The organism is Niabella agricola, assembly GCF_021538615.1.
In the GTDB taxonomy this organism is placed as follows: domain Bacteria; phylum Bacteroidota; class Bacteroidia; order Chitinophagales; family Chitinophagaceae; genus Niabella; species Niabella agricola.
The window spans coordinates 1498786-1556456 of the sequence record NZ_JAJHIZ010000003.1 but is presented as its reverse complement, the minus strand read 5'-3'; the positions used below and the strand labels follow the sequence as shown (position 1 = coordinate 1556456).

At 47.1% G+C, this 57671-nt stretch carries 41 protein-coding genes, 2 tRNA genes and 3 rRNA genes (2 of these 46 only partly in view); 40 read left to right on the top strand and 6 right to left on the bottom strand.

Features of this window, described 5'->3' with window-relative positions:
* Window positions 1-964 carry the beginning of a penicillin-binding protein 1A gene (locus LL912_RS11910; protein WP_235553793.1) on the bottom strand. Its footprint begins 1478 nt before the window's first position, so only the first 964 of its 2442 coding nucleotides appear in the window; it begins with the start codon at window positions 962-964; its stop codon lies off the left edge, out of view.
* Between the two features lie 204 nt (window positions 965-1168).
* Between LL912_RS11910 and LL912_RS11905 the strand changes: the two genes are divergently transcribed.
* Window positions 1169-1942 (top strand): phosphosulfolactate synthase, encoded by a 774-nt coding sequence (locus LL912_RS11905; protein ID WP_235553792.1) that lies wholly within the window; start codon window positions 1169-1171, stop codon window positions 1940-1942.
* The gene (locus tag LL912_RS11900) at window positions 1942-2673 is read left to right on the top strand and encodes a shikimate dehydrogenase family protein (RefSeq protein WP_235553791.1); all 732 of its coding nucleotides are present in this window, start codon (window positions 1942-1944) and stop codon (window positions 2671-2673) included. The genes LL912_RS11905 and LL912_RS11900 overlap by 1 nt, the downstream gene beginning before the upstream one ends.
* 551 nt (window positions 2674-3224) lie before the next feature.
* Here the strand turns inward: LL912_RS11900 and LL912_RS11895 are convergent.
* On the bottom strand, window positions 3225-4091 hold the full coding sequence (locus LL912_RS11895) for a cupin-like domain-containing protein (RefSeq protein WP_235553790.1): 867 nt from the start codon (window positions 4089-4091) through the stop codon (window positions 3225-3227).
* A gap of 344 nt (window positions 4092-4435) precedes the next feature.
* Between LL912_RS11895 and LL912_RS11890 the strand changes: the two genes are divergently transcribed.
* The 6 genes from LL912_RS11890 (at window position 4436) to LL912_RS11865 (ending at window position 11184) form a co-directional block, all read left to right on the top strand.
* The gene (locus LL912_RS11890) at window positions 4436-5236 is read left to right on the top strand and encodes a glycosyltransferase family 2 protein (RefSeq protein WP_235553789.1); all 801 of its coding nucleotides are present in this window, start codon (window positions 4436-4438) and stop codon (window positions 5234-5236) included.
* A gap of 101 nt (window positions 5237-5337) precedes the next feature.
* On the top strand, window positions 5338-6501 hold the full coding sequence (locus tag LL912_RS11885; protein WP_235553788.1) for a glycosyltransferase: 1164 nt from the start codon (window positions 5338-5340) through the stop codon (window positions 6499-6501).
* 397 nt (window positions 6502-6898) lie between these two features.
* The gene (locus LL912_RS11880; protein WP_235553787.1) at window positions 6899-8161 is read left to right on the top strand and encodes a glycosyltransferase; all 1263 of its coding nucleotides are present in this window, start codon (window positions 6899-6901) and stop codon (window positions 8159-8161) included.
* 140 nt (window positions 8162-8301) lie between these two features.
* Window positions 8302-9102, top strand: coding sequence for a DUF5672 family protein (locus tag LL912_RS11875; RefSeq protein ID WP_235553786.1), 801 nt, complete (start codon window positions 8302-8304; stop codon window positions 9100-9102).
* Window positions 9103-9174: 72 nt separating this feature from the next.
* Entirely contained in the window at window positions 9175-10485 is a 1311-nt protein-coding gene (locus tag LL912_RS11870) for a glycosyltransferase family 4 protein (protein ID WP_235553785.1), read from the top strand.
* Between the two features lie 36 nt (window positions 10486-10521).
* Window positions 10522-11184, top strand: a complete 663-nt coding sequence (locus LL912_RS11865) for a TylF/MycF/NovP-related O-methyltransferase (protein WP_235553784.1) — start codon at window positions 10522-10524, stop codon at window positions 11182-11184.
* 548 nt (window positions 11185-11732) lie between these two features.
* On the opposite strand, the gene LL912_RS11860 is transcribed toward LL912_RS11865, so the two are convergent.
* Together LL912_RS11860 and LL912_RS11855 are read right to left on the bottom strand one after the other, a co-directional pair.
* Window positions 11733-12629, bottom strand: a complete 897-nt coding sequence (locus LL912_RS11860) for a hypothetical protein (RefSeq protein WP_235553783.1) — start codon at window positions 12627-12629, stop codon at window positions 11733-11735.
* Window positions 12630-12649: 20 nt separating this feature from the next.
* Entirely contained in the window at window positions 12650-12928 is a 279-nt protein-coding gene (locus tag LL912_RS11855) for a hypothetical protein (protein WP_235553782.1), read from the bottom strand.
* A gap of 387 nt (window positions 12929-13315) precedes the next feature.
* Here LL912_RS11855 and LL912_RS11850 point away from each other — a divergent pair, with 387 nt between their 5' ends.
* The 32 genes from LL912_RS11850 to LL912_RS11695 all read left to right on the top strand — a co-directional run bounded on the left by LL912_RS11850 (window position 13316) and on the right by LL912_RS11695 (window position 55015).
* Window positions 13316-15130 carry an ABC transporter ATP-binding protein gene (locus LL912_RS11850; protein WP_235553781.1) on the top strand — a complete coding sequence of 605 codons (1815 nt, stop codon included), beginning with the start codon at window positions 13316-13318 and terminating at the stop codon, window positions 15128-15130.
* 690 nt (window positions 15131-15820) lie between these two features.
* Window positions 15821-16402: a LemA family protein gene (locus LL912_RS11845; RefSeq protein WP_235553780.1), complete on the top strand. Its 582-nt coding sequence runs from the start codon at window positions 15821-15823 to the stop codon at window positions 16400-16402.
* Window positions 16403-16413: 11 nt separating this feature from the next.
* Entirely contained in the window at window positions 16414-16989 is a 576-nt protein-coding gene (locus tag LL912_RS11840; protein WP_235553779.1) for a LemA family protein, read from the top strand.
* A gap of 4 nt (window positions 16990-16993) precedes the next feature.
* Window positions 16994-17458 carry a TPM domain-containing protein gene (locus LL912_RS11835; protein WP_235553778.1) on the top strand — a complete coding sequence of 155 codons (465 nt, stop codon included), beginning with the start codon at window positions 16994-16996 and terminating at the stop codon, window positions 17456-17458.
* A gap of 7 nt (window positions 17459-17465) precedes the next feature.
* On the top strand, window positions 17466-18251 hold the full coding sequence (locus LL912_RS11830; protein ID WP_235553777.1) for a TPM domain-containing protein: 786 nt from the start codon (window positions 17466-17468) through the stop codon (window positions 18249-18251).
* 426 nt (window positions 18252-18677) lie between these two features.
* Window positions 18678-19994: a DUF4476 domain-containing protein gene (locus LL912_RS11825; protein ID WP_235553776.1), complete on the top strand. Its 1317-nt coding sequence runs from the start codon at window positions 18678-18680 to the stop codon at window positions 19992-19994.
* 55 nt (window positions 19995-20049) lie between these two features.
* The gene (truA, locus tag LL912_RS11820) at window positions 20050-20781 is read left to right on the top strand and encodes a tRNA pseudouridine(38-40) synthase TruA (RefSeq protein WP_235553775.1); all 732 of its coding nucleotides are present in this window, start codon (window positions 20050-20052) and stop codon (window positions 20779-20781) included.
* Window positions 20782-21690: 909 nt separating this feature from the next.
* Window positions 21691-23217, top strand: a 16S ribosomal RNA gene (locus LL912_RS11815).
* A 142-nt stretch (window positions 23218-23359) separates the two neighbouring features.
* Window positions 23360-23434, top strand: a tRNA-Ile gene (locus LL912_RS11810).
* Window positions 23435-23524: 90 nt separating this feature from the next.
* Window positions 23525-23598 (top strand) — tRNA-Ala (locus LL912_RS11805).
* Between the two features lie 322 nt (window positions 23599-23920).
* Window positions 23921-26718 (top strand): 23S ribosomal RNA (locus tag LL912_RS11800).
* Between the two features lie 101 nt (window positions 26719-26819).
* Window positions 26820-26931, top strand: a 5S ribosomal RNA gene (rrf, locus tag LL912_RS11795).
* Together the 16S, 23S and 5S rRNA genes with 2 tRNA genes alongside form the textbook arrangement of a ribosomal RNA operon.
* A gap of 728 nt (window positions 26932-27659) precedes the next feature.
* Entirely contained in the window at window positions 27660-28391 is a 732-nt protein-coding gene (locus LL912_RS11790; RefSeq protein ID WP_235553774.1) for a hypothetical protein, read from the top strand.
* Between the two features lie 229 nt (window positions 28392-28620).
* Window positions 28621-29844, top strand: a complete 1224-nt coding sequence (locus LL912_RS11785) for a DEAD/DEAH box helicase (protein WP_235553773.1) — start codon at window positions 28621-28623, stop codon at window positions 29842-29844.
* Between the two features lie 398 nt (window positions 29845-30242).
* Window positions 30243-30698: a DMP19 family protein gene (locus LL912_RS11780; protein WP_235553772.1), complete on the top strand. Its 456-nt coding sequence runs from the start codon at window positions 30243-30245 to the stop codon at window positions 30696-30698.
* Window positions 30699-30870: 172 nt separating this feature from the next.
* Window positions 30871-31041, top strand: a complete 171-nt coding sequence (locus LL912_RS11775) for a lmo0937 family membrane protein (protein ID WP_235553771.1) — start codon at window positions 30871-30873, stop codon at window positions 31039-31041.
* 278 nt (window positions 31042-31319) lie between these two features.
* Window positions 31320-32027, top strand: a complete 708-nt coding sequence (locus tag LL912_RS11770; RefSeq protein WP_235553770.1) for a PIG-L deacetylase family protein — start codon at window positions 31320-31322, stop codon at window positions 32025-32027.
* Window positions 32028-32391: 364 nt separating this feature from the next.
* Window positions 32392-34197 carry a type VI secretion system Vgr family protein gene (locus LL912_RS11765; RefSeq protein WP_235553769.1) on the top strand — a complete coding sequence of 602 codons (1806 nt, stop codon included), beginning with the start codon at window positions 32392-32394 and terminating at the stop codon, window positions 34195-34197.
* Complete coding sequence (locus LL912_RS11760; protein ID WP_235553768.1) at window positions 34187-35041, top strand: hypothetical protein; 855 nt, start codon at window positions 34187-34189, stop codon at window positions 35039-35041. Before LL912_RS11765 ends, LL912_RS11760 begins: the two co-directional genes overlap by 11 nt.
* Window positions 35038-35424: a DUF4280 domain-containing protein gene (locus tag LL912_RS11755; protein ID WP_235553767.1), complete on the top strand. Its 387-nt coding sequence runs from the start codon at window positions 35038-35040 to the stop codon at window positions 35422-35424. The genes LL912_RS11760 and LL912_RS11755 overlap by 4 nt, the downstream gene beginning before the upstream one ends.
* A gap of 17 nt (window positions 35425-35441) precedes the next feature.
* Window positions 35442-37493: a hypothetical protein gene (locus LL912_RS11750; RefSeq protein WP_235553766.1), complete on the top strand. Its 2052-nt coding sequence runs from the start codon at window positions 35442-35444 to the stop codon at window positions 37491-37493.
* Between the two features lie 281 nt (window positions 37494-37774).
* Window positions 37775-38503, top strand: a complete 729-nt coding sequence (locus LL912_RS11745) for a hypothetical protein (RefSeq protein WP_235553765.1) — start codon at window positions 37775-37777, stop codon at window positions 38501-38503.
* 86 nt (window positions 38504-38589) lie between these two features.
* Window positions 38590-39144, top strand: a complete 555-nt coding sequence (locus tag LL912_RS11740) for a sigma-70 family RNA polymerase sigma factor (protein WP_235553764.1) — start codon at window positions 38590-38592, stop codon at window positions 39142-39144.
* Window positions 39145-39181: 37 nt separating this feature from the next.
* Window positions 39182-40210, top strand: a complete 1029-nt coding sequence (locus LL912_RS11735; RefSeq protein WP_235553763.1) for a FecR family protein — start codon at window positions 39182-39184, stop codon at window positions 40208-40210.
* A gap of 25 nt (window positions 40211-40235) precedes the next feature.
* A complete protein-coding gene (locus LL912_RS11730; protein WP_235553762.1) occupies window positions 40236-43586 on the top strand; it encodes a SusC/RagA family TonB-linked outer membrane protein in 3351 nt (1116 codons plus the stop codon).
* A 13-nt stretch (window positions 43587-43599) separates the two neighbouring features.
* A complete protein-coding gene (locus LL912_RS11725) occupies window positions 43600-45105 on the top strand; it encodes a SusD/RagB family nutrient-binding outer membrane lipoprotein (RefSeq protein ID WP_235553761.1) in 1506 nt (501 codons plus the stop codon).
* Between the two features lie 426 nt (window positions 45106-45531).
* Complete coding sequence (locus LL912_RS11720; protein ID WP_235553760.1) at window positions 45532-46122, top strand: RNA polymerase sigma factor; 591 nt, start codon at window positions 45532-45534, stop codon at window positions 46120-46122.
* An 83-nt stretch (window positions 46123-46205) separates the two neighbouring features.
* Entirely contained in the window at window positions 46206-47339 is a 1134-nt protein-coding gene (locus tag LL912_RS11715; protein WP_235553759.1) for a FecR family protein, read from the top strand.
* An 82-nt stretch (window positions 47340-47421) separates the two neighbouring features.
* Window positions 47422-50781 (top strand): TonB-dependent receptor, encoded by a 3360-nt coding sequence (locus LL912_RS11710; protein ID WP_235553758.1) that lies wholly within the window; start codon window positions 47422-47424, stop codon window positions 50779-50781.
* 128 nt (window positions 50782-50909) lie between these two features.
* A complete protein-coding gene (locus LL912_RS11705) occupies window positions 50910-52559 on the top strand; it encodes a RagB/SusD family nutrient uptake outer membrane protein (RefSeq protein WP_235553757.1) in 1650 nt (549 codons plus the stop codon).
* Between the two features lie 27 nt (window positions 52560-52586).
* Window positions 52587-53864, top strand: a complete 1278-nt coding sequence (locus tag LL912_RS11700) for an IPT/TIG domain-containing protein (protein ID WP_235553756.1) — start codon at window positions 52587-52589, stop codon at window positions 53862-53864.
* 8 nt (window positions 53865-53872) lie between these two features.
* A complete protein-coding gene (locus LL912_RS11695) occupies window positions 53873-55015 on the top strand; it encodes a family 20 glycosylhydrolase (RefSeq protein WP_235553755.1) in 1143 nt (380 codons plus the stop codon).
* 63 nt (window positions 55016-55078) lie between these two features.
* Here LL912_RS11695 and LL912_RS11690 read toward each other — a convergent pair whose 3' ends face one another.
* Window positions 55079-57169: a CehA/McbA family metallohydrolase domain-containing protein gene (locus LL912_RS11690; protein ID WP_235553754.1), complete on the bottom strand. Its 2091-nt coding sequence runs from the start codon at window positions 57167-57169 to the stop codon at window positions 55079-55081.
* Between the two features lie 434 nt (window positions 57170-57603).
* A protein-coding gene (locus LL912_RS11685) for a hypothetical protein (RefSeq protein ID WP_235553753.1) crosses the window boundary here: on the bottom strand, window positions 57604-57671 show its final stretch. Its footprint extends 1255 nt past the window's final position; the window shows 68 of its 1323 coding nt (coding positions 1256-1323); the start codon falls outside the window, past its right edge; its stop codon occupies window positions 57604-57606.

The window sequence follows — 57671 nt, the reverse complement described above, 5'->3', positions numbered from 1 at the left end:
CCTGCATATACACCGCTTCTTCTGCATATTGCTGCATCAGCGGGTTGATGGTGGTATAAATTTTTAAACCATCTTCGTAAAGGCTGTAAGAAGAGCCATCCGGTTTTTTCAACCCCGGATCTTTTAAAATCGTCTTTAATTCATCGCGCAGCACATCCCGGAAATAGGGCGCATAACCGGTGTTCTCATCCATTTTTTTATAGTTGAGTTTCATTGGCATGGCAGACAGGCGCTCGCCTTCAGCGGACGAAAGGTTGCCGTTTTCCACCATCCGGGAGATTACCAGGTTTCTGCGGTCAATGGCCAGCTTTGGATTTCTCCGGGGATTGTAGATCCCCGGCCCGTTAATCATTCCTACCAGCAGGGCTGCTTCATCCACACTTAGCCGGTCCGGCTCTTTTTGGAACCAGGTCCGGGCCGCATTGCGGATCCCATATACATTATCGCTGAATGGAACGGCATTCAGGTATAAAGCAACAATTTCTTCCTTGGTAAAATTGCGTTCCAGTTTTACGGAAATGATCCATTCTTTTAATTTCTGGATAACCCTCAAGGCTTTATTGCTTGCACGCTGGTTAAACAGGGCCAGCGCCAGCTGTTGGGTAATGGTACTGCCGCCGCCTTCTTTCCCCAGTAAAAAAATCGCCCGCAGGGTTCCTTTCAGATCAATGCCGGCATGATCATAAAAACGTTTGTCTTCCGTTGCAATCAGGGCATTGACCACATTGGGAGAAATATCACGGTACTTTACCAGCGAACGGTTTCCGTTCGGCAAATAGTATTTTCCCATCAGTGTGCCATCCGCTGCCAGTACTTCGGAGGCCTGCATAATGGTGGGGTTTTCCAGCTCCGCCAGCGAAGGCATTTTGCCAAATACGCCCCAATTGGCCAAAAGCACGGTCAAAATACCCGCTCCGAATAAAATGAAAAAAATTCGCCAAAAAATACGAACGGATTTCTTCATATATCAATGATAAAGTGTTTATAATAAAATCTGGTACCAAAAATAAGTAAATGCCTTTCTATAAATAGAAAATACCGGGATAATTTAAGGCGGTTTTATCAATTGATGGTTCATTTTCAATGCTTTTTCCTGAGCCTTCATTTTATGGGTGGCTCAAACTTCCGCAAAATGGTTACTTTTGCGACGATTAATAACTGATACCGAATGAAGTTTAATTTGACGCAGATGCCGGAACGGTACGTTCGTCCACGTACAAACGGCATCACAATGGTAATGGATAAAGGGTTGAGTATAGATGAGGCAACAAGTTTTATGAGTGTTTCTCATCCCCATGTAGATGTATTAAAGTTGGGATTTGGTACCGCGGTAGTAACCCCGAACCTGGAAAAGAAGATTGAAGTGTACCGTTCTTATGATGTTCCTGTTTATTTTGGAGGTACTTTATTTGAAGCCTATCTAGTACGCAACCAGGTAGACGATTATATTGCCATCTGTAAACATTTCGGGATCGATTATATGGAAGTGAGCGATGGCTCCATCAGCATTCCTCACGCAGAGAAATGCGGTTACATTGAAAAGCTGACGAAGCACGGAACCGTTTTAAGCGAAGTGGGCAGTAAGGATGCCACCCATATTATTCCGCCGTATAAATGGATTGAGCTGATGAAGGCCGAACTGGAAGCCGGCTCTTCTTATGTGATTGCGGAGGCCCGGGAAGCAGGAAACGTGGGCATTTATCGTGGCACCGGTGAAGTACGGGAAGGACTGGTACAGGAGATTCTTACCCAGATTCCCTCGGAAAAGATCATCTGGGAGGCGCCGCAGAAGGCTCAGCAGCTTTATTTCCTGGAGTTGATCGGATGTAATGTAAACCTGGGAAATATTCCGCCCAATGAAGTCATTGCGCTGGAGGCCATGCGCATCGGCCTGAGGGGCGATTCTTTTGGATTATACCTTGATAATAAAACCGCGTTTTAATGCGACTGTTTGGTTTAATAGGATTTCCGCTAAGCCAGTCTTTTTCCAAACGTTATTTTACGGAAAAGTTTGAAAAAGAGGGGATCGGAGGCTGCCGGTATGAGGCATTTGAAATTCCTTCTATTCAGCACCTGCCGGCGTTGTTGCAACAGCACCCGGAGCTGGCGGGGTTTAATGTAACCATTCCTTACAAACAGGAGGTAATGGCGTTTTTACAGGAGCTGGACGGAGAAGCCGCTTCAATAGGCGCCTGTAATTGCATCCGGATCATCAATGGAAAATTAAAGGGTTACAATACGGATGCTGCGGCTTTTGAAACAACCTTACTGCAGCAATTGCAGCCACACCATACCCAGGCATTGATCCTGGGCACTGGCGGGGCGTCGAAAGCTGTGCGTTATACACTGGAAAAGCTGGGGATTGCTTACCAGTATGTTTCGCGCACGTCGGCGCCGGATGCGCTGGGGTATCAGCACCTGGATGCGGCAACGATGGAAGCCTATCCGCTAATCATCAATACCACGCCGCTGGGAAGCTATCCCAAAACAGAAGGAAAACCTGCGTTGCCTTATGAATGGATCACGCCCCGGCATTATTTATATGACCTTGTTTACAACCCGCCGCTGACGGCATTTCTGGAGGAAGGACAGCGCAGGGGAGCAGTGATCAAAAATGGTTATGACATGCTGGTAGGGCAGGCAGAATTAAGCTGGAACATTTGGAACAGTTAAGTTCCAGGCTTAAGTGCTATGTCAGATCCGGTTTTTTATTCAATGTGCTTCTGGAAGTTCAAGGTTTAACGTTTAAAACCGGATCCATTTTACGCTCTATCATCCGTTAATCATTCACTATTTCAGGTTCCCATGTCAGGTCCATTTTACGTTAGATGTTAGATGCCGGCTATAAGATGTCTATCGTCTGACGTCTGTCAAATATTAATCGGGGGAGGTTCACGGAGCAGGAGCGGCATCTTCAATTTTATATTTACTATTTCTTATTGGATATTTTACATTGCCGAAGGAAAGGCTTGAGGTTGGGTTCCCTTTTTATGCTTCATGTACAAACTTCTGACTACTCGGCATTTGATACCGTTTCCTGGCAGCCCGCAGCAGTTGTTCTATAAAAATCAGGGGCTTCTGTGGGCATATAAGGACGTCCGTGTACTAAAAGAACAACCTTGACCCGCCATTCCCAATTTCCTGTTTAATATGGGACCAGAGGAAGATCAGGATGCAGTAACGATATCTTCATCCCCACATTTTCAAATCAACCCATTAGCATATTACCTCATTGTTTGCGCTGCATCTGCATACAACTGCTTCACTTTGCGGTCGTACCACCATTTAGGTGCTGTTTTCTTCATCAGGGTATCGATATTCCGCATGCCAAAAAGGTTCCATACACCCTTTAACTTGCCGGACACACTGTTTTGCAAGGCCCTGAGACTCATAGCAAATCCGGCATCAATATACTCCATATGGTGCCAGTATCCGGCTGGCATAAACAGGGTGTCTCCATGTTCCAGGATCACTTCATATCCCCTGGCATTTTTTGCAGCCGGAAATTTTGCATAGTCGAATTTTTCATAATACTGCGCAAAATTTGCCAGGCTCAACACCTCCCAGGGTTTCCGGTACAATTTGTGCTGTTCCTCAAATGGAAAAAGCAATACCCTTTTTCTTCCCAGGAATTGTGTGTGAAGAATATGGCTGAGGTCGATATCGAAATGCATATGCGTAACGGAGCCCTGGCCGCCTACAAATAGCATGGGGAATTTTTTTACAAAGCCCCTCATGTAAGTATCAGGCCAGGTAAAATCGGAAACGATCTGGGGGGCATGCTGGAAAATGTTGAATAAAAAGATCCGCAGTTCTACCGGGCCTTTTTTCACCATCTCCAGGTATTCGCCAAATTTCATATAGGCATCTGCCGTATTAATTGGAGTATAGGAGTCGCTTTTTACATTATTGTAAACACCTACTTCCTTGTTTCCTACAATATCAATAAAATAATCCCAGTTCCATCTGGAAAAAGCAGGCCACTGACGGGCCAGGTCCCGGATCACCACGGGTTTATTTTGCTGATAATAGTTCTTTTTAAAATCTTCCGGGCTAAGCTGATCAAATTTATCTAAGGAGGTTAATTGCATAAAACAACAAATAAAGAGGCAAATTTAATGATAGTTTGATAAATAAAGGGTCGCCCTGGCAGCCGAAAGGGGGATTTCTGTGCCCCGGATAGGGTAAAAAAACTATCTTTGCGAGCTAAACAGAAACTACAAAGGGAAAACGTTGCAGGGCTTAAAAGATTTTATCGCTTCCATCTTCTCGCACCGGAAGAAACCCTAATTTGTAAAAGATTTGATAAATTTGAGATCCGGGATCAATCAAACTGACAGAAAGTGTTGCGATACAGCGGTTTTTTACGTTGTTTTGAGAGGTAGTGATCGTTTCAGTAGCTGGTCTAAACCAAAAAGCAGAAAGACAGAAAAATATGAAAAAAGCTCCTTTTAAGGTCGCATTATTAATCTCAACCTATAAATGGCCGGAAGCCTTGCAGCTGGTATTGCAAAGTGTTTTGTACCAAAGCCGGAGGCCAGATGAGATCATTATTGCGGAGGATGGCGACGACACACGCACGGCATGGTGTATCGGTGATTTTGAAAAACTGCACAGCATACCGGTAAAGCATGTATATCATGAGGATCGGGGTTTTCGTAAAAGTCTGATTCTGAATAAGGCCATAAAAGAGATTGAGTCGGATTATATTATTGAAATAGATGGCGATATTATCATGCACCGCGAATTTATCGCAGACCATATCGGTGCGGCCGAACAGGGATATTTTGTGCAGGGAAGTCGCACGATGCTGAAAGAATGGAAAAGCAAAGCATTGCTAAAAGCAAAAAAGATCAATCGGCTTCACCCCTTGATGAGCGGATTATACAGTCGGTTTAATGCTATAAGAATGCCCCTGTTTTCCTCCTTTTTTAAAGTAGATCCGTATAGTTCCCACAATGTAAAGGGATGCAATCTTGCTTTCTGGAAGGCTGATTATGTAAAAGTGAACGGGTACTACAGCGGATTTGAAGGATGGGGATGGGAAGATTATGAATTTGGCGAGCGGCTGATCAATGTAGGCGTAAAAAAGAAGCGGTTGAAAATGGCAGCGATCGGCTACCATATTTTTCATCCCTTAAGCTCGAGAGCCAACTTTGTACCGAATGAACTGATCTACCGGGAAACGGTACAGTATAAATACACCTACCGGCCCAATGGATATGTGGAGGCATAGCGGGTGATGATGTTTATAGGTATAGGTATAAAATGTTAATTATATACGGTTCGGATAAAGGCCGGTGTATATATCCGGATTAGTGACGGTTTTTAAAAATTATGAAGACTGTATTGTATTTTTTCCCGCTCAATCTTATGAAAAACAATACAGGGAGTATACGCCGGGCCTGGGGCATGCTGGAGGCATTTAAGAACGCGGATTGTGTTGTTGACTATGTATATAGCTTTGATTTATGGGGTGGGCCTATGGATGCAGCTGAGGCGGATGCGCTGAAAAAAACGGGCCTCGTTCGGGAAGTTTACGAACTTCGCAAGAAACCGGCCGGTTCCGGAGCGCTTAGCTACTCCATTCAATATCGCATTAACCGATTTATTAAAGATACAGCCTTCCGGCGGTCGATTCCAGATTTTGTAACGGCATATAACCGGCACTTGTTTAACACTATTCTCGAAAAGAACAATTATGACTATATTGTCATCAGCTATGCTTACTGGTCAGGGCTGGTTAAAAACAATCCTCGTATAAAGCAGGCAAAACTGATTGTCGACACGCACGATTTTCTTACAGCTCAGGAATTGGGCAAAAAACGCTTCAGTGCAGGTAGGGGCTTTGCTGATGAAATGCGGCGGCTTGGGTGTTTTGACCAGATATGGGCGATATCTATAGAGGAACAGTACCTGTTCCGCCAGTTTGTTGATAAGGATGTAAAGTTGATGCCTTACTGTCTCCAAGAGCAGGTAGTCCCCGAAGGGCAAGAAAAGGAATTTGATATTATTTATGTAGCTGGCGATAACCGCCACAACGTAAACGCGGCGAACTGGTTTTTTAAGGAGGTGTATCCGCTCATTGACTTATCTGTGCGGTGGTGCATTGTAGGTCGCATATGCGAACATATTCCGGACTGCGCCAATATACGCAAGGTGCCCTATGCACCAGACCTGCAACCGTATTACTCCCGGGCCCGGCTGGCTATATGTCCAATGCTTAGCGGTACCGGCGTAAAGATAAAAGTGATCGAGGCCCTTGCGTATGGGCTGCCGGTGGTGTGCAATCCCCAGGGGGTGGATGGGCTGGTTAATAAAACGGAAAATGGGTGTGTGGTAGCAGAATCGGCGAAAGATTTTGCTGAATCTATCTGGAAATTGCTGAATAAAGAAACTGATTATGCGGAGATAAAAAACCTTGCTGCAACTTACTTTCAAAAGAATCATTCGGAAAAAACCCTTTTAAATATCATCAAGAGTGTGCTGGTAGGCCAGTAATTTCTGTAGAATAGGGATAAGTTGAAATTGGAATAGCCGATATGTGTGCTACGTAAGATTCAAAATAATAACGAAGACGTTCTTATACTTTATTTCCTATTGTTGGGGAATAATAGGGGGAAGTGCGTACAACCGGAATTGTTTTTAATGAAAAATCACTCAAAAGAGATCTCCGGAGACCTGTAGAGAATGCCCTTAAGGTTTCCTTGAAGCATTACAAAAGTTTTACTGGTGCGGTTAGCGTATTGTGTCGTTTTACCGTTTTAACAAATAAATATGAAGCTGTTGTTGCAAAACGGCTTTTTTTGCCGTTATATGTAAGGTAAGTGGCAGCAATGCCTTGAAGATAACATTTTATTGAAAAACGTAAGTATAGTTGTATAAACCTTGATTTGCAATGATTCACAAGAAAAAAGTGCTATATTTTATGCCTGATCCACCTCTCAGAAAGGATCACGGATGCCGAACACGTGCCTTGCAATTTTTAGAATATTTTGACAGTAGGCCAGCTTTTTTTGACGTGGATTTTGTAAGTATAAAAGAAGTTGCCGGTTGGGACCAATATGATGATCGGGCGTTTAAACATCGATTTCCAAACTACGGTTTATATGTAGGCACTATTCAAATGCCCCGGAAGAATAAATTACGCTATTATTTTAAGTGGAAATTGCCCAACCTTGTCCGCAGGCAAAAACTTTTAAGTAAAGGCTCCCCAATTCAAGATCTTACTAACTCGTATTTGCAAAATCAGTTTAATCAGATCCTGCAAAAAAAGAAGTACGATGTCATTATCATTAGCTATGTTACTTGGGCGAATCTTGTTTGTAATAACCCGTATCTGAATGGAGCAAAATTGATTATTGATACACATGATTTCATGACAGTTCAATTTAAAGAGCAAAACGGTTTTAAGCTAGGGGCTGCATTTGAACGTGAAATAAAGCTGCTGTCCATGTTTGATGAGATATGGTCTATTTCCATGGACGAATATTATCTGTTTAGTCAGTTTCTGCAATCAAAGCACCGATTTGTTCCCGTAATGTTTAGCCAGGTTAATGAATCTTTTAAAGTCTTGCGTGACGGAAAAAAATATGATCTGATTTATGTAGCCAGTGACAATCCTAATAATATAAGATCTGCTAACTGGTTTTTTAAGCAGGTGTACCCAAGTTTGCCTAAAGAGCTAAAAATATGCGTTATTGGGCTTATATCAAAATATGTACCGGACTATTGTAATGTAGAGAAACACTCTTTTGTTGAGGAGCTACATGATTATTATAATAATGCTAGTATTGCGATTTGCCCGATGCTAGGGGGTACTGGGATTAAGGTAAAAGTTGTCGAAGCTATGTCCTACGGGCTACCGGTGGTTTGTAATTTAAGGGGACTAGATGGAATTCCTCTTAAATTTGATAATGGGTGTATAAGAGCTGATACACCGGAAGATTTTGCGAGCGAGATTGTTAAGCTGGCAAGAGACATTCAGTATAGGGGTTCGATCGCTAGTCAATCTAAAGCACTTTTTAATCGCTTCTTTACCATAAAGAAGGGATACGAAAATCTCGATTCTATTTTTGAGTTGCCAAAGCATATCAGTTCTTTTAACGAAAATGTTTCCCCAGTTGTGCCAAAAAGGGTATTAGATAAGGCGACAATGTAGACAAAGCCATTTTTTAGCAGGTTGAATGGTGGAGGATGAGCTGGATGCGGAGAGTTGCTTGAACGGGAAACCATTACTTTTTGCTAATTTCGTTATTGATAAATTGAGATAGCATCTTTCGTTTAATGTAGTAAATTATCATGTCGAATAAAGTTGCAGTAGTTATACCCGTTTATAAAACTGTTTTAAAAGAGTATGAAGAAATAAGTCTAACGCAGTGTTGCAAAGTTTTAGGGGCACATCACCTATTTTTAATTAAGCCGGAAGAACTTGATCATGCTATTTATACTCCTTTTTTCAGGAATAGTAAATTTTACACCGAATCGTTTTCCAGCCATTTTTTTAAGGATATAAAGGGGTACAATAATTTAATGTTATCGGCGGAATTTTACCAACGATTTTCGAATTACGATTTTATACTGATATACCAAACTGATGCTTTTGTATTCAAAGATGAATTGCAATTTTGGTGCCGCCAGGGGTTTGATTATATTGGTGCTCCGTGGGTAGAGCGGTATAAATGGAAGAGAAAAATCAGGTCTCATCTACACTACCGTTTTAACAGAAAACAGGCAAACAGTAATCAGCCCACACTGCTGCAGTTTTATAATCGTGTGGGGAATGGCGGTTTTTCTTTAAGAAGGACCGAGAAATTTTATAATTTATGTAAAACGGAACGGGACCTAATTGATTTTTATAATGCCAACAATGATAGTAAGTTTTTTAATGAAGATGTTTTTTGGTCGCTGGAGGTTAATAGATTAAAAAAGCGTTTGAATATTCCGGACTATAAAGAGGCGATGCATTTTTCTATTGAACAACAACCAGAACTTGCTATGAAATTGATGGATAATGAATTGCCATTTGGGCTTCATGGTATAAATATTTACCCTGATTTTTGGCGCCCTTATATCCATCGGGCAGGATATTTAAAATTTTAAGACAAAAGATAAAGCAGTAGTTTCATGCAGGTATCAAATTACTGACGAATAATTAATTGATTTGTAAATTTTATGAGCGTTCAAACCAAGCCAAATGTTGCCGTGATTACCTTCCTTTGCCCCTTTCCCGTATCGGATGGCGGGCGGTTCGGTGTTTTTGGTCAAATTAACGATCTGAGAAAATTTTTTAATGTTACGCTGATTTTTAAGGTAGCGGTAACCGAAAAACCGCATGTGGATGCATTGCAGGCGATGTGGCCGGAGGTGGAGATCCTGCCGGTTTATAGCAAAGATGTCATGACCAATCATGCATTAAAAAAGAAAGTGTCGGTGTTTAAGAAAATATCCCGGCTGATCAAAAAACTCAAAAAAAGAAAAGAAAGAAACAGACCGTGGCATCAGGGCGTGTCGAATCCACACCGGCATTATCCTTTTTTACCGGTTGACCGGGAAATTGTTGATTTTATTGAAGCGCTGTTTCTAAAGAAGCAATTTGACATTGTTCAAGTGGAGTACAGCGATCTGCTGCCGCTGGTCCATTCCCTGCCGCATTCGGCAAAAACAGTATTCTTTCAGCATGAAAACCGGTATCTGATTTTACAGGATTATTTCAGGCTGTATAATGACAAAAGTCTCTATGCTTCGCATGTGATCGATACGGTAAAATTCACGGAGCTGAACCTAATGAATCGCTACGACAGGGTACTGGTGTTAAACCGGAATGATTTTGCACAATTACAGGAAGGTGTTCAGGAATCCAAGCTCAGGCTATGGCCTACAGCAGTTCCCGATATGTTTTATGCAGGGGGTGATAACCGGCTGCAGCCAGACAAAGCAGAAAAAATTGTGTTTTTGGGCTCCCAGGGACATCCGCCCAATGAAGATGGATTGAAATGGTTTATCGAGGGCATGTACCCGCCTGTTTTAAAACAAACGGGGATGAAACTTTATGTTACCGGCGTGTGGGATGAGTCGTTTAAGAAAAACTATCCGGAAGTTGTTTTTACAGGGTTCCTTCCGGACCTCACAGATCTGCTGCGCGGTGCTGTACTTATTTCCCCCATACGATTGGGCGGGGGAGGGATCCGTATCAAAATCCTTCAGTCTATGGCCGTGGGAGTGCCGGTGATTACCACGTTGCTGGCTTGTGATGGGATGGAAGGAATTAAGCATGGAGAAAATATCTTTATTGCGGAAAAGGAAGCTGAGTTTATTTCAATACTGCAGGACCTGGCTGCCAGGGATGGTTTGTATGCTTCTGTGTCGGAGCGCTCAAGGGCTTTTATACGGGAACATCACAGCGAGCAGGTTACATCGCTGATACGTCAAAAGGTGTACAATGAATTGTTAGCCGAAGAACAGGATATCGATCAGGGCCAATGACCGGAGACAAAACAGTGCGTTTTAAAAAATGAAACAATGGAAAAGCAAATGGTAGAGGATTATTTGAATGAAAAGAAGTATGTACTTGAAGAATCCATGCAGGCATTGGGAAGAGAGCGGCTGTTTTATGTTCCGGTTCATTTGGGTTATGTGCGGATCAGTACATTTGAACTTATAGCGGAAGAGATCCGGAAGAACAATGTGGCGGGCGCTGTTGCGGAACTTGGGGTGTACCGCGGGGATTTTGCCCGGTACATCAATGAGGCGTTTCCGGAGAAACGCTTCTATCTTTTTGACACATTTGAAGGCTTCGCCCAAAAAGATGTTTTCATTGAGAAAGCACATAACTACAGTTCGGGTATGCAGGACTTTTCAGATACCAATGTTGCACTGGTTTTGGACAAAATGATAAACCCTGATAGTTGTATCATCAAAAAGGGGTATTTCCCGGATTCAATCGAAGGGCTGGAGGATGATTTTGCATTTGTTTCTCTTGATGCGGATTTATACCAGCCCATCTTTGAAGGCTTGAAGTATTTCTACCCCAGATTATCCAAAGGCGGATTTATTTTTATTCATGATTATAATAATGCCGAATATAAAGGGGTAAAAAAGGCAGTTACGGATTATTGCAGTGATCAAGGGGTACCCTTTGTACCGATTTGCGATCCCTGGGGAACTGCGGTTATTGCAAAGTAAAGCTGTATGATTTTGTTGCTGATTGCTAAAATGAATATGCATAATGATAATGTCCCACAGCTAAGACACTACACATCGAGTAGCGCTTTTTCATAATGAGAGGGATATCAAAATGTTTTTGGAGATAAGCTTTCCGGGCATACAGCAGGCAGCATATTTCAGATCGATAGCAACCGCAACGAGATAACTGAGAGGTTCGACGATAGAAAGCTATTTAGTCTAACCTGGAAACCTACCGCCTAAGGTGGTAGTAATGGGTTGGGAGCTACACTGTAATCAGTATTCTACGTTCACCCATTAAATGCTTAGGGCTGTTTATAGGTTGGGAACAACACCACTCTTTTGAGTTTGCGTTTGGCAACCTGTAACAATAATACATGAAATTACTGCTTGTGTAATGATGTCTGCTAAAAGTGGATTGTTTTTATAGGAGCCTGAAAAGGAACTGCACCAGCCAAGAAGCTGATGCAGTATTGAAAACTTTAACACCCGAAATTTGGTTTTCAGTATAGGAGACAGTTATATGAAAACCCTATTATATTTTGCTGCTAATTTATATTAGGTCCTTTTATCCAACATCCATTGAAACGGGAAGTATCAGCTAAAAGTTGATTTAAATTTGGAATCCTTTTAATATTATCATCGCTTCCAAAATGATATCGAATAAATGCGGGGTCATAGGTAGTTATCCAGCGGGCATAATAGTAATAAATATTCCCATCATTCAAGGCTTCAACCAAGTATACTTTGTCATCTGGGGTATTATTATAAATCCCACGTGCTAAAAATGCATCTGCAAGAGGGGTGGTTCCAGAAGGCCACCTGGGTAAGCCTAAAGGTTCTCCAATTGGTGTAGGGGACGTATTATTTTGCGTTAAAGTGATATTATTAGTATCAAAAATACTATTATATATATAGGATGTATATATATGCCTAAATAGCCCATCGAATACAACATATATATAACCATTTGTGCTATTCCGATAAAAGGTTCCATCAGGAGGATTTCCTATAACTGAATAATATCCGTTTAAAAGCATCGGGCCAAACGTCTGCCCGGCTGTTGAACTCCAGTAAGAGTATTGAACTGTTACTGTTTTTCCTATATTGCTACTGCGTAGAATAACATTATTAATATGGATATCCAGGAAGGCGCCATTATTGTAATCTGCGGCATTATAGGTTTTGTAATCTGTTATAGGTTCAATTTGGCCGGAGCTTGTTTTATAAACCAATCTGAGCGTTATGGTACCGGGTTCAAAGCCGCCTCCCTGGGGTGGATAACTTCTGGCGGCTTGTAGATAAAAGTTAACAGATAGGCTATCTCCGGTGATGCGGATATTACTGCCTTCTGACGGCGTTGCAGTGAATGTTGTTATAACAGGATCAGCCTTGGCTGCAATAAAGGAGCAGATCAATAGGCAATAAAGAAGTAGTTTTTTCATGTTGTTAATATTAAAGGTTATTATTTCTCATATTGTGCTTTGTAAATATTGGAGGAATTATATCTTTCTGTAGCTTCAGAAATTGTAATGCGGAATCCCGTATCAGGAATGTAAAACTCTTCAGTAGAAAGATCTGTTTTGATTTTGGAAACCGGAACATTTAAAACAGTTGATAAGAATTTCAAAACCTTATCCTGATTTTCGATATTGGCAACCTCTTTTTCATTTTTTGCCTCGACGGGATTTTTTTTACAGGCATTAAAGCCTAACTGGCATGCTAACAGAATAGCAAATGCCATAAACATGTTTTTTTTCATTTGTTAAAAGTTAAAGTTAAAGAAAGAGATACTTGATTATTATTGTAAATCAATTAGTTGTCGTTGGAAGTGTATCTGGTGAAGGCTAATGTAAACGATAATATACATAAGAATTTGTGCTTTTGGTTATTTATAAGATCATGTTCCCTTACTTAAGAAAGACGCAACAGTGTCTGGCGAAATTGTTCTTCATAATAGCATTGATCAACATGGTTTTGAGGGGTGTGTTACAAACATACGTCTAAAAAAGTATATTACAAAATTTAAATACGAAATCTTTTATCATGCCTCCGTAGCTCGTATATTATTGCAAATCCGACAAGTGTTGGTTTTTCTCGTACCTTTGCGCGTTTTAATGTATAAACGCGGATGGGTTTAAAAAAATTTAAGCGGCTTTTTAAATATATCGGGTATTATAAAGGAAAGATCGTCCTGTATATTTCGATTACGATCATTGCTTCCTCATTATCAGTGGTTTCTTTGGGGATGCTGGCACCGCTGATGTCGCTTATTTTTAAGGTAGACGGAATTGGAGGACAAAACATATTGAACAAGTTGCCCGGAGGGCGCTATGTTGGTGCAGAATTGGAAAGATTGGTCAACAATGGCCAGCAAATGCATGCGGTGCTGCTCTGTTGTGTGCTGGTGATCATTTCGGTTTTTCTGAAAAACCTGTTGTTGTATGTATCCTCGCTGATTTCGGTTCCGGTAAGGAGCTCCATCATCATTCACCTGAAAAATGACCTCTACGCCAAAGTGCTGGGCCTTCCGGTAGGCTATTTTTCCGAACAGAAGAAAGGGGATATTATGAGCCGGATGACCAATGATGCCAACCTGGTGGAAAGTTCCATTGTGAATACGATGGAAGGGTTGATTAAGGACCCGGTAATGGTAATCAGCTACCTGGTGGCAATGGTGGCCATTAGCCCCAGCCTCTCGGTATTTTTATTGATCCTGCTGCCTGCAACGGCCTTTATAATCGGCCGTATCAGTCGCACCCTTAAAAAACAAAGTAATGCGGCGTCACTGCGGGTGGGCGATACTCTCTCGATACTGGATGAAACGCTTACCGGCATTCGCATCATTAAGGCATTTACCGCTGAAAAAATACTCAACAACCGGTTTGTTACGCTCAACAATACCTTGCTGGGCATCAATAAAAAAATGGCCGCCCGCAGGGATCTGGCTTCTCCGTTGACGGAATTACTGGGCGTTGTAGTCTTATGCGTAATCATTTACTTCGGGGCCAATCTTATCCTGAACGGCAACGCCCTGGGGCCTGGTGACCTCATTTCCTTTATCGCAATTTTTGCTATGATGATCAACCCGGCCAAGTCCCTGGCTGCATCTTTTTTCAGGGTGCAGGAAGGTGCCGCCGCCATCGAACGCATTGAAGGATTGCTCACCACGCCGGAAAAGGTAGAGGACACTGGTACGAAAAAGCTGGAAACATTTGATGAAGGCATCGAATTTAGAAACGTGTCCTTCGCCTATAACGAAACGCCGATTCTAAAAAATGTCAGCCTGTTTATCCCTAAGGGGAAAACGGTAGCCCTGGTTGGTAGCAGTGGCGCCGGGAAAAGCACCCTGGCCGACCTGGTGCCTCGTTTTCATGATGTAACATCTGGCGAGATTCTTTTTGATGGGGTCAATATCAAGGACTACAGCCTGGAGTCGATCCGGAAACAAATTGGCATTGTAAGCCAGGAGCCGATCCTGTTTAATGATACCATTCGTAACAATATTACGCTTTCCGACCCTGATGCTCCGATGAGCGAAGTTGAAAGCGCTGCCCGGATAGCAAATGCCTACCGGTTTATTGAAAATAAGCCCGAACAATTTGATACCAATATCGGCGACAGGGGCGCAAAATTAAGCGGCGGGGAAAAGCAGCGGCTTACGATTGCCCGGGCGGTATTAAAAAACCCACCCATCCTGATCCTGGATGAAGCCACTTCTTCGCTCGACACCGAAAGTGAACGGCTGGTACAGGATGCGATCAATAATATGATGAAAAACCGTACTTCGCTGGTTATTGCGCACCGGTTGAGCACGGTGCGGCATGCGGATGAGATCATCGTATTGAATAAGGGTGAAATCGCCGAGCGGGGATCGCATACAGAGCTGATGCAAATCCAGGGAGGTATTTATAAAAAGTTGGTGGATATGCAGGAGATGGTGTAGAGGAGGAAATTTAAAATATAGAACTTTGAATTTAAAATGTAAAAGGTGGGAGCGAGCCTGCTTTCAGCTCCTTCTCTTCAAAGAGTATTTTTCATTCACTACCACAAGGCCAGCGCAGGAAATCCAAGGGGATTTTTCAATATTCGGGTTCTCATTGCGACCATTGCGGATGCGTTGCGCCCATCGCGTTAAACCGGACCTCATATTTAGCAGCATTATTCATATTCAACAATGCCTCGGATGCGGCACGAAATCAGCGAAACTTGTTGCACCGAGCATGTCTTCCGGCAACTAAAAATTGCCTTAGGAAACGGCATTGAATGTAGAATATAGAATTTTGAATTTAAAATGTAAAAGGTGGGAGCGTTTCTGTTTTCAGACTTATTTCAACCGGTATGCGCATCCGTTTTTAACAATAATATTTCTCATTCTAAATGTTCATCCGCCCTGGCAGACCTGCTGCTTTCTGCACTTACATCTAGTCGTTAGGATTTAGTGTTTAGTATTTGATGCCTGGCATTTGGTGATTAATATTTAATTCGATAGTTCTCATTTTACATCTCCTTAGCCGGTATTTATGGCCAGTTTGCCGATCTGAGCAACTGAAAATGAGGAATATGGAATATTATTTAATAACTTGGTGTATTATTTCGATTAAATTTGTTTCATCAAATCCAAAAATACAAACACATGAAAGGAGTTACGTTAATCATTGTTATTCTGCTGGTCATCCTCGGCTTTATGGGATGCAATGGCTATAACGGCCTTGTAAAGGAGCAGGAAAGTGTAAATAAAGCCTGGAATAATGTACAGAGCGAGTATCAAAAGCGAAATGACCTGGTAGGTAACCTGGTGGAAACTGTGAAAGGTGCTGCGAATTTTGAGAAATCGACCCTCACCGACGTGATCAATGCCCGCGCAAAAGCTACATCGGTTCAGGTAAACCCCGAAAACCTTACGCCTGAGAAACTGGCGGAATTCCAGGCAGCGCAGGGGCAGATGACCAGTGCTTTGGGACGGCTGCTGGTTACGGTAGAAGCTTATCCCGAATTAAAAGCCAATCAGAACTTCTTACAATTGCAGGGACAACTGGAAGGCATCGAAAATGATATCCGGGCTTCCCGGCAAACGTTCAATACTGCCGTAAACAGCTATAATGTGAAGGTGCGTTCCTTCCCGATGAACATCTTGGGTGGTATCTTCGGATTTCATGCCAAGGAAGGATTTAAGGCAGATCCGGGTGCTGAAAATGCTCCTAAAGTAAAATTCTAAACCGGTAACCGATGAAGAAATCCGGTTTCATCATAATTGCAGTGCTGGCGGTTATCGGCATCTATTTCCTGGTTTCGTACAATTCCTTTGTAAAAAAGGACGAAAAAGTGCGGCAGCAATGGAGCGAGGTGCAGAATACCTACCAGCGGCGCCTGGATCTTACGCCTAACCTGGTGAGTACTGTTAAAGGGATCGCCGGGTTTGAGCAGTCGACACTGGTAGCCGTGGCAGAAGCCCGTGGCCGCGCGCAGCAGGGATTGGGTGGGGAACCAACACCGGAAAACTATAACCGGCAGTCGGCCTTGCAGGATTCCCTGGCAACGGCCTCAAACCGGATCATTGCGGTTATTGAACGATACCCCACTTTGAAAGGAACAGAGGCGTACCGCGGGTTACAGACCCAGCTGGAAGGCAATGAACGCCGCATCAAGGTAGCGCGGAATGATTTTAACGCGGCCGTGGCGGTGTACAACAGTGCGGTAAGAAGTTTCCCGGGCAATATTGCCGCCGGTATCCTGGGTTTTAAACCCCGGGAAGGATTCCAGGCGGTTGCCGGTGCCGATCAAAACATAGCAATTAAATTCTGATAACGTGGCCTTTTCTCTATTTAACCGGAATCCTCGGGAAGTGCTGACCAGCGCTGAAAAGGAGCAGATCGTGGAGGCGATCCGCCAGGCGGAAAGCCGCACCAGTGGTGAGATACGGGTATATATCGAAAGTCATAACAAATATGTAGACCCAGTTGACCGTGCCGCAGAGGTGTTCTTTAAACTGAAAATGGACCATACGGTTGACCGGAATGCTGTATTGTTGTACGTGGCAGTGAAAGACCGGCAGCTGGCGATCTTTGGGGATGAAGGCATCTACCAGCGCACCGGCAAAGCGTATTGGGACGACCTCGTAAAAAAGATACTGGGTCATTTTAACCAGAAACATTTTGCCACCGGTATCAGCGAATACATCCACCAGATTGGTGAAGGGCTGCATCATTATTTTCCTTTTGACCGGGCTACCGACCAGAACGAGCTCCCGGATGATATCGTTTTTGGCAGTTAAAGATCTCATGAAGAAACTTTTCTTATTATACCTGGTACTGGCTTCGGTGGTTTCGTTCGCACAGATCGAATCCGTGATACCGAACCCGCCCAACCCGCCACGGCTGGTCAATGATTTTACCGGGCGATTCTTAACGCCTGAACAGGCACAGGCACTGGAGCGCAAACTGGTAGCCTACGACGACAGCACGTCTAACCAGATCGCCGTAGTGATCGTGGATGACCTGAAGGGATATTCACGAGATGATTATGCTATTGCCCTTGGGCGGAAATGGGGAGTAGGCGGGCAAAAGCAGTTCAGTAACGGGGTAGTAGTCCTGGTGAATGCCGGACCCAAAGACCGCGGAATGTTTATTGCAACCGGGTACGGACTGGAAGGCGCTATTACCGACCTGGTGGCAGACCAGATCATCCAGCAGATCATGATCCCAGATTTTAAGCGGGGGGATAACTACCGCGGACTGGATGAGGGCACTGATGCGCTGATGCAGGCTGCAGCGGGCCGGTTTAAAGCACCGGAAGGCTACCATGAACGGGGCAAGGGGATTGGCTTTGGAACGATTGTGCTTGTTATCATTATCGTAATTGTATTCGTGGCTTTTATGAGCGGGGGCGGAAATGGCGGCGGCGGCTATGTTTCACGCCGGGGATACCGGGGCGGCGGCGGCTGGATCATACCCGGCGGCTGGTCTGGAGGCGGTGGCGGCGGCTGGTCCGGTGGTGGTGGTGGTGGCGGATTCGGCGGCTTTGGCGGTGGTGGCTTTGGTGGCGGCGGTGCCGGTGGAAGCTGGTAGGGGTGTTCCTGGTTTGACGTTCCAGGTTTCAGGTTTGAAGCTTCAGGTTCCAGGCGCGCCCGCTGTGGCGGGTCAGATCCGGTTTTATGCTTGATATTAGGTGTTAGATCCCAGACGCCGGATACTTGATGTCTAACGTCTATGGAATATTGACCGGAGGAAATTTACGGAGCGACAACGACCTCTTTACTTTTGCATTTAATATTTTTCATTGGTTATTTCATATTCCCGAAGGGAGGGCCCAGGTTAGCGGCAAACTGCACGCTAAAAACCGGTTTAATGTTAAATCTGCATTGCTCCATTTCCACATTCCCACATTTCCAAATTCTCAAATTCCCCCCGGAAACTTTCCCACCTCGCATTATTCGTTTATTTTTGTTCAAAAGAATCATTTCGATAGGATTATTTTAGAACAATACATACATCATGAATAAGCGTTTATTACTGGCGATCGTCTTTCTGCTGACTGGCTTTGTTTCTTTCGCTCAATACTCGGTTCAATCCAAATATTTTGTTTATCTGCAAACCGAACCTGCGCAGCCTTTTTATATAAAAATCAATGGTCAGCGTATTGATGCCAACTCGTCGGGATACCTTATTCTGCCGCAGCTAAAGGATGGCGATTACCGGCTGGTGGTGGGATTCCAGGATAACAAGAGTCCTGAAATGACCTTCCGGTTTAAGATTGATTCAAAAGATAAAGGGTATCTGATAAAAAATTTCGGGGCAGATGGCTGGTCTTTATTCGATCTTCAGTCGATGGATGTACAGAAACCGCTGACAGCGGAAGAAGCAGCTGCCCTGGCAAAGGCAGAAGCACCCAAACCGCAACCGCGCCGCCAGGAACCCAGGCCTCAGCCCAAGCAGGAAGATAAGCCGGTGGTAAAAGAGGAAGCACCAAAGCAGGAACCCGCAGCCACCGCTGCAGTGCAACAAACACCGCCTGCGCAGCAACAACCCGCAGCCGATAATTCCAATGTAAGCGATTTTACAAAAATACTTTCAAAAGCCGCCAATGATCCTTCATTGCTGGAACCACCCAAACCCGAGGAAAAACCGGTAGTTAAGGAAGAGGTCCCGAAACAGGAACCTGCGGAAACCAGGGAACCTGCGCAGCCGGCAGCAGCCGAAACGGCCAAAACCCCGAAAAACAATGCTGTAAAAGCAGGAAAAGGAGCGGTGGTAAAATTGTCGCAGCATTCATCCGGAACAGGAACGGTAGTGGTTTATGAAGACCGCACGGGCGAAAAGGCAGAACAGATTGAAATTACCATACCGCCTTCTGCCGAAGTTCCTGAGGAAAAAGCACCCGAAGCTGCAATAAAGGAAACCACAGATCAACCCGCTTCCGCAGCAAAAAGTGATCAGCAATTTGCAGTAAAGGAAAAACCGTCGATTCCGCAGGAGCCCGAAACCAGGCGTAAAAAAGAGGCACCTCAAACGGTATCCGGCAACTGTAAGTCGGTGGCAACAGAAGGAGATTTTCTCAAACTGCGCAGGGATATGGCGGGTAAAGAAAATGACGACCAGATGATAGAAGAAGCCCGGCGGGCATTTAAGAACAAATGTTATTCTACGGCACAGGTAAAATACATTAGCAGTATGTTTTTGTCCAACGCAGGAAAATATAATTTCTTTGAAGCGGCACGCGCCCATGTTTCTGATCCCGAAAATTTCAGCGCGCTGCAGTCAGAGATCAAGGATAGCTTTTACAAAGAAAAGTTCAACAGTCTTATTAAATAGCTAAGTGCTGAAAACGGATGGCTGAAAGCTGCCAGCCCTTAGCCGCCAGGTTACAATGCGTTATTTTTTAGAAGTCTCCTATAAGGGAACCCGTTACAGTGGGTTTCAGATCCAGCAAACGGGTGCTACCATCCAGGGGGAGATCGAAAAGGCATTTACCATTTTTTTCAAAACAGCTCCGTTTTTTACCGGTTCTTCCCGCACGGACAGCGGGGTGCACGCATATCAGAATTTTTTTCATTTCGACTGGGACCGCGATTTTGATTCGAAATGGATTTACAATCTCAATGCGATCCTTCCTGCTGATATTGTAATTAAGGCGGTAACCCGCGTGACTGATGGGGCTCATAGCCGGTTTGATGCGTTGAGCCGTAGCTATCAGTATACCGTATACCAGTTTAAAAATGCCTTTCTAACAGACACTGCTTATTTTTATCCATATCCGTTAGACCTCGGTTTAATGAATGAGGCTGCCGTTTTATTAAAAAGCTTCAAAGACTTCAGCAGCTTTTCCAAGACCAATACGCAGGTCAAAACCTTCAATTGTAACCTGATGGAAAGCCAATGGTTACAGGAAGGGAGTCTATATCGGTACCAGGTAACAGCCAACCGGTTTTTGCGGGGAATGGTAAGGGCATTGGTGGCAACGATGCTGCGGGTAGGGCGCGGTACTTTGCCTATGGAAGACTTTGAGGTAATTATAAAAAAAGCAACATGCGGATCCGCGTATTTTGATGCACCGGCGCATGGGTTAGTTCTCACAAGGGTAGCATATCCCGGATCCTGACATTGGATTTTAACGGGGCTATCCATATACAACTGTTTTTTAAGACCATGCCTTTTTGAGGCGGCAACCTGGCCGGCATTTGGGAGCAGCGCTGTTCATGATTGGTTTGCTTTAAGCGCCACCCAGGTTTGGAGGCCGGTTCAGCGTTGCCCTGATGTTCCTGCAGCGAAGTGCATAACGAGCTGACAGCGATACGCCGGGCGCAAAAAAAGTATCTTTTTTTTCAAATAAATTTGGCGATTCAAAAAAACGTGCTATATTTGCACTCCGTTTGCGAAACGGGTTAGTTCTCTGAGAAGAAAAATAAAGATTCAAGGCTCTGAAACATTGGTTCAGTCTACGTTTCAGAAGCATCTACTACTATAATGAATGCCAGTAAAACTTTGCTGGAAATTCCGCTTATACTTACCAGGACGTCAGAAAAAAAAAGAAAAATATTTTTACTGATCGTATTAAAAATCAAAATAAAAGTTGTATCTTTGCAGTCCGCCTGAAAATGAAGGTTAGCAAAAAATAAGCTTTTTAATTCAAGGGTAAGTTCTTCACACATAATTGGTTACATCGAAAAAAGATTAAAAATTTTTTTGGTAGTTTGGAAAAGAGAATGTATCTTTGCAACCCCGAAACGGAGTGTAAATGAAGAAGAGGGGTTGGTTGATAAGAGTTCTTTTAAGATGATACAGCGATAGAGGCGCGTAGCTGGTTCAAGTCCGGTGGTATCGGCAGGTTTGTAAGGGTGTCTTTAGGGCATTAATTACAAAAAGATCTTTGAAAGTTTGGAAGCAATAGCACAATTCAGTCACATTAAGTTGTGACAACGAAAAGGTAAGTCAAAGCGAAAATAAAAATCGATTTGACACGTTTAATTTACTTTAGAGAAAATTAGATGTCAGAATCAAAAACTCATTTACAACGGAGAGTTTGATCCTGGCTCAGGATGAACGCTAGCGGCAGGCTTAATACATGCAAGTCGTGGGGTAGAGAGGAGCTTGCTCTTCTTGAGACCGGCAAACGGGTGCGGAACACGTACACAACCTTCCTTTTAGAGGGGGATAGCCCAGGGAAACTTGGATTAATACCCCGTAAGATGTTGGTGAGGCATCTCACTGATATTATAGCAGCGATGCGCTAGAAGACGGGTGTGCGTATGATTAGGTAGTTGGCGGGGTAACGGCCCACCAAGCCTACGATCATTAACTGGTGTGAGAGCACGACCAGTCACACGGGCACTGAGACACGGGCCCGACTCCTACGGGAGGCAGCAGTAAGGAATATTGGTCAATGGACGCAAGTCTGAACCAGCCATGCCGCGTGGAGGATGAAGGTCCTCTGGATTGTAAACTTCTTTTATCTGGGGCGAAAAAGGGCCTTTCTAGGTCAACTGACGGTACCAGATGAATAAGCACCGGCTAACTCCGTGCCAGCAGCCGCGGTAATACGGAGGGTGCAAGCGTTATCCGGATTCACTGGGTTTAAAGGGAGCGTAGGTGGGCTAGTAAGTCAGTGGTGAAATCTCCGAGCTTAACTTGGAAACTGCCATTGATACTATTGGTCTTGAATATTGTGGAGGTTAGCGGAATATGTCATGTAGCGGTGAAATGCATAGATATGACATAGAACACCAATTGCGAAGGCAGCTGGCTACACATATATTGACACTGAGGCTCGAAAGCGTGGGGATCAAACAGGATTAGATACCCTGGTAGTCCACGCCCTAAACTATGGATACTCGACATTTGTGATACACAATAAGTGTCTGAGCGAAAGCATTAAGTATCCCACCTGGGAAGTACGATCGCAAGATTGAAACTCAAAGGAATTGGCGGGGGTCCGCACAAGCGGTGGAGCATGTGGTTTAATTCGATGATACGCGAGGAACCTTACCTGGGCTAGAATGCTGGGAGATCGGTGGTGAAAGCCACTTTTGTAGCAATACACTGCCAGTAAGGTGCTGCATGGCTGTCGTCAGCTCGTGCCGTGAGGTGTTGGGTTAAGTCCCGCAACGAGCGCAACCCCCATCACTAGTTGCCATCAGGTAACGCTGGGAACTCTAGTGAAACTGCCGTCGTAAGACGCGAGGAAGGAGGGGATGATGTCAAGTCATCATGGCCTTTATGCCCAGGGCTACACACGTGCTACAATGGGGAGGACAAAGGGTTGCGACCTGGTGACAGGAAGCTAATCCCAAAAACCTCTTCTCAGTTCGGATCGCAGTCTGCAACTCGACTGCGTGAAGCTGGAATCGCTAGTAATCGTATATCAGCAATGATACGGTGAATACGTTCCCGGACCTTGCACACACCGCCCGTCAAGCCATGAAAGCCGGGTGTACCTGAAGTCGGTAACCGTAAGGAGCTGCCTAGGGTAAAACTGGTAATTGGGGCTAAGTCGTAACAAGGTAGCCGTATCGGAAGGTGCGGCTGGAATACCTCCTTTTTAGAGCAAGCACTTACCGGTGCTATTGTTTCCTGCTTTTAATGTTATTCAGTTCTTTAAATAAGATTTGATGGCCAATTTGGAGTACGGCAATCTAAAGCCAAGGCTGATTATCCGATTATCAGATTGGTTTATTAGAAATAGATCCGTAGCTCAGCCTGGTTAGAGCACTACACTGATAATGTAGGGGTCACCAGTTCAAATCTGGTCGGGTCTACTTAGTGAGGTTGAAAAGTTGATAAGTTTAAAAGTTAATAAGGTTTTATACTTGTTAGCGTGTCAGCTTGTTAACTCATCCACTAAAGATGGGGGGTTAGCTCAGTTGGCTAGAGCATCTGCCTTGCACGCAGAGGGTCATCGGTTCGACTCCGATATCCTCCACAAAAAAATAGTTCTTTTAAGATGAGATAATGACTTAGGGTCTATAGGTTCGTAGCCGGATTATCTACAAATGGTTTTCCTGATTTTCCTTTTGGGAGATGAAAGTAGCCGCAAGTTCTTTGACATATTGGAAAAATAACAAACTGTTAGGAGAGTACCTAACAGCCCCGCGCGAGCGGGGTTCGATCACAATTTTGTAACATCACACTATAATAATTTATGGTTGGTCTGAAGAAATGTGGTCGGGTAACAAAATCTACAACAAACCTAAAAAATAAGTCCAGCAGTGATGCTGGCCTCATTAAAAGAGTTTAATAACTTTTTTAAAGCAATTAAGGGCGTATGGTGGATGCCTTGGGTCTGAGAGGCGATGAAGGACGTGGTAAGCTGCGATAAGCTCGGGGGAGCTGCACACAAGCATTATATCCCGAGATTTCCGAATGGGACAACCTGTTATACTGAAGGTATAACACTCGAAAGAGAGCCAACCCGGAGAACTGAAACATCTAAGTACCCGGAGGAAAAGAAAATAAGACAATGATTCCCTAAGTAGTGGCGAGCGAACAGGGAAGAGCCTAAACCAGCTTCGCGTGCGGAGCTGGGGTTGTAGGACTACTTTTAGAAAGCGTCATCAAGCAGAATTTTCTGGAAAGTTAAGCCATAGCGGGTGATAGCCCCGTAAGCGGAAATTGACGTAGACGTGTAGTATCCTGAGTAGGGCGGGACCGGAGGAATCCTGCTTGAATCTGCCAGCACCATCTGGTAAGGCTAAATACTCCTCAGACACCGATAGTGAACCAGTACCGTAAGGGAAAGGTGAAAAGCACCCTGAATAAGGGAGTGAAATAGTACCTGAAACCGTACGCCTACAAGCGGTCGGAGCAACGTAAGTTGTGACGGCGTGCCTTTTGCATAATGAGCCTACGAGTTACTCCTCACTGGCGAGGTTAAGTTTTTTAAAACGGAGCCGTAGCGAAAGCGAGTCCGAATAGGGCGCTTAGTCAGTGGGGGTAGACGCGAAACTTTGTGATCTATCCATGGTCAGGTTGAAGGTGTGGTAACACACACTGGAGGACCGAACCCGTTGACGTTGAAAAGTCTTGGGATGAACTGTGGATAGGGGTGAAAGGCCAATCAAACTGAGAGATAGCTCGTTCTCCCCGAAATGTTTTTAGGAACAGCCTCGGATTTTAGAAGTGTACTAGAGGTAGAGCTACTGATTGGGCTAGGGGGCTTCACCGCCTACCAAACCCTGACAAACTCCGAATGCTAGTACATATCTCCGGGAGTGAGGCTGTGGGCGCTAAGGTCCATGGCCGAGAGGGAAATAACCCAGAATAGCAGCTAAGGTCCCCAATACATGGTTAAGTTAGACAAACGATGTGAAATTTCTATAACAGCCAGGATGTTTGCTTGGAAGCAGCAATTCATTTAAAGAGTGCGTAACAGCTCACTGGTCGAGAGATTCTGCGCGGAAAATAATCGGGTATTAAACCATGAACCGAAGCTCTATGATTGCCACTAGGTGGTACATCGGTAGGGGAGCATTCTAACGGCATCGAAGGTGTACGGCGACGTATGCTGGAGCGGTTAGAAAAGAAAATGTAGGCATAAGTAACGATAAATAAGGTGAAAAACCTTATCGCCGAAAGTCTAAGGGTTCCTGATCAACGTTAATCGGATCAGGGTTAGCCCGGTCCTTAGTCAAACCCGAAAGGGGTAGACGATGGAAAGCAGGTTAATATTCCTGCGCCTGCTATGCAATAAAAGTGACGGAGCATGTTAGCTGCCTAGTCTGACGGATTAGACGAGTGGAACCTTCGGGTGAAGCGCAGCAGTGAGAGTGCTTCCAAGAAAAGCGAGTATAGCAGCCGGTACCGCAAACCGACACAGGTAGACGGGATGAGTATTCTAAGGCGCTCGGGTGAGCCGTGGAGAAGGAACTAGGCAAATTGACGCTGTAACTTCGGGATAAAGCGTACCACAGCGATGTGGTCTCAGTAAAATGGTTCAACCAACTGTTTAACAAAAACATAGGGCCCTGCAAAATCGAAAGATGACGTATAGAGCCTGATACCTGCCCGGTGCTGGAAGGTTAAGGAAGGATGTTCGGAGTAATCCAAAGCTTCTGACTGAAGCCCCAGTAAACGGCGGCCGTAACTATAACGGTCCTAAGGTAGCGAAATTCCTTGTCGGGTAAGTTCCGACCTGCACGAATGGTCTAATGAGTTGAACGCTGTCTCCTCCACGAGCCCGGTGAAATTGTAGTATCGGTGAAGATGCCGGTTACCCGCCACGGGACGGAAAGACCCCGTGAACCTTCACTACAACTTTGCATTGATTTTGAATTACGGATGTGTAGCATAGTTGGGACGCTATGAAGCGGTGGCGCCAGCCATTGTGGAGCGGTCGTTGAAATACCAACCTTCTTTGATTTAGAATCTAATGACGCGAGTCACACAGTGCATGGTGGGTAGTTTGACTGGGGTGGTCGCCTCCTAAAGAGTAACGGAGGCTTGCAAAGGTTCCCTCAGTACGGTTGGTAATCGTACGCAGAGCGCATTAGTATAAGGGAGCTTGACTGTGAGGCAAACAGGCCGAGCAGGGACGAAAGTCGGCTAAAGTGATCCGGCGGTTCTGTATGGAAGGGCCGTCGCTCAAAGGATAAAAGGTACTCCGGGGATAACAGGCTGATCTCCCCCAAGAGCTCATATCGACGGGGAGGTTTGGCACCTCGATGTCGGTTCGTCACATCCTGGGGCTGGAGAAGGTCCCAAGGGTTCGGCTGTTCGCCGATTAAAGTGGCACGTGAACTGGGTTCAGAACGTCGCAAGACAGTTCGGTCCCTATCTGTGGTGGGCGTTAGTAAATTGCGAGGACATGACCTTAGTACGAGAGGACCGGGTCGTACGTGCCGCTGGTGTATCTGTTGTGCCGCCAGGTGCAGTGCAGAGTAGCTAAGCACGGACAGGATAAACGCTGAAAGCATCTAAGCGTGAAACCTGCCTCAAGATGAGTTTACTTTTAAGGGCCGTCAGAGACTATGACGTTGATAGGCTACAGGTGTAAAGGTGGTAACATCAAAGCCGAGTAGTACTAATTGCCCGTAAGCTTTAATTTTTTTTAGATCTCTTCTGACAGTTTTTTCCAATATGTTAACTTATTAAGTTCTGGGTTGGTCCTTAGTTTTTAGGATTTAAGATTTAGAATTTTTAATTTTTTATGGTGGTTATACCAAGGGTGTTCACCTCTTCCCATACCGAACAGAGAAGTTAAGCCCCTTATGGCCGATGGTACTGCACCACAATGCGGGAGAGTAGGTAGCTGCCATTCTTATTGAGAGCCTCACAGTAATGTGAGGCTTTTTTTTGTGGGTATAGGGAGGTGTATAGATGGCAGCCTCCCAGGCAGACATAACAGCGGAATGTACAGATGCATATGATGTGAAGTGTAGGAACCGGCAGGTCTTACCCGCCATCCACGCCACAAAGTTGCCGCAACCAGCTGGCTGCCTTCCGCAGATAATATTGTAATCCAACAACAGGTTGCCGGAATGCTATCTGCAAAGTATAAATGCGGCTGGCGCAGGAGCAACCGCCCGTTATTTATTTTGAAAAATGCCCAGGCGCATATATGGGCTAAAAAAGTAAAATAACCCTTGCTGGTTTCCCGGGTAACGATGACCAGGCTTCTGCCGCACACCAGAACACGTTTGAGCCTGGCTGCTTGCAGTGTCGGTTATCCGTTATTTTAGGGTTTCCTGGGAGCAGATCCTGAAAATAGTGCCACCAGCATAAAAATGATTGCATTTCCCGATGAATTGATGCCCCTGCACATATATTGACCAGAATTAGCGATGCCGCAAACTTGCATGATCCGGTATATTTGTTAGCGAAGGGTGATTTATCCCTTACCGGTTAGCTAAAAAGAAGAAACGGACACATTTCTTGGATATGCAGCGGGCAATGGAAACCATCAGGTTCTTTATTCCTTTAATACGCCGTGGAAAAGTCAGCCGGGCGCATTGCTATGAAACGCATGCTTTGTAAAACGAACGGCTTATGGATAAGTATAAAAACCTTTATCGCTGGATGATCATTCCTATGCTCTTTATGCAGTTCGGCATTTTCAGAGATTACTGGGGTGATTTTTCGGATAATGCCTGGGCCGTACATGTGCATTACTGGACAGGCACGGTCTGGTACCTGTACCTGATCATTCAGCCCTACTACGCTACCCATGGGCAAATGGCGAAGCATCGGACGAATGGCATCATCGGAATGTTCGTCGCTGGCGGGGTATGTATAACTGCATTTAGCATGATGCACAGAGACATTGCTACTACGGAGAAGGCTCTGACGGCACCCGCACAGTTTGGTCCGTTTCAGCCCTGGTTTTTCTTTGGCGTGGCAGCCGTTGAAATCGTAATGATCATCGCTTTTGGGGTTGCCGTTATCCAAAGTATTATTCGTCGCAGGCAGCTGGAAGATCATGCCTGGTGGCTGGTATCAACCGTATTCCTCATTATGATGCCTGCCCTCGGACGTGGTGTGCAGAATGTTCATGTGGCCATGCAAATAAGTGCCTGGCCCAACATAAGGATCATGCCATCTCTTTATATCTCGGAAGGAATCATACTGGGAATGTTACTGCTGGGAGCATGGAAATTTGGCAAACTGAGGCATCCCGCCACCTGGCTGGCCGTAGCGGTGAATGTATTCAATCTTTTTTTAGAGCCGCTCGGGAAGTCGGAAACGGTTCAGGAATTTCTAAAAACGGTGATAAAGGGATAAAAAGCAAGTCAAATCAATATATTACATCGGGTAGACGCAACCTGGAAGAGAAATCCGCTTATTTTCCCTATAATTCCGTTATAAAGCATTCGGTTGTAATTGTGTTTTGCGAATACTTTTTTGAGGTATTGCACACCATTTAGGAACTGCCATGGAGAATATCATTTTCAAAATGCAATAAACCGGCAAAGCCAGTATCTTTGCAGCCTAATTTTTTAATTCCCAGGAAGTGAAGTTTACAGAATTTGGTTTTGATGAGCGCCTGATGGAAGGTATTGATGCTTCCAATTATCAACAGGCAACCCCCGTGCAGGAGCAGGTAATACCGCATATCCTGGAAGGGAAGGATGTATTGGCTTTTGCGCAAACAGGTACAGGTAAAACCGCGGCTTTTTTGCTGCCGTTGATCAACCGGTTACTCACCGGCCCTGCCGCTGGTACAGACGGTATTAAGGCGATCGTGATCGTACCCACCCGGGAACTGGCGGTACAGATCGCGCAGCATCTCGATGGGCTTTCTTATTTTACGGATGTGAGCTCTGTGGCCGTATATGGCGGCGGTGACGGTAATAACTTTATACAAGAAAAGCGGGCACTGACAGCCGGCGCCGATATTGTGATCTGTACCCCCGGTAAAATGATGGCGCATTTAAAAATGGGCTACGTAAAACTCGACCGCTTGCAGTGTCTGGTGCTGGATGAGGCAGACCGGATGCTGGATATGGGCTTCTATGGTGATATTATGTTCATTGTAAACCATCTCCCCAAGCAACGTCAAAACCTACTGTTTTCGGCCACTATGCCCCCTGAAATAAAGAAGATGGCGCAAAATATTCTGCACAATCCGGTTGAAATAAGCATAGCGATGAGCAAGCCGCCGGCAAAGATCGTGCAGCAGGCCTACATGGTTTACGACGAACAAAAGATACCGCTGATCCAACACCTGCTGGCAGCAAAAAAATATAAAGCAGTACTCATTTTCTGCAGCAGTAAGCTCAATGTAAAGCAACTGACCCGTGATCTGCGGCGCAAGGGGATCAAGGCCGGTGAAATTCATAGCGATCTGGAGCAGGAACAGCGCGATGAAGTGCTGATCCAATACAAAAGCGGCCGCCTGCCGGTACTGGTGGCTACGGATATCTTAAGCCGTGGCATCGATATTGATCATATTGACCTTATCATCAATTTTGACGTGCCGCGCGCCGGGGAAGACTATGTACACCGGATTGGCCGTACCGCCCGTGCAGAAGCTGAAGGAAGTGCATTTACCCTCGTAAACCAAAAGGACCAGCGGAAGTTCATGGCCATTGAACGGCTTATCGGCCGGGAGGTAGATAAAATGCCCCTGCCGGAACATTTGGGTAAACAACCGGTATATAACACTGCAAGGCCCAACCGTCCGGGTGGCCCCAAGAAAAAATATTATAAGAAAAAAGGCGACCGGCATCATTAGCCGCATATAACCAGGCCCCTTGTTTTACCGGGGGCTTTTTTAATGAAAAAATCTGCCTGCAGTTTGTTTAACGGTACCTATGGATAGCATTAAAAAATAGTCCCCTGTGGAAACAGGGGACGCAACCAAAACTAACTGCTTATGAGAAAATTGACTAACTTGATTCAAGTGTTGAAAGCACTGCTTAAACCATTCACCTGCCCTAAAAATGCTCAATTATCCTTTGGTTTAAGCGATTTAATATAATACAAGGATGATGCCAAAATATTACCAGAAGCAGAATAAAATACATACATCCAACCAATCTTTTTATATTATAGATGCTTAAACATTATATATAAATGAACCGGTAAATATTAGTACCTTAGTATTCCCTCAATACCTCTAAATCGATCTTCATGGACCTCACTATTCCACGAAACGAGTACAATTTATTAACATACGCCGCTTATACGCGACTAAGAAAGAAAGGGAATGATGCGTGGTCACTTCTTTCAAAAGAAGACCAGGAACTCGCCGCATTATGGATACTGGAAAGGGATATGCATAACGGCGGTTTTCTCCGGTTTATCGGAAACGCCGGCGACCAATGTATTACTTACGCCATGCGGGCCCTGAGAAAAATAGAAGCAAAAGAATGTCTGAAAGCGTTAATTCAATTAAGCGGATTCATTGAGTCCCTGAAAAGCTTTTTCTATCATGTCCGGGCCTCCGACATCGCATCCTATCTTACTGACGAAGAAAGGGCGTCCATCGACTCGCAGAATCTGAATTACCGCATCCACTCGAATCGCCTTAATGAAAAGATCTTCCGGGAATACAGTCCTCAAAAAAATAAAAATAGCTGTATGTAACAGATAAAGCATTTCCCATCCCTATAGAAAAACCTTGTCCCCTTAAAGAGGCAGGTGCTGCATTGCCGCCACCCTTGTCAATGCGGCATCATATTTGGGCTACAGTTCCTGAAACACAGTGGCGGATATCCGGCTTTTATAAAAGATTTTCTAACCAGTAAAATCGTTTAATATGAGAAGTTTATTATGGTTAATTGCCGTTGTATGCATCGTTGTATGGATATTGGGACTGATCGGTGTTGGCGGCGGAATGGGATTGGGAAACCTGATACACATACTACTTGTAATTGCAATCATCGTTGTATTGTATAATATTATTTCCGGGCGTAAACCTGTGGATTAACGTTCTTAGCTCTCCTGCCCGGCATTCTGAAAATGCTACAGAATGTAGAAAAATCTCCCCGGTCGCGCTGTTTTTGCGCCGTGAAGATTACGGTTGGTAGCTGCTGTTCCTATTTCCTGGATAGCGTTTGGTAACGCTCGCGTTTGCATATGGAATGCGATAAATTACAAGTAATAGCAGCCATAGTTGTTTAATCCAAATCGACCAGGTTTACCCTGCGGGAAGCGGCAGTTTATTCATATCCTGTTATAAACTGGTATTTCAAAATAACGAAGACAATGAACATTCTAAGTGTTGCCGCACATCCGGATGATACGGAACTACTTTGTGCGGGCACCCTTATACGCTACGCCGGGGAAGGGCACCGGGTCATTATTGCCGTGTTTACCGATGGAAGCGTAGGTGATCTGGTGATTCAGCCGGAGGAGATGGGTGCCATCCGGAAAAAAGAAGCGCAGGCTGCGGCAGATCTTATCGGGGCTGAATTGATCTGGCCGGCCATTGCAGATGAGCATATTTTTCCCGACCAGCACCAGCGAATGATCATGGTGGATATATTGCGCCAGTCAGACCCGGATGTGATCTTTACGCACGCTCCCAATGACTATCACCCGGATCACCGGTATGTAAGTCAGCTGGTATTTGATGCTTATTCTCAGAAAGGATTACCATTTATCGATCATCAATCGTTGCCACCCTGCCGGCTCGAGGAATCACAGATCTATTATATGGATACGGTTTGTGGTATTGATTTTATGCCTACGGAATATGTAGATATCTCTCAAGTATTCGAAATAAAAAAGAAAATGCTGCGTTGCCATAAGAGTCAGATTCGCGATATGAAGGAGCAGGCCCATACGGATATGTTGGGGATGATGGAAACACAGTCAAAATTCAGAGGTCTGGCAGCAGGATGCCCATACGCAGAAGGGTTCAGACGGCTGGAGGCTTACCAGCGGGGCTTAACCCGGCGGATATTACCCTAGGGCGCATTAAGTGAAATGCGGCTCAAATAGGCGGTACCCTGCGCACGCGTATTTCCGGTGTGCGCAACCGGATAATGGACTCCAAAATCATCATTGCGTTGGCATGCGCGCTTCATCTGGTGTACGTATGAATACTTCTCTTCCTTTACATTTAATCAAATAAAACGATCGGCCTTCTTTTGTCCGGTGATTTCACATCTTCGCCGGTTGCTTTTTGTACAGTTTGTATCCGTAACCAAAGAGTGAGAAATAATACAGTGGCAAATTGAATAAAAAATATTTTTTATATTTATTTTTTAGCATATCTTTAGGTGGCAGCACCTAAGGAAGTGCGTTAACCTTTTTATTACTGAAAAACCCGGCTATGGCGCAATTAACTGAACCTATGTTTAGCATTAACGGGAGTCCGTTACTGCAGTTTACCTCATTTTCCCTTCATCAGCGTATTTTTTCGCATCACCAATTTACGTTGGTCTGTCCGGCCCAGTCCATCGACGGCCGGTCGGGTATGTTCACGGCCTCCAAAGAACTGATCGGGGGTAGCTTTGGAGCGCGGATCAGCGGCGTGGGCCTATCGGGCACGGTATTGTTCAACGGGATCATCACCGGTGTGGAAACGGCGCGTTTTACGGGTCACCACGGGGATGTGATCCTTACAGGGTACAGCCCTACGATCGTGCTGGACAGTGGTCCGCATTGCAAGAGCTGGGAAAAGAAAGCGCTGAAGAATATAGCCCAGGATGTGCTGAAGTTTTTCCCGGGCAACCAGCTGGAGCCCAAAGTGCAGCCGCTGTACGGAGAAACGTTGGCATACACGGTACAGTATAAAGAAACGGCCTGGGAGTTTTTGCAGCGATTAACGAGCACCTACGGGGAATGGCTGTTCTGGGATGGCCGCAGCCTGGTGGTGGGTCCTCCGCGGGACACGAAAAAAACGGAGCTGGTATATGGCCGGCACCTTTCGCGCTTTAACGTGGCGTTGCAGGCGCGGCCGGTGCGTTCTCAGCTGCTGGCCTGGGATTACCAGAACAGCCAGGTGTACAGCAGCGAACCGCAGGGGGTGGAGCAGAAGGCTGGGCTGAACGCGTGGGGGGAGCAGGTATACAAGGCCTCCCAAACGGTATATGGCACGCAGCCCAAACAATGGAACCCGCGTTTTTTAACCAATAAGAAACAGCAGGACGACCTGGTGAACCTGCGGAGTGCGGTGGAGAGCAGCAAGCTGGTTCAATTCCAGGGTCAGAGCGGGCATCCGGGCATTTCGGTTGGTTCGGTGGTAACGGTAAGCGGCAGCAATGTGTTTACACTGGGCACGGAGGGTTATGGGGATTACCTGGTAACGGGGGTGAACCATCATGTGGATGCGCGGGGTCATTACGAGAATGATTTTACAGCGGTTCCGTCGGGGATCAAGGTGCCGCCGGTTGCTGTTCCGCGTGATCCCCTGTGTGAAACGCAGAGCGCGATCGTAACGGACAATAACGATTACAACGGTCTGGGGCGTGTGCGTGTGAAGTTTCACTGGATGAATGGTTCGGAGAAGACGCCATGGATCAGGGTAACGAGTCCGCACGGCGGCGGCGGGAAGGGACATTTTTTTATACCGGAAGTAGGGGAGGAAGTGATCGTGGGATTTGAGAACGGGAGTGCAACGAAGCCATATGTGATCGGGTCGGTATACCACGGGAGCGCCAACAACAGCTTCAGCAATGCGGGCAATGATCTGAAAGTGATCCGTACGCGCAGTGGTCATACGGTAGAGTTTAATGATGCGGGTTCGGGTACGCATATCATCATCCGGGATCCCGGGGGTAATGAGATCTACCTGGATACCGCCGGAAAGAACATCACCATCACCGCCCCTGAAACCATGACCTTCAATGCAAAGAATCTACGGATGCATATCCGGGAGCATATGAAGGTAGAAGTAGGGGCAGATATGGTAACCACGATCGGAAACGATCAATATGAAAACATCGGGAAACGAAGCGTTAAAAAATCGGCAAATACGGAAGAATGGGTTACGGAGAACCGGAGCGTACGGGTCGGAAAGAAAATGGAAACCATCGGAAGTGAGGTCCTGCTACACAGCAGCAATGGCACCATGCTGATTGATGCCACCGATAAATTAACCCTGCAAAGTAAAAACCGGATTAACTATGGAGAATAACAGCATCAATAATCGCAATATACAGATAGTGCCACGGGAGGGAGAAAGACGGTATGAATTAAGGATCGGATCCCTCTTACATACGCCTTCTGTAACCGAGCAGGTAGATATTTATTTGGAGCTGACACTTTGTTGTGCCCCGGCACAGGCGGGCGGGGCTGTGTATACGCTGTACTTTTCACGTCCTCGGTTTGGCGATGTGGCGGAATACAGCAAGGAACAATGGGTCTATACAAAGATCTTTGATATCCACCGGAGCCTGGTATTTCGTGCGGATAAAGCGGGTAGAATAGAAGAAGTGTTAAACCCTGAAGTAATCCTGAATACCTGGGCAAAAGTAAAGCAGGAATTGTCGGATGGTGTATTTGGCAGGAATACGAACCTGTTTCAGAAGATAGAAAAGTTTGAAGCAAAACTCAAAACCAATCTGAAAGGGGTATACCGGCACGACCCGCTCTTTCAATGGTTATGCAACGATATATATGGCCCTTATAAAAATATCGGAGCTTCCCGGACAAGGGGAAAGAGGATCGGCGGTTTTATGGGAGCCGCAGATATTGCCATACGGGAAAAAAAGCAGCTCCTGCTGGCCGAAGAAAATAAGGTGCTGATTGAGGTGAGCGGCGCTTTAGTGCCCGGGGAAATAAATCTCAGCGAACTCAACCATGACCTCTTTTTACAGGTAGGCGCAACAGGATCAAAGGAACTTCAGTTCTCCTATTCCGGGCATTATCTGTTTGCAGACCGGTCCGGTTTTTTTGACCAGACTACCTTATCGGTGGGGGCTGCCATCGACCATATTTATAACCGGAAAATGATTTATTCTTTAAATGCAATTTTATGAAGAACCGTAATTATGTTATTGACGGAGGCCTGGTACAATGCAGCCTGGGTACTGCAACAGGCAGGATCAAGGTAACCTCCCAGCAAAAAATATATATTGGAGGAAAACTAAAAGCAACCGAGTTGGATACCCGCCTGATCCCTGCCTGTGGCACCTGTAACCGCAGCAGTCCGTCGCCACCCTGCACACCACAGTTGCAGCGTTGGAAAAATACCAGCAGGAAAGTTGTCATCGGGAATAAAAAATTTGTAATGGATGATTCCTATACGCAATGCTATTTCGGGGGAATACTAACGATTCAGCGGCATGCACAGGAAGCTTCGGTGCAGTTAACGGCCTTCCTGGCCGGATCGCTTCCGGGCCTTTCTGCAATGAATATGTAAAGGATAAAACAACAGTCATGGGTAAAATTTTACGTTCCCCGGTAAACCGTCTCCGGGTGCAGCCGGCGTTGTCAGGCCAGGCATCTTTAGAACATCCGCCGCCTGCAGACCATACCTTTCATTCCAGTCCGGTTAAAAGCCTGGTATCTACCGGGCAGGAGCCGTTTGACAAAGATGGCCTTCCCGTGTTCCAGGGTTTTATCATTTTCTGTAACGGGTATCTCAGTGATCCGGTAAAAAATATTGGCGCTAACCTCAATGCCATCCTGGACAGCCATCCTGACCAGGATCGATGGTATGTGCTCAAAGGCGCCAATGCCGATGAGCGGAATACTGCAAATGATGAAGATATTTTTACACCTGCGGAGCTGGATATACGGATGCCGGCTGAGCAGCGGGCGAACCCTCTGCAGGTCGACCGGGTCATGCAACAGCATAAAGGTGGATTTACCCGGCAAAATATCCGCGAGGCAATCCTTGAAAAAACGCCCCGGCCGGTCTTTTCATACGGGCAGGCGGAATGGTCCTGGGGATATTGGAATAAAAAGTCCAACCAGTACAACGGCTCCAATACCTATGCCAGCTATTTTAATGCCCAGGGAAATGAGTACTTTATCAATGGTTCTCATGGCCTGGGCTCGGGCGCAGCACATCGTATTGATCATGGCATTGTGCTGGGCTACCGCTGGGCGGCAACTTCATGGGGGATCCTTGACCGGAAAAGTTTCGACACCATCCGTGACGAAACGTTTAAGGAGTTTTTGAAAGGGTATACACCTCCGTACCGGCCGGTAACCATTGTGGGCCATAGCCAGGGCAGCGCCTGCGCCGCCGGCGTTGTTTTAGGCATTCTCAATTATGCGCACAGTATGGGGTGGGAGCAAATACCGGTGAATATTATTTTCCTGGGATCGCATCAACCGGTAAACCTGACGGGAAGCGAATACGAAAGCCTGCTGTGGTGGAAGCAGCAGTACCTGCAGGTTGACAAATCGGTGTTTGCTTTTTTAAAAAAAGATCCGTCAAAAAATACAACTTCATACATTGATGGTTTGGCAGATCTCTTTAATAAAACCTATAACAAGTTGCAGCATGAGGAAGGTATGTATGAACACCTGAAGAAAATAACCGGCAACTGGGAGGCATATAAAAGCCGGGCGGTACAGTTTGACTTTACCAATGACCGCGGCGACGCCGTAACCCGTTGCGGCGATATACCTGGGGTGGACAGCGCCTGCGATCCCAAAGGAGATTGGAGCTTGCTGAGTTTTGAAGTATATCCGATGGGTACAGATATGAAAAAAACGGTTTCGGGTATGGATCGAAAAAAAAGAATTCCGGTTTATGATGTAGACCGGCAGGCCTTGCTGGGCGAACTCTTCCTGCCACCTTTTGTGGCCAACCGGAGGATCGAGTTTAAAGACTGGGAAGAGCAGGTATGGACGGATTATGAAACGCTGGCAAGGGATTATGCACGGTCCTTCCTGCGCTACTACCAGCTAAAGCAATATTATCAGGAAAAATATAGGGAGATCTTTGATCCTTATAAAGGCCGCACAGCCGTTGCCTCATTCGATGCAACGGTACATGGGGTCTACGCGCAGCAACTAAAATGGGTTACAACTCCGTTGCGCCAGCTATATCAACGCTTCTTTGCTCCAATGGCCGGAGCGCCGGGGGCGGATGCACGTTGGATGGTGGGCTATCATTATATCGCGGCATTGCTGGATTATGCGGCCCTGCAGGAAGCGGACCTCTATGCCCATTTCAGCCCGGTGCCCCTGCTCACCAATAAAAAGATCCTGGACGACTGGAACTATGATGGAGATTCGATTGGGGTGACTACAAATATATGGGAGCGGATGTTGAAAGTGGGGGAAGATAGATTTTATAGAGTGAAGAAACGCCATCTTGAAAATGATAAATGGACTCGTTACTTATACTGCAAGGTGGATGCTAAAAGTGACTTAAATGAAATTGTATCATTAACAAGGAAAGTGAAAAAATTTATGAAGACCTCTATTGCATGTGCGAACTATATTGATAAGCTTATTAAAGAAAAAGTATAAATAGAATGAATCGGTTAAAATTTCTGTTATTGGCAGTACTCGGATTTTTTGTGATGATTTCTTGTAAACAAATAAAGATAGCTATGAGACCATTTGAATTTAATTTGTCCACCTCCCCGGGCACTATAAGTTATGAAGTGAAAATGCTTTCAGAGAATAATCAAATAACATATCGTAAGTTTTTATATGATACGATTGCTCGCCATGCTATACTTCTAACAAATAAGTTTTATAAGTTGACTTCTGTTGGTAATATTAGAGACACAACTCGCGTTGAGTCAATGGAGTTATATGACAATGGAATTATTGATAAGGATGGTGGCCTTTTTAGTGAATGGGTAATAAGCGGTGATTCGACATTTTTTAAATCGGAACGTGTCCCTTCCCCAAACGGAAAAAATGCTTTTGCTGTTTTTGAAAGAGACTATAAGAATGCGGAATACTATATTAGAATTCCTGGCGGCGATCCCTCATTTAAAATAAACGGTAAATGGATTACCTACGGTCCTCCATTCGATGATAGTCTTGAATACTACTTGAATTCTAACGAAGCCAAGGTAAAATATCCCATTAAGCCCTCCAGCCGTTTTATCCCGATGCAGAAGATCGGGCCGGATTTTGGTGTAGCGCCGGAAAAACGGGATACCCATTTACTGAAATGCCTGGGCTATGCGGTGGTAGACCAGGAAAAAGAAGACTGGGGCCTGATCAAACACCAGTATTCCGCCGGTTTTTACAATATGGAGCTTTACCTGCCCGGCGGAGATACGCTGCGGTTCCGGCACTTCGGGGCAATGGGCATCAACCTGGAAGTGTTTCGCGTACCAAGGGAATACGGAGGCCGCGATGATGTTTTTTTTATTGCGCAGGATCCCAATTCCCTGTACCCGGATCTTTCCACCGGCGGCGTCTATGTAGTGCGGCCGCGGTACCTGCCTCCGGAGCCGCATTCAAAACCAAGCCGGCTGGGCGAGCAGCTGCAGCGGCCTCCGGGTCATACAGCCCATTAAAAGACCGCCTGCTCCTAACGGCCGGCAGGGTTGCTGCGCGCGGTATTTACCGGGGTATGGAGCATAACGGTTAAATAAATATCTTTATGGGGTCAGGTACTGCCCCGCGGATGTCTTTAGCTTCAGATGCCATATCAAGTGATTTTGAAAACCTGTTTAAGAGATGGAGCAGGCCGGTATATGCCTATGCCTGGCAGTTTACTAAATCGGCTTACCTGGCAGAGGAAACGGTGCAACGCGTATTTTTAAAATTGTGGAAAAACCTGAAGGCTGGTAAAACCGGGATCCCTGCGGAAGCGCAGATCCGCTGTATCAGCCGTTCCGTGATCATAGACCTGCTGCGTGAGCAAACGCGGCGGAACAGGATACAGCCCCTGGTGCCGGGCACGGAAACGGGTGTCAATGCTACCGAAGACTGCTTCAATACCAAAGAGCTGCTGGGACGGATCGAAGCCCAGGTGGCCGCTATGCCCGAAATGCGCAGAAAGGTTTTCACCATGAGCCGGTTTGAAGAACTTTCGCACCGGGAAATCGCAGAACGGCTTTCCCTTTCTGTTAAAACCGTCGAAAACCATATTGCAATTGCCCTGAAAACATTGAAAAAGACGCTCACGGCTTTTTTAATTATTTTTTTTTCCTGATTAGGGGATAAGGAACCTTCATTCGTATTTTATAAGAATGGAAGTTTCAAAAGACCTGTTACAACGTTTTTTTTCCGGCGCCTGCAGCCCCGAAGAGCAAAACCTGATCCGGCAGCTGCTGCGCAGGAATCCGGAAAAACTTGCTGCCCTGCTGGATGCTTTCCGGTGGGAAGAGGAAACACCGGGCATGGCAGCGCCCGGGTATGATGAACAGCAGTTATATGCTTCATTGCTTCAGCAAGTAAGCCGTTATGAGCGCCGGCGGCGCAATACCCGCTATGTACTGTATGGTACAGCAGCGGTAATAACCGGTATGGTCTTTATGATCCGGCTCTTTACGGCGCCGGTACCAGATCCCAAACCGGTGCTGGCACAAAAAGAACCGGCCGCAACGCATTCCGTTTCCATGCGGGAGTACCACAATACCGGCCGGCAGGTGTTGCAAATAAAAGCTGCCGACGGCTCTGAAGTGCAGTTATATCCGGGGTCGAAGCTCCGATTCCCTGAAAACTTTAGCGGGCAGAACAGCCGGGATTTCTGGTTAAAGGGTAAGGCGCAATTTACCGTTGCAAAAAACAAAACGCTGCCGTTTAATGTATACTCCCAAAACCTGGTCACTACCGCACTGGGTACCGTGTTCATAGTAGATGAATCGGAAGGCAGCACCCGTACCCGGATCCGGCTGCTGGAAGGGAAAATCAAAATTAGCGGCGCCAAAAAAGAAATCGAAAAACCGGTGCAACTGGAGCTTACTCCCAACAGGGAAATAGAGATCAACCCGGTTAATCTGCAGATTGTATCGGAATCTAACAACCAGGAGACTGCATTCGACCGTGGGGAATATTTCCGGGACGATGGTACCACTCTTACATTTAAAAACATGGCCCTGGAAAAAGTGGTGCGGATCCTGGAAAACAATTATCACCTGCGATTACAGGTGCCGGAGGCGCAGCTGGCAAACCGCTATTACAGCGGAACATTTAAAAAGTCGGACCGCGTTTATGAAGACATGATCCGGGAGATGAATTATTTACACAAGATCAATATTCTGATATCTAAACAATAAAATCCATCAATTGAAATTTCGAGTTATGAGAAAATTATCAGCATGGAAGTGGCTGCTGCCGGTAGTAGGATCAATAGCTAACGGTAAGTGGCTTTCCGCTGCAGGACGCATTCCCGGAGTGTTGCTCCTCCTGGGTATGCACAGCATGGTATTTGGCCAGCATATGGCAACCATTAACGGTGTGGTAAGAGACGAGGGCAACCAGCCTTTACAGGGCGTAACGGTTGTATTGTCGAACAGCGCCAATGGCTTTAGCAAGATTACGGCAACAGATGCAGGTGGTAACTTTTTGATTGCATCCGTGCCGCAGGGTACCGGGTATGTCATCCACTTCAGTTCGGTGGGATTTAAACCCAAACAGCTTACTGGATATAATGTGGCGGCAAACGACCGGCTGGCACTAACCGTATCTCTGGAAACCGAAAGGGCGCAGCTAACTGAAGTAGTGGTTACGGCGCTGGGTATAAAGCGGGAGAAACGGGCCCTGGGGTATACCGTAGCCGAATTGAAAGGAGCCGAACTGACACAGGGCAAGGAAGCGAATGTATCCAATGCCTTATCAGGCAAGGTGTCCGGCGTACAGGTTTCCCGGGCGGCATCCGGAGCCGGTGGTTCTGCCAAAGTGGTCATTCGCGGTAACAATTCACTTATTGGCAATAGTCAGCCGCTGTACGTGGTGGATGGGGTGCCGATCGATAACCAGAACATCGGCGCCGCCAGTCAAACCGGGGGAACCGATTATGGCGATGGAATTGGTAATATTAATCCCGATGATATCGAAACCATGTCGGTGCTGAAGGGCCCCAATGCCGCAGCGCTGTATGGCCAGCGGGGAAGCAACGGCGTTATTTTGATTACCACAAAATCCGGTAAGGCCGGCAAGATCAACGTAAACTACAATATTGATTATTCTCTAGGCAACGCCCTGGTGTTGCCTGATTTTCAGAATATATACGGACAGGGGCTGAACGGCGATTTTACTCATTTCCGCAAATCGGACGGTACAATCGTTTCTATGGCCGAAGCCCGGGCCAACAACTACCAAGGCATGCCCAAAATGAGCGCCGGGCGCGATCGTACCACCCGTGCTTCCTGGGGCGCCAAAATGGATGGGCAGACCTATGAAGATCAATACGGGCATGTGCTTCAGCTGACACCGCAGCCCGATACATACAGTAGTTTTTTCCAGCCGGAAAAACAAATGGTCAACAACTTAAGTGTGGATGGCGGCAGTGAAAAGATCAATTACCGGTTTTCCTATGCCAATACCAATGTGAAGGGCTATATTCCCAGCAATGATCTGAACCGGAATAATTTTGGGTTGCGGACCCAGGCAAAGCTCTGGCCAGGCGTAACCCTGGATGGTAAAGTAAGCTATATCATGCAGAAGGCCCAAAACCGGCCTACACTTTCGGATGCGGCGGATAACCCGGCTTACCTGTTGATCAGCCAGCCCCGGAGCCTGGGCAATTCAGTTATGTCGAACTATAAATGGACTGACGAAGAAGTAGCCAAGCAACTTGGTTTTTCAGGAGTATACGCCGGGCTTGAAAAGACCTATGCCACGAATAGCTCCACCGGCAATCCCTTCTGGACGATCCATGAAAATCATAACGAAGACCGCAGGGATCGCATTATCGGCCTGCTGAGACTTACCTACGATGTATTGCCCTGGTTAAAATTAATGGCCACCGGCGGTACCGACTTTTATACCGATCAGCGTTTCCGTTACCGTCCCATCAATACCTACCAAAGCCAGAGTAAAAAAGGAGACATACGGGAAGAGGTGATCCGCGCACGCGAGAACAATTTTGATTTCCTGGCAAGCTCTAACTTCTCATTTGGAAAAGATATGACCTTGGGCGTAAACCTGGGGGCCAGTCACCAAAGCCGTTACCTGCGGCTTACCGGTAATACCGGCAACTCCTTTATTGTGCCCAACCTGTATGTGATTAACAATACTACCACCAATTCTTACCTGTTTGATCTCAGCCAATCCGAGATTAATTCGGTGTATATGTCGGGCCAGTTTGGATTCCGGAACTACTGGTTTATTGATTTTTCTGCACGCAACGACTGGTCATCCACCTTGTCTAAAAACAATAATTCCTTTTTCTATCCTTCCATCAGCTCCAGTTTGATCTTATCGGACCTGGCGGATATTAAATCCGATGTGCTTTCGTATGTAAAACTAAGAGCTTCATGGGCACAGGCTGGCAGCTCAGGCAATCCGTACCAGTTAACGGGCACTTATAGCCTCAATCAATATACACATGGTGGTGTGCCCATGGCTTCTTATACCGATGTAATCCCGGATGCGAACCTGAAGAATGAGCTGACCACTTCTATTGAAGCCGGTGCTGATCTGCGGTTCCTTAAAAACCGGCTGGGGTTGTCCTTTACCTATTACCAGGCCAGCACAAAGAACCAGATCCTGGATGTGCCCATTGCGCCTTCCAGTTTGTACACCAAGAACCGGATCAATGCCGGGGAGATCAGTAACAAAGGCATCGAGTTTGTACTGACCGCAACACCCATTCGCAGTGCTTCCGGCTTTGAATGGAACACTGTTTTTAATTTCAACCGTAACCGGAATAAAGTAGAGTCGCTTTACCCTGGGGTGGAAACCTTCCTGCTGGCAACAGACCGGGGTATTAACGTGGTAGCCGAGGTTGGTAAACCGTTCGGACAGCTGATCGGTACACAGTTCGCCTGGATCAAAGATGCCGCCGGCAATCGCCTGATCGATCCGGCAACCGGGTTACCGCTGCGCACCAGTGGCCGCGTGGAAACAGAACTGGGCAATGCACAGCCTGATTGGCTGGGCGGGTTTGGCAACACCTGGAAGTATAAGGGCTTTAGCCTGTATGCGCTCGTAGACATCCGCCAGGGCGGTGTGATTTTTTCGCAGTCGAACCGGGAAGAGATCATTTATGGGGTTACCAATAAAACCGTTCCGGGAAGAGATGGATCCTATATCGCGGATGGATATATTGCTGAAAAGGACGGCAATGGAAATTGGGTAAGCAGCGGGCAAAAAAATAATATTCCTGTAAAGGCGCAGGATTACTGGAACATGGTGGCCAGCGATAAAGAGGTGATGGTGTCTGAAGAGATGATCAACGATATGAGCTATGTGGCCATGCGCGAGATCAGCCTTGCGTACCAGTTGCCCAGGAACTGGTTACCTGCCGGGGTGATCAAATCTGCAAAGCTCGGCGTTTACGGCCGTAACCTGTTTTACTTTCAACGGAAGACAGACGGCTTTTCTCCGGAAACCGCAGCGTTTAATGTGAACAATTCATCCATTGGCATTGAATCTACTTCGCTGCCGATGATGCGCAATATTGGTATCAACTTATCCCTTGCATTTTAAATTCTGATCAGTCATGAAAAAAAGCTTATTACATATACATATCATAACAGGGCTTACGTTGGTGATGATCATGGGCTCCTGTACCAAAGATTTCGAAAAGATCAATACGCCACCCACTTCAGTAGTATCTGTGGATCCGGGCCTGCTCTTTGCCCGCATCTTGCGCGATGGTACTTTCCAGGAATCGGGCGAGCTGCCCAATACCAAAATGGGCTCCTGGGTGCAGCATTGGGCCGGTGGACCGGTAGTGCCGGTTTCAAGATATTATGAGGGGCCGGAAGACCTGATCTGGGCGCAGCATTATACCTTGTTACGCAATATCATCCGCATTAAGGAAGAACTGGCAGGGCAGGAAAGTGATCCCGCCGGACGGTCTAAATGGGCCATTGCAGAACTGTATGAAGTGTACCTGTACCAGCGGCTTACCGATCTGTTTGGCGATATTCCTTTTTCAGAAGTCACAACATCAGATGCTGCTATCAACCGTACGCCAAAGTTTGATAAGCAGGAAGAGATCTATCCGCTGCTGATCCAGCGCGTGGATGCGGCCCTGGCGAAACTCACCACCGGCGACCAGTCGTATGGAACTTTCGATTTCTTTTATAACGGGAGTATCGACAAATGGAAAAAGTTTGGAAACTCATTAAAGCTAAAATTGGGACTGCGCATCCGTTATGCCAATCCTTCACTGGCACAACAAACGGTGCAGGCTGCAATGACTGCTTCTTTTGGGCTCCTGGGAGGTAATGCAGACAATGCAGCAGTGCCCACCTATAACAACGCACAGGCGGAAAACTATAACCCCATTTTGCGGCAGTTTGTGACGGGGTCTACCGATTTGCGTTACCTGGCCAATACATTGGTGGATAAACTGAAAAGCTATAACGATCCGCGGCTGCCGTTATTAGCGCAACCTGTAACCATCAATGGCAACCAGGTATACCAGGGCATTGGCGTAGCGCTTACAGATAACCAGTTATCGCAGTTGATCCGCGCCAATTATTCCACCGCTAGTCGTAATACCTATTTCAGTCAAACCTTTGCGCCCATACCCAGTTATGCGCTCACTTATTCCGATATTTGTTTTTACAAGGCGGAAGCCGCTTTATTGGGCTGGGGTGCCAACAACGCGGATGCTTACAATTTCTTTTATGAAGGCGTAAAAGCCGCCTTTGCCCTCGCTCCGTATAACCTCAACACCATTCCGGCAGAATATGTCAATTCCGTATTGAGTTTCGATGGATTGAGCGATGCGCAGAAAATGGAAAAGATTGCTACGCAAAAATGGATTCATTTGTTTGGCCGCAATATGGAGGCTTTTGCAGAATGGCGCCGTACGGGGTATCCCGTGCTGACACCGGGGCCCAACCCTGGATCTACAAACGGGCAAATTCCTCGGCGGGGTATCTATTCGTCGGATGAAGCGCAATTAAACAATGCGCATTATAAAGAAGCCGTAGGGCGGATGCAGAACGGGGATTCCTTTTTATCCCGGGTTTGGTGGGATAAAAAGCCCTAGGGATATTGATAAAGCGATTTCCATAGTTGTTATAACCGGCTCCTGTATGTTTTCATACAGGAGCCGGTTGTTTTTTGCACCCTTAGACGGTGTCCATGCTGGAAAGGAACCGGGAGTTAGTGAAGAACCTATTGCTCAATGATTACACGGATAAGCACAGAAAAAATTTAAGAAACCCGTGGAATCTGTGAAATCAGTGGCAAAGAAACCGGCGGCCGCGAAGAAAGTGCTGTACGCAGATCACCGGGAATGATCGCAGAATAGGTTCAAAAAATCTATGTACATCCTTGAAGTCTGTGAGAAAAAACGAAACCAGAATGAATTTGTGACCCGGAAGTACTGTTTTTAAACCGTTTTCAGGATTTTCCGATATTTGTTCCTGTTTGGCGGAAATAATTATCTTTACCCCAATGATTCCAAATCCCAATGATGAATTTGCCAGACTCGGATTTACTTGTGCAATTAAAGGAAGGTGACCATACCGCCTTTTCCCGGCTTTATTTCCGCTATGCTACCATCGTATACCGGCGGATACAGGGCCTGGTAAAAGTGCACGAGCATTGCGAGGAGCTGGTGCAGGAAGTATTCCTCCAGCTTTGGCAAAACCGGCATACCATTCCTGCAGCGGTTCCTGTACAGGCTGTGCTGCTCCGCATGGCCAAAAGTACCACCATCAATTTTTATCGCAAAGCTATCCGGGAACAGCATCATAAACAATTGCTGATTCGTTCCGCCACTGCCGGTTACGACCCGGTAGGTGAGCATATGAGTTTTATAGAAACCAGCTCTATTCTGAACACAATCATCGATAAACTGCCGCCGCAACGCAAAAAGGTGTTCCTGCTCATAAAAATGGAAGGTAAAACCTATGAAGAAGCCGCCGAGGAAACTAATGTTTCATTGGGTACGATTAAGGACCATATGGCCAAATCGATGCGCACCATCCGCCAGGAACTCACCAACTATAAGACCATTCCTCCACTCTGCCTGTTGCTGGTAACCATCTGGTGCGAGTAGGTTCTACCGCCCCTGTCAAATTTTTTTTGAGGGCGGGCATAGACTTTTTTCTTTTCAATTGAATATATATTAAACGGATCGTATTGAACGCGGAAATCGAACAACTCTATCAACGGTTCCTTCAGGGTAAATGTTCCCGGGAAGAAGCGGAATTGCTGCTGAGCTATTTCGAAACCAGTGAAGGCGATACCGAAATACAGGAGCTGATCTCCGCGCATTTTGATCAACCGGTAACAGCAGCAGATACCGCATCAGTTCCCGGTTTTGATGCCCAAAAGCTGCACCGCCGGTTGCTGCAGCAGATCCGCGGGCGCCGCATGGTGCGCTTCAGAAGGGTAGCGGTAGCAGCGGCTGTATTGCTGGTAATGTTAAGCGGGCTGTTTTTAATGCGCGCCTATCAACGCCAGAAAGATCCGGCGCCGGTGGCACAGCAGGCCGGTATCGCCCCCGGGGGAAACAAGGCCACCCTGGTACTGTCTACCGGCAAAAGTCTTGCGTTGAGTGAAAAGAAAACGGGGATCCGTGTAGATACCGGTGGCGTACATTATGAAGACGGGCAGGCTTTAGCCTCCAAAGGCAGCGCCGCTTTTGCCACCCTTCAAACGCCCCGGGGCGGACAATACCGCGTCGTATTGCCAGACGGAACAAAAGTGTGGCTGAACGCAGAATCGGCGCTTACTTATCCGATGCAGTTTGATGAGAAGGAACGGCATGTGGAACTGAAAGGAGAGGCCTACTTTGAAGTGGCTAAAAACGCCGCATGGCCCTTTGTGGTAAAGCTGCAAACAGGTGATGTAACGGTAAAGGGAACCCGGTTCAATGTGCAGGCTTATGCTCCGGATCCGGGAGCAAAAATTACCCTGGCTGAAGGCGCGGTGGAGGTGGCCAACACTGCCGAAAAACGGCTGCTGCGGCCCAACCAGGAAGCTTCGCTCCAACAGGGAGCTACCATAAAAGTAAGGGCAGTAAATGCAGAACAGGCCCTGGCCTGGGTAGACGGTTATTTTTTGTTTGACAATATGAACCTGCGGCAGATGCTGCAACATATCGGCAGATGGTACGATGTGGATGTACGCATCCAGGCCCACCTGAGCGATCAGGCGTTTTGGGTGCGCTATACCCGGTCGAAAGGACTGCAGGAATTGCTGGATTATTTGAAGGAATTTGAACATTTCAACTACAGTATCAAGGGAAGGACATTGCTGATAACGGATTAGCAGCACTTACCGGTACAGCAAAAAAAATTGCCAGTGATGGCAACAGGAGATTGTTTGCTTATTCATAAACCAACGATAAAAAATGCGTATAAGAAAAATGGAAGGACCTGGTCGTAAACGATGGGTGCCAACGATTGTTTTCCGGGGACTCCCGGTGGTATGGATGTGGATGCTGCTGCTGGTATGTGGCTCCGGTAATGCACAAACGGTATCGGTAAAAGGACGCAACCTGCCGCTTGCCGAAGTGTTTTACAGCCTGCAGAAACAAAGCAATGCCGATTTTATTTACCGGGTAGAAGATGTGCGGGGGGTGAAAGTGGCCGAAGTAGATATCCGCGGGCTGTCGCTGGATGCTGCGTTAAAAGAGTTGCTCAACGGGCTACCGCTTACCTATCAGCTAAAGAACAAGATGGTGATCATTAAAAAGAAACCTGCTGGCCTGGCACCGCCGGTTGTACCTGCGATAACGCCTGCCCACAACGAAATCAACGGGCGGGTAACAGATTCCCTGCAAAAGGGGCTGGCCAATGTAACGGTGCAGGTGCTGAATGGTGAAGGCGGTTCAACCATGACCGATGCGGAGGGAAGGTTTCAACTTACCGCTAAAAAACTGCCCGTTTCCATCCGCGTATCCGCTGTAGGGTACGAGGCGCAGGAATTGCGGGTGGAATCTTCAAAACCACTGAGCATTCTGCTGCAGGTAGCGGAAACCGCTATGGGCGAAGTGGTGGTAATGGCCTATGGCCAGAAGCAGACCCGGCAAAGCGTTACCGGTGCGGTATCCAGCATCCAGACAAAAGAATTAAAGCAAAGCCCCGTGGCCAACCTCACCAATGCGCTGGCGGGGCGGTTACCGGGGCTGATTACCGTGCAGCGGTCTGGCAGGCCCGGCGATGATTATTCCCAGTTGTTCATCAGGGGGATCAATACGATTGGTGCCACCAACCCCCTGATCGTGATCGATGGGTTGCCGCGTGGCGATGCCAACCTGGGCCAGCTGGATGCCAATGAAATTGAATCCGTATCGATCCTTAAAGACGCTTCTTCCACTGCGCTTTACGGAATCCAGGGCGCCAATGGCATTGTGCTGGTGACCACCCGGCGCGGGGTTAATGGCGCGCCGAATATCCAGGCAAATTTCCAGTATGCGTTGCAGCAACCGACCAATTTCCCGCGTTTCCTCAACTCCTATGAAACCGGCAAGCTGCAGAATGAGGCGGCCCATAACGACGGCCTGCTGCCGGTATGGACGGAGCAGGAACTGGAATATTTCCGCACGGGCCTGAAGCCGTATGATTACCCTGATGTAGACTGGTATAAAGAACTGATCCGGAACTGGTCGCCTCAAAAAACAGCCAATTTCAATATCAGCGGCGGATCGCCCTATGTTAAATATTTTGTATCCGGTTCTTACCTGCGGCAGGAGCCCCTGTACAACCGGGCAAATGAAAACGTATATGGCGTAAAATATAAATACGACCGTTTTAATTTCCGCTCGAATGTAGACATTACACTCGATAAGCATACCGACCTGCAGGTAGACCTGGCTTCACGATTGGAGAACCGCACAACGCCATCGCAGGACCGGGCAGAGTTTGCGTTCTTCTGGGTGTTATTGTCGCAGATGACCAACAATCTTACCCCTGTTTTAAACCCCAATGGCAGCATTGCCTCCGGTAATATGCGGGAGGATTTTTCGAACCCCTACGGCATATTAACCCGCAATGGCTACCTGGATGCGTACTGGCATAGTACTAACGGAAGTGTGGCCCTGTCGCGTAAACTGGACTTTATCACCCCGGGCCTGAAAGTAAAAGGACTGTTTACGTTCGAGAACTATGGCGATATCAACTTTGCACTGGATCAGGGCTTCGACTCCTATCGCTATAAAAGCATACCCGGTACCGGCACGGGTACCTATACGCAGCACCGTATTGCCACCAGCCTGCAACGTTCCGGCTACGCCAGCGGGCAGCGTTATTACTATTATGACCTGAAGCTGCTATACGACCGTGATTTTGGAAAACACAGCTGGAGCAGCCTGCTGCTGTTCAACCGCAACTACCGCTCACAGCTCGGCGATCTGCCCCGCGTATACCAGGGTTATGTGGGTCGTGTGGCATATAACTATGATAAAAAATATTACCTGGAATTTAACGCCGGGTATAACGGCTCAGAGAATTTTCCTCCCGGCAAACGCTATGGATTTTTCCCGGCACTGTCCGGAGCCTGGGTCATCAGCAATGAGCCGTTCATGCGCAACGGCGGCGCCCTGAGCTTTTTAAAGATGCGTTTCTCTCACGGGTATGTGGGCAACGATATGGTCGGCAGCGGTCGCTGGTTGTATATCTCCGACTATGCGCGCGGCGGCGGTTTCACTTTTGGCAGTCCCGGCAGCTGGAATGAGGGCTATGTGGAAAACCGGATCGGGAACACGGCTATTACCTGGGAGAAAGCGGCCAAGACCAACCTGGGGATAGAAACCGGATTTTTCAAAGACCGGTTAAAAGTGAATGCAGACCTTTTCCGCGAAATGCGTACGGACATCCTCACTTATGCAGGGTCTGTACCTTCTTACCTGGGGATCACCGCAGCGCTGAACCGCAACCTGGGACGTATTGTGAACCGTGGGGTTGAAGTGGAAGCGAACCTGAATACCCGTATCGGTTCAGTGGGGGCGTTTACAAAGATCAATTATCAATATGTAAAGAATAAGATACTGGAAATGGATGAGCCCAAACTGGCCTATCCTTACCAGAGTATTGTGGGCCGCCCTATCGGGTACGACCTGGGGTATATTGCCGAGGGCCTGTTTCAGAGCCGGGAGGAAATTGCCAACAGCCCCGTACAGAATTTTGCACCAGTCATCCCCGGTGATATTAAATACAAAGACATCGACGGTAATAATGTGATCAACGAAGCGGACCGGGTAATGATACCCATGCTCAATGTGCCCACCAGTTATTTTGGGGCCAGCTTTGGGCTCAATTATAAGGGCTTCGACATCAGCGTACTCTTTCAGGGCGCATTAGGTGGCCGGCAGATGTATTCTTCCCAGCTGATCTTTAACTACCGCGGCAGTTATCGTCCCATCCACCTCGACCGCTGGACGCCGGAAAACGCGGCCAATGCTACGTTCCCGGCCCTGCACCTGTCGGAAAGCAATATGGCCAACAACTTCATCAGTTCTACCTATTGGGTACGCAAAACCGATTACATTAAGCTAAAGAACCTGGAGATTGGTTACCAGCTGCCCCGTTACTGGTTATACCATGTAGGAGTCAAAACGGCCCGTATCTACCTGAACGGGTTGAACCTGATTTCCTGGGATAATGTAAAGGACCTGGGTATTGACCCCGAGTCGAACACCGGCGGTCGCTGGGGCTGGCAGCCTTATCCGATCATGCGCATTTATAATGCCGGTATTACCATCAACTTTTAACACCTGAGGAAACCGATAAAGAATGAAATGGAGCATAAGAAAAATTTATCCGTTGGCGTATGAAAACGATTTTTTTCTTATGTCCCGGATCCTTCAGGATAACTGACCACAAACAAAAAAATAAGCAGATGAAAATGATATTTTTCCGAACCGTCTTTTTGTTCCTGCTGCTGTTGGGAGGCTCCTGCAGCAAAAACTACCTGGATCGAAAGCCCAGCGATCTGATCACGGGTAAGGAAGTATTCAATAATATTGAAAATGCAGAGAAGTTTGTAAATGTGATTTATGACAACCTGCCCAATATTTTTAAACCCGCTTCTCCCTGGATGCTGAGCAGCGCTACAGATGAAACCAACCAGGCGGCAGACAATTCCGTTTCTTACCCGGACGCGGGAAACTTTAATACCGGTGCCATGAGCCCATCCAACTTTCCGCTGGCCGATCAATGGGGGAGCTTCTATGCCAAGATACGGGCCTGCAATATTTTCCTGGAAAATTTTGAACTGGTGCCGGAAGATGTGAACTATCCCGGTCGCCGTAACCGCCTTCGCGGTGAAGCCCTGGCCCTACGCGCCTTTTACTATTTTGAGCTCATGGTCCGCTGGGGCGGTGTGCCCCTGATCCTGAAAGAACAGAACCCGTTTGAGAATCCCGATCAGATCTTCTATAAACGCAACACCATCGACGAGGTTACAGCCAGTATTCTTAAAGATCTACAGGAAGCCGAACCCCTGTTGCCCCTTACTTATGCAGAACGGCCGGCCAACTGGGGCCGCGTGTCTAAGATGGTGGTGCTGGCGCTCCGCAGCCGGGTATTGCTGTTTTATGCCAGCCCCTTGTTTAACCCTTCAAACGACCGCAACCGCTGGACGCAGGCCGCGCAGGCTGGTAAGGTAGCGCTTGATTCAGCGTTAAGCGGCGGCTATACATTGCACACCAACTATAGTGAGATCTTTACCCAGTATCTCAATCGCGAAGTAATATGGAGCCGTCCTGCACCCGGAGCTTACCGCGATGGCGGCATCGACCAGGAAATGAATCCGAGAGGATCGAACGGATATGGGAACATCAACCCGCTGCAGGAACTGGTAGATGATTATGAAATGAAACAGACCGGGTTGTCCATTAAAGAAGCGGCTTCCGGGTACAATCCGCAAAAGCCCTATGAAGGCCGGGATCCCCGCTTTTATGCTACCATCCTTTACCCCGGTGCCAGCTGGAAAGGCCGTACACTGGATCCGAACGGTGCCGACGTGCCCCGGTCCGGGCAAATAGCTTCCAATTACTGGCCCCGCAAATACCTGCTGGAATCCGTGAACCTGTTTACCAATACCGGCGCGGCCGATCGCAAATGGGTACTGATCCGTACAGCAGAGCTGTACCTGAATTATGCCGAAGCGCTCAATGAAGCCGGCGGCGCTGCTATAGAAAGCCGCAACGCGCTCAACGCTGTGCGCCACAGGGTGGGTATGCCCGATTATGCAGGCAGCACAACGGACGCGCTGCGGGCGGCCATCCGGCATGAGCGCCGCATTGAACTCGCATTGGAAGATCACCGGTTCTGGGACGTACGGCGCTGGAAGATCGCTGAAATAACAGATAACCGGGAGGTGCATGGGGTAGCAATAAACGGTTCGGGAAACAGTACCTACACTTACCCGGTACTTGAAAAACGGGTTTTTGACGCCGCTAAAAATTACTGGCTGCCCATACCCCAACATGAAATTGATAAGGTAAGCGGACGCAATCCTGAATTTACACAGAACCCCGGCTGGTAAAATTAATCGAACCAAAAATAATATAGAATGAAACCGATTATAAAAGGCATGGTAGTATTGCTGATCGTAATGGTTACCGCCTGTAAAAAAGAAACGACCTTTGAACATAACGGCAATGCACCCATAACGGTAGACCAGTTTACCCCCGCCTCCGGTGGTGCCGGTACCGAAGTGCTGCTTTATGGCTCCAACTTCAGCAGGCAGGTAAGTAACGTGAACGTAACCGTAAATGGCGTAAAAGCTTATGTAGAGGGGGCTGTGGAGGACCGGATCCTGATCGTAATTCCCCAAAAAGCCGGCAGCGGAAAAATAGAAGTTACTATTAACGGGCGCAGTGTGGCCAGCAAAACCGATTTTAACTACCTGCCTTCATCGGTGGTATCAACACTGGCAGGCACCGGTACTGCCGGGTTTGCTGATGGTAAGGGCAAGCTGGCATCCTTTAATTTTAATGCGCGCTGCGGTCTGGATGTGGATGCAGACGGGAATGTATATGTGGCCGATGCGGGTAACCGGCGCGTGCGCAAAATTGCCCCGGATGGAACGGTAACATCCATCGCCGGCAATGGTAATTATGGATACAAAGAGGGAAAAGGTGAGGAAGCCGAGTTCTACATGCCGTTTGACGTGGTTGCCGATCCCACTACCGGTAATATTTATGTATCCGATCCGGAGGCCTGGACGGTGCGCCGGATCACACCGGACGGAACCACTTCAAGGGTTTGCTGGGGTGAGGCCTGGGGACTGGGTATTGATAAACGCAATGGCATGGTCTATTATGCCAATACCTCTTCCGGGGCCATTGTACAGGTTAAACCCGATGGAAGCACAAAGGATATTGCCACCGGGTTTAACTATCCTTCGGATGTAACGGTTGACCAGCAGGGCAACCTCTATGTGGTGGAACATGGAAAATCGGTGATCTGGAAGCTGAAAGCGGACACCTGGGAACCTACGCTGATCGCCGGCCAGCCGGGTGCTACAGGTCTGGTAAACGGGACAGGCTCCGCGGCAAAATTTGATTTTCCCTGGGCGATTACGACAGACAAGAGTAATAATCTTTATATCGCCGGCAACGGTACCTGGGATGGATCGGGCAGCAACAGCAACCAATGCATCCGCCGTATTGCTGCAGGTACCTGGGAAGTGAGCACATTTATCGGCGGAAGTACCGCGGGCTTTGCCGACGGTACAGGCAGCGCAGCATTGCTCTATGCACCCACCGGCGTGGCTGTTGATAAAAACGGAGTGGTATATGTACTGGATCGCAACAACCAACGGGTGCGGAAGGTTATAACGGAGTAAGGGTGGCAATGAAAAAAATAATACGATTATGGTTAGTGGCCTGTATGCTGTATACAGGCCTGCTTTCCGGGCACCGGGCTGCTGGGCAAACGTATAAGGATTTTCCCTGGAAAGAACTTCCGGTAAGGGGGTTGATGCTAAACATACCACAGCGGGCAGATGTGGAAATGCTGTGCCGTTTTATAAAAGAGGCGCTGCCGAAAGAAGGCGTCAACACATTAGCGTTGCGCATTGAATGGTGGTACCAGTTTGAATCGCATCCCGAACTTGCCGCAACAGGCGCGCTGTCCAGGGCCGAACTGCAGCAGATTGCCCGTTCCTGTAAAGAAGCCAATATCCGTATGGTGCCCATGATGAACCTGCTGGGGCATCAGTCGGAGCAAACCGAGCTGTTGCCGTTGCTGGCAAAGTATCCGCAGTTCGACGAATCGCCGGACCTGAATCCGCCGGTACCCTGGAAGTACGGGAACTGGTACGACTTTTATCATAAGAGCCTCTGCCCGGCACATCCGGATCTGTTAAAGATTATTTTTCCGCTGATGGATGAATTGATTGAAGTATGCGGTGCTGCTGACTTCCATGTTGGGCTGGATGAAGCCTGGATCATTGGGTATGAAAAATGCCCCCGCTGCGGAGGACGGGATAAGGCAGAGATCCTGGCGGAATACATCCGGAAATTACATGCGCACCTGCAGGAAAAAAAATGCCGCATGTGGATGTGGAGCGATCGCCTGATCGATGGAAAAACCACCAACCTGCTGGGATGGCAGGCCAGTATGAACAATACGCACCGGGCGATCGACATGATCCCTAAAGATATTATGATCACCGATTGGAAATATGAAAATGCCCCGCCCACGCCGGCATATTTTGCCATCAAAGGCTTTGATGTGCTGGCCAGTGCCTGCGCAGATACAGCGTCGGCCCTGGCCCAGCTGGAGCAGATCTATGCAGCCCGTAAAGATGGTACCCGGGCGGAATTTGCCCAAACGCTTGCAGGCCGGATGCAGGGGGTGCTCGAAACGACATGGATCAGTACGGCTGAGTTTATCCGGGCCTATTATGGGCGTCAGCCGTATTCTGCCGGTGCCGCTGCTAATATAACAACGTTTAAGAACCTGTTCCGGGTTATTCGTCAAACGGGCAGGTAGTGGGCCGTTTTTTTGACGGGGTGTAAACCGCATGCGCCGGCCACTATGTATAAGGTCTTTGTCCTATTGCAGCCATACCGGTTGCGTAAAGGCACCGTTGGCGGCCACGTCCCATACTTCCACGCGCACCCATTTCCGGTTTTCAAGTTGCACCGGCCAGCGGAAGGTTTGTTTGCCAAAGGGCAGGGTATGATTTAAAGGAATGGGCGTGCGAAAAACCTGTTTTCCATCTCCTGAAACGATTTCCGCGTGCCGGAGCGGGAAGGTCCAGCGAAGCTGGATGGAGATTGTAGCCTTGCCCGTTGCGTTCAGTTTTAGCGTATCACCTGATTCCTTTCCGTTAATGTGAAAAGAAGGAATCAGGACTTCTCCGGTGGATACAAAAAAACGGCCGTTGCGCAACACATCCAGAACGGGTTGCCAGCCTTGATCATACCGGGGAAGTTTTTTTAGTTTAAGATAGTTGATATTCAAATGCGCATACATCTCGTTTTGCCGGGTGATAGTGAAAATGTCAGATTCGCTGAGCACGTATTTTTTCAATCCCCAGTTGGCCATATCATCCATAAGATGAAGCACGCGCTTGCTGAGCGTTGTCCACGAAAGATCGGCGGGTATAGCCTTCCAGGCGGCGCCCAGGTAGGTGTCTGATTTAAAGAAATCGGCTTCCCGGTATTGGTCCGGGTAGCCCGTCGATGCTTTGGTACGGGCATGCGCTACCCAGGCGAGGCCCCGCTCCAGCTGAAGAAGGCGGAGCATTTCTTCTTTTGTCCCCACATGATATACCTTGCCATATACGGGGTCCTGGGAAAGAAACGGCGTATCGTTTTTCTTCGACATGACCCAGTACACCGGTTTGGGAAACAAGGCCAGCCAATGACCACCATAAAAGTTATTGACCTCTTCGCCCGGCAGCAGCAGAAAACTGGTGTCTGAAAGCCGCTTGGTTTGTGTAAACAATGCATGCAGTTCTTTCAGCCGGAGGGAATCCGGTCCCTTGGGATGCCCCACACCGTGAAATTCTGCCAGCTTCACGATGTTGATTCCTGTGCGCTTCAGTACTTCGGTAAATTCGGGTTTTTCCGGAACTGGTTTCCCGCTCAAGGCCACCTGCATGATAAACTCGTTGTGAAAATGACTGGCCATTGTTTTATAGCCGGGCAGGGCAACAAACTGATCATTGTTCGTAAATTTCTTTACGGATTCCAGGATGGCTGCCGGCGGGTCTGTGCTTACCAGGCAAAAAAAGTTCAGCCGCTGAAAAGTGCCGGGTGGGGCATTAAACCAGGGCACATAACGCCGGTCGCCCAGTGGATCCTGACGGATACCGATCCCGAAACCCGGAACCTTGTTTAAATAATTGCGACCCTGCCAGGTGAATTTTAAATTAAAGGCTTCATCAAGCGGGTAAAAATATTGGTGCGGCGCCGGGAATATGGCACAACTGCCCGCAGCCGTCTGGCCGATAATGGTCCGGTATTTTACTTCCAGGTTTTGTGCAGTGTCCTGCAGACCGGTTTCCTGGTATTGCATCCGGTCATTGACATCGGCCCAGGCAACCCTCTTCCAGGTTTCGTTTTTATGAACCAGCCCCGCGTCATATAAAATAGCGGTTGAATCCTTTGCGGTGGATACCACGGCAGCAATATTGAACAGGGGACTTCCGTTGTAGATGGTGATCTCTAAGTGACCGGAAAAGGAACCGGCCTTCAGCGCACCGATCTTTACAATGGTACGGGACCCTTCACTGGATACAGCACCATTGCGGTTGCTGCATTCCACCAGTTCGGTCGTATACGGCCGCGTGGGCACTTTGTCAAAAAAAACATCCCAGCCGCCACTGGAAGGGCTCAGGGTTCTTTTGCCTTCCCGAAGGATAAATACGGGATCCAGCTCCTTTACCACCTCGGTAAACGTGTTGGCTTTACCTACCTGTATGCTGTGAAAAAGGGGGCGCGCCGGGTTACGGTCCAGGATCATTTTTACCATACCAGCCTTTCCTGCGGGCCATTGAATCATAATATGGTTTTTGTCAGCATGCACCTGTGCGCCGTTTTTCTGAAGGCCGCCCAGGTCAATAGCTGGCTGTGCGCCCACAGCCAGTGCAGCAAAGAGCAGCACCAGAAGCGTGGTCTTGTTTAAGGCTTGTTGCATGCTTTATGAGCTAAGGTTCAGGATGATAAATTCTTCAGCTTAATCGTTATCAACCACAAAAATACCATAAAGGAAGTACTTGTAGCCCGCCATATTGACCGGGGGGCATAAAATCAACGAAGCTATAGACGTTGGTTGGTTATTATTGAACCGCAGGATAGCATAACTAAAAGATATTAACCTGTTTTATCAATCGGCAACGTGAAGCCGTTGAATAAGTATTTCCTTAAGTAATGGGTAGCGATGGCAGCGGGAGCATCCTGGATAAAAACGTAACCCACAGAAGGCGGCATCCAATCAATGCGCTTTATTCAAAAGGAATTGCCTGGATGCCGCCTTCGCAGATATACCGGTCGCTGAAAGGATGATGTTCTATTATTGCCATCGCTTTCGGATATGGCCCGGTTCTGTATAGGTAACGGGGGAGGCCATTATTACAATGGCGCAGCCCGTTTTACACGAAAAAAGCCTTCGATTTTTGCGGGCGACCAGGTAACTCCGG

Bases quoted from the DNA above. Each gene is read 5' to 3' on its own strand.
- LL912_RS11905 (WP_235553792.1), top strand. From the start codon at position 1,169: ATGAAGTTTAATTTGACGCAGATGCCGGAACGGTACGTTCGTCCACGT.
- LL912_RS11900 (WP_235553791.1), top strand. From the start codon at position 1,942: ATGCGACTGTTTGGTTTAATAGGATTTCCGCTAAGCCAGTCTTTTTCC.
- LL912_RS11895 (WP_235553790.1), bottom strand. From the start codon at position 4,091: ATGCAATTAACCTCCTTAGATAAATTTGATCAGCTTAGCCCGGAAGAT.
- LL912_RS11890 (WP_235553789.1), top strand. From the start codon at position 4,436: ATGAAAAAAGCTCCTTTTAAGGTCGCATTATTAATCTCAACCTATAAA.
- LL912_RS11885 (WP_235553788.1), top strand. From the start codon at position 5,338: ATGAAGACTGTATTGTATTTTTTCCCGCTCAATCTTATGAAAAACAAT.
- LL912_RS11880 (WP_235553787.1), top strand. From the start codon at position 6,899: ATGATTCACAAGAAAAAAGTGCTATATTTTATGCCTGATCCACCTCTC.
- LL912_RS11875 (WP_235553786.1), top strand. From the start codon at position 8,302: ATGTCGAATAAAGTTGCAGTAGTTATACCCGTTTATAAAACTGTTTTA.
- LL912_RS11870 (WP_235553785.1), top strand. From the start codon at position 9,175: ATGAGCGTTCAAACCAAGCCAAATGTTGCCGTGATTACCTTCCTTTGC.
- LL912_RS11865 (WP_235553784.1), top strand. From the start codon at position 10,522: ATGGAAAAGCAAATGGTAGAGGATTATTTGAATGAAAAGAAGTATGTA.
- LL912_RS11860 (WP_235553783.1), bottom strand. From the start codon at position 12,629: ATGAAAAAACTACTTCTTTATTGCCTATTGATCTGCTCCTTTATTGCA.
- LL912_RS11855 (WP_235553782.1), bottom strand. From the start codon at position 12,928: ATGGCATTTGCTATTCTGTTAGCATGCCAGTTAGGCTTTAATGCCTGT.
- LL912_RS11850 (WP_235553781.1), top strand. From the start codon at position 13,316: ATGGGTTTAAAAAAATTTAAGCGGCTTTTTAAATATATCGGGTATTAT.
- LL912_RS11845 (WP_235553780.1), top strand. From the start codon at position 15,821: ATGAAAGGAGTTACGTTAATCATTGTTATTCTGCTGGTCATCCTCGGC.
- LL912_RS11840 (WP_235553779.1), top strand. From the start codon at position 16,414: ATGAAGAAATCCGGTTTCATCATAATTGCAGTGCTGGCGGTTATCGGC.
- LL912_RS11830 (WP_235553777.1), top strand. From the start codon at position 17,466: ATGAAGAAACTTTTCTTATTATACCTGGTACTGGCTTCGGTGGTTTCG.
- LL912_RS11825 (WP_235553776.1), top strand. From the start codon at position 18,678: ATGAATAAGCGTTTATTACTGGCGATCGTCTTTCTGCTGACTGGCTTT.
- truA (WP_235553775.1), top strand. From the start codon at position 20,050: ATGCGTTATTTTTTAGAAGTCTCCTATAAGGGAACCCGTTACAGTGGG.
- LL912_RS11790 (WP_235553774.1), top strand. From the start codon at position 27,660: ATGGATAAGTATAAAAACCTTTATCGCTGGATGATCATTCCTATGCTC.
- LL912_RS11780 (WP_235553772.1), top strand. From the start codon at position 30,243: ATGGACCTCACTATTCCACGAAACGAGTACAATTTATTAACATACGCC.
- LL912_RS11775 (WP_235553771.1), top strand. From the start codon at position 30,871: ATGAGAAGTTTATTATGGTTAATTGCCGTTGTATGCATCGTTGTATGG.
- LL912_RS11770 (WP_235553770.1), top strand. From the start codon at position 31,320: ATGAACATTCTAAGTGTTGCCGCACATCCGGATGATACGGAACTACTT.
- LL912_RS11765 (WP_235553769.1), top strand. From the start codon at position 32,392: ATGGCGCAATTAACTGAACCTATGTTTAGCATTAACGGGAGTCCGTTA.
- LL912_RS11760 (WP_235553768.1), top strand. From the start codon at position 34,187: ATGGAGAATAACAGCATCAATAATCGCAATATACAGATAGTGCCACGG.
- LL912_RS11755 (WP_235553767.1), top strand. From the start codon at position 35,038: ATGAAGAACCGTAATTATGTTATTGACGGAGGCCTGGTACAATGCAGC.
- LL912_RS11750 (WP_235553766.1), top strand. From the start codon at position 35,442: ATGGGTAAAATTTTACGTTCCCCGGTAAACCGTCTCCGGGTGCAGCCG.
- LL912_RS11745 (WP_235553765.1), top strand. From the start codon at position 37,775: ATGGAGTTATATGACAATGGAATTATTGATAAGGATGGTGGCCTTTTT.
- LL912_RS11740 (WP_235553764.1), top strand. From the start codon at position 38,590: ATGGGGTCAGGTACTGCCCCGCGGATGTCTTTAGCTTCAGATGCCATA.
- LL912_RS11735 (WP_235553763.1), top strand. From the start codon at position 39,182: ATGGAAGTTTCAAAAGACCTGTTACAACGTTTTTTTTCCGGCGCCTGC.
- LL912_RS11730 (WP_235553762.1), top strand. From the start codon at position 40,236: ATGAGAAAATTATCAGCATGGAAGTGGCTGCTGCCGGTAGTAGGATCA.
- LL912_RS11725 (WP_235553761.1), top strand. From the start codon at position 43,600: ATGAAAAAAAGCTTATTACATATACATATCATAACAGGGCTTACGTTG.
- LL912_RS11720 (WP_235553760.1), top strand. From the start codon at position 45,532: ATGATGAATTTGCCAGACTCGGATTTACTTGTGCAATTAAAGGAAGGT.
- LL912_RS11710 (WP_235553758.1), top strand. From the start codon at position 47,422: ATGCGTATAAGAAAAATGGAAGGACCTGGTCGTAAACGATGGGTGCCA.
- LL912_RS11705 (WP_235553757.1), top strand. From the start codon at position 50,910: ATGAAAATGATATTTTTCCGAACCGTCTTTTTGTTCCTGCTGCTGTTG.
- LL912_RS11700 (WP_235553756.1), top strand. From the start codon at position 52,587: ATGAAACCGATTATAAAAGGCATGGTAGTATTGCTGATCGTAATGGTT.
- LL912_RS11695 (WP_235553755.1), top strand. From the start codon at position 53,873: ATGAAAAAAATAATACGATTATGGTTAGTGGCCTGTATGCTGTATACA.
- LL912_RS11690 (WP_235553754.1), bottom strand. From the start codon at position 57,169: ATGCAACAAGCCTTAAACAAGACCACGCTTCTGGTGCTGCTCTTTGCT.